Raw genomic sequence first — 57,671 nt, 5'->3', positions numbered from 1 at the left:
ATCACCGCGATCCTGCAGGACGGCGTGGTCGAGGGCCAGCCCGGCAAGCCGATCACCGGCATTGCCTCGCTTTCCAAGGCCCAGCCCGGCGACCTGGCGTTTCTCGGGAATCGCAAGTACACCCCCGACGTCAAAGCCTGCCAGGCCTCGGTCATTCTGCTCTTTCACGACTACGAGGGCGCGCCGGCTCCCGGTCAGGCCTTTGTCCGCCTGGAAAATCCCTCCCTTGGACTAGCCCGCCTGTGCGGTGCGATAGAGGCCATGCTCTGGCCCAAGCCCAACCCCGGTGTCCACCCGACCGCCGTCATAGACGAGACGGCCGAAGTCGATCCGGGCGCGTGGGTCGGCCCGTACTGCGTCATCGGCGCGGGGGCGAAAGTCGGCCCCGGCAGCAATCTGGAGTCGCTGGTTACGATTGGCCGCGAGGCCTCCGTGGGCGCACATTGCCGGATTTCGGCCCATGTCTCGGTTGGTGATTACTGCCAGGTCGGGGACCGCGTGCGCCTGCACCCGGGCGTGGTCATCGGCTCGGACGGGTTCGGCTTCGAGACCAACGACGGGGTTCACGAAAAAGTCCCCCAGATCGGCAATGTGGTGATCGAGAACGACGTCGAGATCGGCGCGAATGCCGCCATCGACCGGGCACGCTTCAGCAGTACGCGGATCGGCGAAGGCAGCAAGCTCGACAACCTCGTGCAGATCGCCCACAACGTCGTCATCGGCAAGGGCTGCCTCATTGTGGCCCAGGCCGGGATCTCCGGCAGCACGACGCTGGAGGACTTCGTCATCGTGGCGGGGCAGGCCGGGATCACCGGCCATCTCAAGCTGGCCAAGGGCAGCGTCATCGGCGCTCAGGCCGGGCTGCACAACGACACCAAGCCCGGCGGCTACTACCGGGGCTCGCCTGCGAACACAGCGGCACTCCAGCACCGGATAGATATTTTGAGCAAACGGCTGCCCGAATTGTTTAAAAGGGTTGCCAGCCTCGAAGAGAAGACGGCAGGATAAAATTTCAAGGGATTCTATGAGAGAGCAGGGACTAAAAGTCTTCACCGGTAACGCGAACCCCGAGCTGGCAGAGCAGATTTGCCAGTTCATGAACATTCCGCTGGGGCGTGCGACGGTTAAGCGCTTTCCAGACGGCGAGACCTTCGTTCGCATCGACGAGAATGTACGCGGCCAGGATGTGTTTATCATCCAGCCGACTTGCCCGCCGGCGAACGACCATATCATGGAGCTGCTCATCATGATCGATGCGGCGCGTCGCGCCTCGGCCAGCCGCATCACGGCCGTCTTGCCCTTTTACGGCTACGCCCGCCAGGACCGTAAGGACCAGCCTCGCGTGCCGATCACGGCCAAGCTCGTGGCCAACCTGCTGGTTGCCTCCGGGGCGAACCGGGTCCTGACCATGGACCTGCACGCTCAGCAGATTCAGGGCTTTTTCGACATCCCGGTCGATCATCTGTACGCCTCGCCGGTCTTCTCGGATTACCTGACCCGGCTCAAGCTCCAGACTGATCTCGTCGTTTACTCGCCGGATGTGGGCGGGATGAAAATGGCCGCCGCCTACGCCGATATCCTCAAGTGTCCCCTCGGCTTTGTGGCCAAGAAGCGCACCAGCGCGACCGAGGTCGAGGCCTTCAACCTCGTGGGCGACGTGGCGGACAAGGATATCCTCCTGGTGGACGATATGACCGAGACCGCCGGTACGCTCACTGCCGCCGCCAACCTGCTCAAGGTCAATGGTGCCCGCTCCGTGCGCGCCGCCGTCAGCCACGGTGTGCTCAACGAGATCGGCTACGACCGCCTGCGCAACGGCCCGATCGACGAGCTGATCACGACCAACACCACCCCGGTGGAGACGCGCGGCCTGCCCATCACCGTGCTCAACGTGAACGAAATCCTCGGCAAGGCCATCATGCACATCCACAGCAATGAGAGCGTGACCGGCCTTTTTGACATCAAGGGCTTCTAGGGCTTTGCTCGACCGACGTCTCCGGAGTGGGGTGTTGGAGAGACGGGCTCTGGTCCGTGTGAATTTTTGTGCGCGCAGATTTTCGGGTGGGGGACGTGAGTCACGTTTTCCCCCTTTTTTCAGCGTTCAGAATCCCTACCGCTTTCGCTCATGCGAACTGTACCCTTGCGCTGTCCGTCCCTCCGGCCATGCCGGAGCATTTTTTTGCCGCTGCGCTGGCGGCGATAGTTGTGTGGATGGGCGCAGGGGGAGCGATGCTGGCGGCGGACATTCGGCGTTGCAGCCGAAGGCGAGCCCGTTCGTGCAAAAGCCGAACATCGTTTTTATTCTGGCCGACGACTGCATGTACCGTTCATTCGGGTGCTACGGGGCGAGAACGTGCCCACGCCGAATATCGATAGCTTGGCCGATGAGGGGTTACTTTTTGCGCGGGCCTACGCCAGCATGGCCATGCGCCTGCCCTTCCGATCACCAGCCAATTAACAATCAGCCATTTGACCATTTAGCCATTTCTCCCCTCACATACTGGCCGCGAGCGAGCGCCAGTAGCGGTGGCTGTCGGGATTGGCGGAGCAGATGCGGGTAATCAGCCCGCCGAAGGCATCGACCGCTTCCAGGTAGCTGAAGTGGTGGCCGTCGGCCTCGTAGCTGCCGATCCAGTAGGTGTTCACCGCGCTGAGATCGAGCCGGAGGGCGTAGCCCGGTTCGCCCGCGTAGAGCCAGCTCTCCGAGATGTTTTCCAGCATATAGGGGGTGAAGGCCAGACTCATGCGGCCAAAACCGCCGGAGACGGTCACGCCGAGTTCCTGCGCCTCCTCCTGGGCGTCGGCCAGGATGGCGTTGGCCAGTGGAAGGCTGCCGTCGAAGCCCGCCTCGTTTTTAATGGGCACGCGCGTCGCGTCAAAAGGAGTGCTCGGTAAGTCGGCGCGGGCGAAGCGATCGGTGACACCCGCGTGGAGGGCCGTGTGAGCCGGGGTCAGGCGACCCATGCGGTGCCAGGCAGCCATTTCTTCCAGTGGGACGCCGCGGCGGTGGAAGTTGTGGACCAGGCCTTGCAGGTCGCGCTGCTCGGAGCCGGGCGAGACGCAGGTCCGAAAGAGGGCGCGGTGGTTGGCGTCGTAGAATTCGAGCCCGATAAAGGTGCCGCAGCTTTTGTGGCGCTCGTGCACCGTGTAGGCGTGACTCCACTGGGTGGTGTCGAGGTGAAAGTCCGAGCGGGGCGTGGTGCCGGTGAAGGTGGGCCCGTCGCCGCGCAGGTCGGGCAGGGCGATCAGGCCGCCGAGGATGCAGTGGCGGTTGCGGGCGAAACAGATCATTTCGCCCAGACTGCACAGCTCGGGCAGGATACCGGCGTAATCGCGCTGGAGCTCAGCCACGTAAACGGCCTCGGGTTGGCACCCGCAGGAGCATTGGTGCTCTTTGCGGGGCGGAGTGGATGGCGGGAGGCGGGAGGCGTTGTGCTCGGGGTCGTGCATGGCGGGCCGGGACGGAATCAGAGGCGCTGGAGGGCGAGTTCGCCCGCGATGAAGCTCTCGGTCCAGGCGTCGAAGTCTTTGTCGAAGTCGATGTCCAGGTCGAGCCGCTGGCTCATGCGCTTGGCCCCTCCGGCCTCCAGGGCCTCGTCGAGACGACGGGCGCAGCCGCAGAAGTCGTCGTAGGAGGTGTCACCCAGGCCGATCACCATGTAGTCGAGGTGGGCGACCTCGGCTTTCTGGTCGTAAAGGCTTTCGCAGAAGTCAATCGCGTCGTCCGGTGGCTCGCCGTCGCCCCAGGTCGAAAAGATGAGGATGACGCGCCTGACTTCGGAGAAGCGCTCCAACGGCCATTCTTCGGCCGAGCAGATGGTGTGCGCGATACCCTCGTTCTTGCAGCGTCCGGCGAGGCGGTTGGCCAGGTCCTCGGAGTTGCCGGTCATGGTGCCGAAGATAATGTGCAGGGTGGAATCTTGTGACTGCATGGTGTTGTGCGTTGAGGCGGATAGAGAATGGATGGGAGGCGTTGAGAGCGGCGGGAGCGTCCTTGGAAACCGGGCTGTGACACCGGCGAAGGCTCTTTGCTGGCACGGTCGATTTCTGATGGGATGGTTGTTATGACGGGAGAGAAAATAAACGTTGGGCGGATAAGGTCAATGCGAAAATGAGACTCAAGCTCAATTGGCGCGTGGGGGTAGCTTATCTCTGAGATCAAGAAGTGGTCACCGGGCACAAAAAAAACCGGGGTCCGTCATCGGACCCCGGCCTGTGTCGAAAGGAATTGGTGAGTTGGGAGCCTTAGATGGCGCCGTCGCCCTTTTCGTCGGTACGGATGCGGATCACTTCGTCCAGCGGGAGGACGAAGATCTTGCCGTCGCCGATCTTGCCGGTCTTGGCGGCCTTGGAGACAGCCTCGACGGTCTTGGCGACCACGTCGTCCGACACAGCGATGTCCACCATGACCTTCGGGAGAAAGTCGACGGTATATTCGCTGCCACGGTAGATTTCCGTATGGCCTTTCTGGCGGCCGAAACCTTTGACTTCGGTCACGGTCATGCCTTCGATGCCGATTTCGGAGAGAGCTTCCTTAACTTCCTCCAGCTTGAAGGGCTTGATAATCGCTTTAATGAGCTTCATGGCAATTTTCCTTTTCTGTTAATATTCAGATAGGTTACGTGGAATCAAGGTAAATTCCACCCGATTAGCCCTTGGTGGCCCCAGCGAAGTCCGGATAGGCTTCCTGGCCGTGCTCGCCCACGTCGAGTCCACCGAACTCTTCTTCTTCGCTCACGCGGACACCCATGATGGCCTTGACGATGCCGAAGATGATGAAGGAGCAGATGAAGGCGAACGCGGAGACCGCGACCGTACCGATGAGCTGGGAGAGGAAGAAACCTCCGCCCCAGATACCGACGGCGATGGTGCCGAAGTTACCGCAGATGCCGTGCACCGAGATGGCGCCGACCGGGTCGTCAATCTTCAGCTTGTCGAAGAAGAGGACCGAGAAGACCACGATGATACCGGCGATCAGACCGACAAGGACGGCGGACCAGGGAGCGATGGTGTCGGCTCCGGCAGTGATCCCGACCAGACCGGCGAGGATGCCGTTGAGGCCCATGGAGAGGTCAGGCTTCTTGAGCAGGGCCCAGGAGGTGAACATGCCACCGAGGCCACCGGCGCAACCGGCCAGCGTGGTCGTCACGAAGACGAGCGAAACCGCCTGCGGGTCGGCGCTCAGGACCGAGCCGCCGTTGAACCCGAACCAGCCGAAGAACAGCATAAAGACCCCGATGGTGGCCAGCGGCATGGAGTGGCCGAGGATCGGCTTGATCTTGCCGCCGACGTATTTGCCCTTGCGGGCGCCCAGCAGGAGAACCGCGGCCAGGGCGGCGTAACCACCGAAGGCGTGCACCAGCGAGGAACCGGCGAAGTCGATGAATTCCTTTTCACCGCCGCCGAAGTTGTTCAGCCAGCCGCCGCCCCATTCCCAGGAGCCGGTGATCGGGTAGATGAAGCAGACCAGGATCGTGGCGTAAATCATGAAGCTGGAGAGCTTGACGCGCTCGGCCACAGCACCGGAGACGATGGTCGCGGCGGTGGCGGCGAACATGGCCTGGAAGATGAAGTCCGCCCAGTAGGTGTAGTCGGCGTACTCGGAGGTCATGTTGGCGAAGACATCAGCGTCGGCAAAGGCGTTGGCGATCGGGCTGCCAGCGGCGAAGAAGCCGTTGAAGTCCCCCGGGTACATCGCGTTAAAGCCCCACAGCGCGTACACGAGCACACCCATACAAACGATAAACACGTTTTTAAACAGGATGTTGACCGTGTTCTTGCTCTGGGTCAGGCCGGTCTCGACCGTGGAGAAGCCCAGGTGCATGATGAAGACCAGCCCCGCTGCGATGAGAATCCACAGGTTGCTGATCGTGAAGAAGTCGGCTGCCGGAGTAGCCATGAAACCTTCATAGGTTTCAGCGACGGCACCCTCGGTCAGTTTATCGACATCCTGCGCCATGACGTGTGTCCCGGCGAAAAAGGCCAGGCCAGACATGAGCAGCAGAAACTTCCAGAATCTGAGTTTTGTTATCATGATATTGTTCAGGGTTAGTTAGAAATCAGAGCGTATGCTGTTTCGGTTTAAGTTTAGGCAGGGGCATTAAAGCAGTGGGCGTGCCAACCCTTTCCGTAGAATCGCGATCCGCTAAAAAAAGCCAGCGAGAGCGTTGCTTATTCTGAGATGACTGCTCGCTTTTATCTCTTAACTTGCTGGCGACTAATGGCTAAGCATGTGGTGAACCGATCCGTGCCGGTTTGGATAAAATTCCGTTAAAACTTGCCTCAGCTGGTTGGAAAAAGCGGATGAGCAGGCGCGGCCCGCCCGCGCGCAATCGCGTGAGGACTGAGAAATGAGCAAAAAAAAGCCCCGTCCGGCGCTGGGCCGGGCGGGGCGATGAAGATGCTAAAAATATGAACGTTGGACTCTGAGTGCCTTTAAGGCGCTCGCCTCAGGGGCGGCGGGGTCATTCCTTGGGCAGCTCGACCGTGGCCACATGGAGGTCACGGAGCTGCTTGGGCTGAACGGGTCCGGGCACGGAAGCCATCAGATCCTGCCCCTTCTGGGTCTTGGGAAAGGCGATAACATCGCGGATGCTCTTGGCCTTGCCGAGGATGGCGCACATGCGGTCCAGGCCCAGCGCGATCCCGCCGTGGGGCGGGGCACCGAAGTTGAAGGCCTTGAGCATGTAGCCGAAGCGGCTTTCGACGATTTCCTCGCTCATGCCGAGCACGTCGCGCAGCACCTTGTTCTGAAGCTCGGGCTGGTGGATACGGATCGAGCCGCCGCCGAGTTCCGAGCCGTTGAGGACCACGTCGTAGGCCTGCGAACGGATGTTCTTCGGGTCGGTGGTGAGCTTTTCCACGTCCTCGGGGACGGGAGCGGTGAAGGGGTGGTGCGAAGCCACGTAGCGGCCGGCCTCTTCATCAAAAAGCATGAGCGGGAAGTCCACCACCCAGAGGAAGTTGTACTGGTCGGAGGAAATCTCCATCTTGCCGCGCTTGACGAGCAACTGGGCGGACTCCAGGCGAATGCGTCCGAGAATGGCGCAGGCCTGTTCCCAGCCGGTGGCGGCGAAGAAAATCAGGTCGCCGTCCTCGATGTTGAGGCGCTCGCGCAGGGCCTTAAGTTCGGCCTCGGAGATGAACTTGAGAATCGGGGAGCGCCAGTTCGCGGGGTCGTCACCGCGCACGACGATGTAGGCCAGGCCCTTGGCCCCGAGGGTCTTGGCGATATCTTCGAGGGACTTGACCTCGCCCTGGGTGATGTCGCCCAGGCCCTTGGCGTTGAACGCCTTGAGGCAGCCGCCGTTGTCGATGGCGCCCTTGAAGACCTTGAACGAGGAGTTGGCGAAGTCTTCCGTAAAGTCCTGAATCTCCAGCCCGAAGCGCGTGTCCGGCTTGTCCGAGCCGTAGCGGTTCATGGCGTCGGGGTAGGGCAGGCGGGGGAAGGGCGTGGGGATGTCCACGTCGAGCACGTCCTTCCAGACCTTCTTGAGCATGCCCTCGATCAGCGCGTACATGTCCTCGCGCTCGATGAAGGACATTTCCAGGTCGATCTGGGTGAACTCCGGCTGGCGGTCGGCGCGCAAGTCCTCGTCGCGGAAGCAGCGGGCGATGCTGTAGTAGCGCTCCACCCCGGCCACCATGAGCATCTGTTTGTACTGCTGGGGGGATTGGCTCAGGGCATAGAATTCGCCGGGGTTGAGGCGGCTGGGGACAAGGAATTCGCGCGCGCCCTCGGGCGTGCTTTTAAAGAGGACGGGCACCTCAATGTCGAGGAAGCCATTGGCGTTCAGGTAGTCGCGGACGCTCTTGGAGGCCTTGCTGCGCAGCTTGAGCAGGTTGAGCATCTTCTTGCGGCGCAGGTCCAGGTAGCGGTAGGTCAGGCGCAGGTCTTCGTTGACCTTGTCGGCCTTTTCCTCTTCCAGCGGGAAGGGCAGCGTCTCGCAGGCATTGTGGACGATCAACGAGTCGGCATAGACCTCGATCTCGCCGGTGGCCATCTTGGCGTTGACGGTCTCGGGCGTACGGGCGCGGACCTTGCCGGTGATCTGGATGACGGACTCGTCCTTGAGATGTCCGGCCTGGCCGTGGATGTCCGGGCGGTCCGGATCGAAGACCACCTGGGTCATCCCTTCACGGTCGCGCAGGTCCACAAAAAGAACCCCGCCGTGGTCGCGGACGGATTCGACCCAGCCGATCAGGGTCACGGCCGAGTCCACATCGGACTTGGAAAGCTGGCTGCAAGTATGCGTGCGTTTCATGGCAGAAAAGCCACACACTCACGCAAAACCCGCCGCCCAACGCAAGGTTTTATCTAAAGACTCCGCCCTGCGCTGACGTGGGGGCGGGATCGGCCCGATGGGCGGGGAAAACCGGGGTCCGGTTCGCTATTTGGTAAAAACCTGTTCATGTTGGCGGCATGAGCGAAGCTGATCCCCGTAAGATTCTCATCACCGGTGTGACGCGCGGCCTCGGTCGCGCCCTGACAGAAAAGTTTACCGCCCTCGGGCACACCGTGATCGGGTGCGGGCGGCGCTTCGAGGCGGTGGAGGTGGTGCGCCACGAGCTCGACCCCGACCCGTACCTCTCGGTGGTGGATGTGCTCGACGCCGGAGCCGTGCAGGCTTGGGCGCTCGACGTGCTGGACCGCTTCGGGCCGCCGGACTTCCTGATTAACAACGCGGCGGTAGCCCACTCGGGAGTCCCCTTCTGGGAACTGCCGGGAGAGGATTTTAACCGCGTGATCGACACGAACATCAAGGGCACGGCCAATGTCCTGCGAGCCTTCCTCCCGGCCATGATCGAGCGCGGGAGCGGGATCGCGGTCAATCTCAGCTCGGGGGTGGGGCGTTTCGCCGTTGAGAATTTCTCGGCCTACGTCGCCTCGAAGTACGCGGTCGAGGGCCTGAGCAAGGCCGTGGCCGAAGACCTCCCGGCGGGGCTGGCCTGCATTCCGCTCTCGCCGGGCGTGGTCGATACGGACATGCTCCGCGATCACTGGGGCGAGGAACGCTCGGGGGAGGAGATTGATCCGGCCGCCTGGGCCGAGATCGCGGCCCCGTTCATCCTCGGGCTGACTCCCGCCGACAACGGCGCATCCCTGAGTGTCCCGGTCGAGGGCGCGGAGTAGGAGCGTTTTTGCGATGGGAAATGGTTTTTGTTTTAACCACAGAGGGCACAGAGAACATTGAGACTCCTTTGCCAGCTTAAACACCGGGTTCGAGAAGCATTAATGGACGCGTAGGGGGAACTTGGTTCCACTCTGCGCGGCTCCAGCCGGAGCTACAGCACGATCATCGTGCTCAGCAGCAGGGCGAGGATAAGGAGGAAAAGCCCGCCGGTGGCGAATTTGACCAGTGCCGCGTTACGTTGGAAAAAGCCGGTCAGGCGCTCATTGCTCAGGCCGAAGAAGGCCAGCACGATAACCACGAGCAGGGGCACGGTAAAGGCCAGGTTGTAGAGCACGAGGTAGCCGAAGGCGGCGGATTTCTCCGCTCCGGTGTGGAGCACATAAAGAATGACCGGGGCGTAAACCTGGCCGGTACAGGCCAGTTCGAGGACGGAGACGATCACCCCCGCGCCAAAGGCGGCCAGCACGACGCGCCGGTGCCTGGCCCCGTGACGGATGGCGGCGTTGATCCGCTTGCGCAGGAACATCGGGAGCTTGAGGGCGGTTTCGTTGAGCCGTCCCCGCAGGCACAGCACACCGTCGCGGATACTCAACACCGCGAGCACGAGGGCGGCCACGGCCAGCACCCAGTTGAAAATCTCGGCCACGAGCCGGATGGCCCCGGCCCGGCTGATGGCCTGCGCGAAGCCTACCCCCAGCGCGAGGTAGGTCAGGAAAATCGCCAGCGCGAAAGCCGCCCCGACCTGGAGCATCTGGGCCGGACTGCGGCGGGTGACGTGCAGGTAGGAGAGGAAAAACAGGATCGTGGCAAAGGCGCAGGGGTTGACGCCGTCGAGCAGTCCGGCCACGAACACGATCCAGACGGTCATGCCTTCGAAGCGTTGGCGGATGCTTTCCGCCGACTGGTCCAGGTCCGCCGTGCCGGGGGAGGGGGCCCAATCTGCCGGTGGCGCGGCCAGGGCATTGTCGAGCAGGTCCGCCAGCGAGCCAAAAGTGATATCTCCGCGCACCAGCGCCCCGGCTCGCGTGAATACCGCCGGGGCCAGCAGGCGCTGGCTTTCCGGCAGGTCGAAGCGGGCGGCAAGGGCTTCGTTGAGCCGCATGGCCTCGGGCGAGTGGATGTCGTGTTTTTCAATCACCAGCTCCGGCATGGCCGCGTGCAGTTCCTCCAACCACGACTGGGCCTGGGCGCATTCGCCGCAGCCGACCTGATAGAAATAGATGACGCGGACTGCGTCTGTCGCGGGTGCGTCAACGACCGAAATGGGCGCTTGCGCCGATGAGGCAGAGTCGCTGGCGACGGGTTCGGCTCCGGTTGTGAGCGGGATCGCCAGCGTGGCCAGCAGTACGAGCGCCCTGCGGAGAAAGTTTGGGACGGTGGTCATCAGAAATTCCGTATCCTGTACATCGGTGTCGTCGGGGCCAGTCAGAATTATCATGCCCGGAAGCTCTTGGCGGGCGAGGCTACCGGGAAGAAGGAGAAATGCTCAGTGCCCAGCCAGGCGGCCCGTTTCGGGTACTCGGAGGAATTGTAGTTGTTTTCGGATACAGAAAAAGCCCTTGGAATGGAGTCAATTGGGGAACGGATGCGCGGCTCTCTGGAAAAGCGGACCTGGGCGTTTGTTGTTTCAGCCGTTGACGACGTTCTGCGGCTTGCCCGAGAGGAAGGCAGCGATGTTCGCGGCGTTGATTTCAATCAGGCGCAGGCGGCTGGGTTCGCTGGCCCAGGCCAGGTGCGGGGTGATGAAGGCGTTGTCGAGTGTGCGTAGCGGGTTGTCGGGGAGCATCGGCTCGTGCGCGACGACATCGAGGGCGGCTCCGGCCAGTGGCCCGTTGCGGAGGGCGGCGGCCAGATCGTGCTCGTTGATGAGCGTTCCCCGGGCGGTGTTGACGATGAAGCTGCCGCGCTTCATCCGGCTGAGTCTGGTGGCGTTGACGAACCCGGCGTTGTCTGCCGTCTGCGGGCAGTGCAAAGAGACGATGTCGGCCCGCTCGAAGACTTCCTCCACCGAGCTGGCCCATGAAAACTCCGGCCAGTCCGGGCCGTTGCGGCGACTCGGCGTGTAGGCGATGAATTCGCAGCCGAAAGGGCGTAGTCGCTCGGCCACGCCGCGCCCGATTTCCCCCAGCCCGATCAGGCCGATGGTCAGGCCCGCCAACTCGCGCGGGGCCTGGAGCCAATAGACGATATCCGGGCTACGCACCCAGTCTCCCCGGCGGACGCTCTCAGCGTGCTCGCCCACGCGGTTGCATAGCTCGAGCATCAGCGCGACGGTATGCTGGGCGACGCAACTGGTGCCGTAGCTGGGTGCGTTGCAGACGGTGATTCCGTGCTCGGTCGCAGCCTCGATGTCGATGACGTTGTAGCCGGTAGCCAGCATTGAGATGAGCTTGAGTCCGGGCAAACCGGCCAGGGTTTCCCGGTCGAAGGGAACTTTATTGGTCAGTACTATCTGGGCGTCGCGGCAGCGCTCGGTGATGACGGCCGGGGCGCTTTCCGTGCGGTCGTGGATCGTGACGTGACCGAGTTTTTCAATGGGAGCCCACGGCGTTTTGTCCGGAAAGTGAAACGTCTGAGCATCGAGAATAACAATATTTGGCGTACTCATGGGTGGCAGGTATGGAGTGTGTTAGCTGGCTTTGGCTTAATTTGGGGAAACGGCACGGGGTGTCAAAACGCATTAGGGCGGTTAAATAAATTCGTAGCCTCCACAAAGAGGCCGAATGGATAAATGGTTAAAATGGCTAATTGTTGTTTTCTCCGTTCCGTATCCAACAATTAAAAATTGGTCATTTAGCCATTTAACTATGGTGGCTACAGTGTTTTTTTAACCGCTCTATGGCAATATTGCGTCGCTGGTATCAGTTAGAGCTTAGTTGTAAGTGATAATTGTTGGTTGATCGAGTTGTAAACAAAAGGGTGCCTCTGTCTTGAGGATAGACATTCTCGCTCTGTCGGAGGCGTTCCGAGCCTGTCGATTATGATTAGCTTATGGGCGATGTGTTGTATCTTTGTTTGGTGGTTTATTGCGGATAATCCTCTTGTTTTAAACAGTTAGTAGTCATTTGAAATTTGATCGTAATGCTGGATGTTGGAGTCGTATGTGTGCGTTATGTCATCAGTATGACTGATGGCGTTCTACGGGTTTACTTGTCATGTTGGAAAAGACCGTGAATTAATGAGTCATCGGATTAATACCCCCTGCTTTCTCCGGTGATTCTAAACTTTATCCTCGCTAATAGACAACCGGGTTTCGTCCCCCAACTCAGCCCCGATGATTAACAAAAATGCCAGTAAAGAAGGTTTCGCTCTCATCATCGCGCTGACACTGATGGCGTTCGTGCTGCTTTTGCTGATGTCTTTGGCTACCTTGACGCGAGTGGACATCGCGACTTCCGAGGTTTCCCGCGCCACGCTTGAGGCGAAGAAAAACGCTGAATTAGGTCTGTTGACTGCGTTGGGCGAGCTTCAGCGTCTGGCCGGGCCAGATCAGCGGGCCACAGCCAATGTCGCGCTGATCGACGAGGACGCTACGAACACGCGCTACTGGACCGGCGTTTGGGATTCATCTTCGTGGGACCCGCAGAATCCGGGGCAGCGAGTGTTTCTAGGGTGGCTGGTTTCCGGTAATCCCGCCGCGATGGCGAATGAAAACGCCTATGATAACCTGCCCGCCAGCAATATGACGATCGTGGGCAAGGACTCGGCCAGAGTTGAGAATCAGGTTGCCGTCCCTCTGGTCGAAGTGGACAGCGGGAGCGGGCTTTCGAATGGAAAATACGCTTACTGGATTTCGGACGAGAGCCTCAAGGCCAAGGTCAATATCGACGACCCCTACCGGCGCGAGAGTCAGAGTGACACCGCGACTGAAAAGGCCCGCGTCTTTCTGCCGCAGACCAACGCGCTGGACATGGACACGCGGCTGGGCGGCGTCACGGTCTGGAAGTCTGAGAACTGGGGGAGCTGGGACCGTGTTTATAACCTGGAGACGCTGCCGCTGCTGGACTCGGACTTCGCCGCGATTGCTGATCTGCACGGTAGTGGCGCCAGCCGGCAAGACTACTACGACGAGACTTTCCACCATTACACTGCCGAGGGCTATGGCCTGCTGGTGGACACCCAGCATGGCGGCCTGCGCAAGAACCTCACCGCTGCCTTTCAGGATGATACGGTCTTTAGCAATACGCTGGAAGACGAACGCATTATCGAGCCCGATGACATCGATGAGGCGTGGAGGAACGGCGTGGACTTTACCGTGCCTCGCTGGGACATCCTGCGCGACTACGCCCTCATGCCAGAACGTGAGACCGAACTACAGGCGCAGGCTCCCGAGTTCACCGAGCGTTTCGGCGGTTTCTTTGCGGACGAGGAACCCCGGGAGAATGACATCGCCCCGCTCATGACACGGTTCGGACTGTACTACCGAGCCACGGCCTCGGAAAATGCCGGCAGCGGGACGATCGCCTCCACCTATAATCTCACTCTGGTGATTTATCCGCGGGTGACCTTGTGGAACCCTTATAACGTTCCGCTTACCTTGTCCGACGGCTACGAGTTCCAGGTTTACCTCAAGCCGTTTTTCAACTTCACAAAAAATGGTGCCAGCTTCTTCAGCGGTACCTTGCGGGACATTTCAGACGCAGGACGTGATTACTTCACCTTCCGGCTCGACGGCAGCGCGCTCGAACCGGAGGACCGCGTCATCCAGCCGGGTGAGTCGCGCACGTTCGGGATGAAAGATCTTGTTCCGGCTGATAATCTGTCCAAGGGCGGCAAAGGGCAGATATTCGTCACGCTTGATCCGTATCTCAATGACAACGCGGGTATTGAATACGTGGCGGCGGATGCGACTGAAAATTTACAGGAAGGAGACTGGATCGGCCTCAACTGGAATACGCATTCGAGTTACTCAAAAGGCAACACAACCAAGAGCGCATCGGTGCAGTTTTCAAAAAGAAACTCCAGCGGTACTTATCTGATTCAGCAGGTGTCGGGCTTTGGTTTGGATAAACCCGATGGAAACGGCTATTCGGAGGATGTGCCTATCGCGCTGGACACCGATGGGGACGGCGATATCGATGAAGGACTTGTGATCGGTGCGCTCGATATGGGCGGGTATGACATTCGCCTTAAGCACGCGGGCGAAGAGGATGACCAGGGGGTGCCAGTGGTTGCTGCGTTCAACCCGCGGGCTTATTATCATGGAATTCTTTCCGCCGATTATGCCGATGAAGAGCCTCCGAACTGGGCCGTCGACGCGACGGATACGGAGCCGCTGTACCAGGACTTTGAGAGCACCCCGAACGGGAATCTCTTGAAAGGCCGTTGGGGGACCAGTATCGAGGCGGCGGGCCAGTCCAATGTTATTCTCTTCGATCTGCCGCGGGCGTTCCCGCAGAGCCTGGCCGAGTTTCGTAACGCCAACCTGAGCTACCGGGCGAACCTCCCGGCGCTGGCGCTGGGAAATTCCTGGGCCAATCCGCACTTGAGCGTGGCGTACGCGGCGGGGATCTCCGGCGGAGAAACCCAGATGGACTTGAGCTGGCTGTTGAACACGGCGTTGTTCGACCGGTATTTCCTGTCCTCGCTGCCGGATGACACAACGGAGGACACAGTGATGTCTCTTCCGAACAGTCGGCTCAACATTAACGGCGGGTCGGCGGCACTTACCGATATCGACTCCTATGACAACGCCGCCCAGTACCTGACAATCGACGGCGCTTTTAATGTAAATACCACTTCCACCAAGGCCTGGGCCGCGCTGCTGGGCAGCCTGACCGACTCCAATGTCCAGGTTTACAATCTCGACAGCGGGACGGTGGCCTCTCCCGACATGAGCCGGGCGGTCTTTCGCTTCACCCGGCCGCTGACCGGCACGAATGAAGCCGAGTGGTATCAGGGGCACTGGGAGTTGACCGAGCAGCAGGTGAGGGAGCTGGCGGACGCGATCGTGGCGCAGGTTCGTGCGCGAGGGCCGTTCATGAACCTCGCTGATTTCGTCAACCGCCGCCTTGTCACCGGAGCATTGGGGAAGGTGGGCGCGTTGCAGGCCGCGATCGACGCGACGACGATCAATGATACTTTCGAGTCCGACTACGGCCTCGAAGACGCCAATCTGCTGCCGGGCACTTCGACGTTCGCAGACGGGGAGATCAAGCAGGGGGCTGGCATCACTGGCGACTTGACGCAGGCCGACATTCTCTCGGCCATCGGGCCGGTGATAACGACGCGGGGCGATACCTTCAAGGTCGTGGTCTACGGTGAAGGTCCGGGCAGCGTCGTTGGGCAGAGCGGCGCGGGCATTTACCTGCAGGCGATTGTCCAGCGGACGGCGGAATATGTGGACGCGAGCAACGCTCCGACTGTAGAACCTGACGACACCGCTCTCACTCAGGAAAACAAAGACTTCGGCCGCCGGTTCAAAATTGTCAGTCTCGAATGGTTCCATGAAAACCCCCTATGAGTAACCGAACAATTATTTTCGCTCTCTCTCTCCTGGTCGGCCTGTGTGGTCTCACGCTGCGGGCGCAGCAGGAGCCGCTTCCGACGCGCAAGGTCAACGTGAAGACCCTGCTGCTCTCGGAGCATGCCGAGCCGGTATTTGTCCGCGAGGCAAAAGGGGGCGGCTGGGTCCGCTGCAATCTTTCCAAGCGGCGGGTTTCTCCACCCGTCGAAATCACGGCGGTCGGGGACCAGATCATTTTCTATCAACCGGGAGTGGGGACGGATGAGACCGGTGCCCCGCTTTACAATCCGGTGGGTTCGGCGGTGTTGCCAGCGGGCGGGAAAAACTTCCTGCTTCTTTTCTCGGAGAGCAAAGACGCGACGGAAGGAGCGAAGTACCGCCTGGCCGCGATCCCGAGGGACGGCCTTGTCGGTAAGCGCGGGCAAACGATCCTCTACAATATGTCCTCCTACCCGATCGTGGGTGAGTCCGGAGGCGAACGCTTCTCGCTCAAGCGCGGGGGCTACGCGGAGATCCACCCCGAGGCCAACAAGAATAACAACTTGAGCCTGCGGCTGGCCCGATATGCGAACGATGACTGGCAGGTTGCTTTCAGCACGGTCTGGGGTAACAATCCGGACTTGAACACGCTGTTTTTCATTTTCGATGCGCGAGGTGGTAAGGATAAGATCGAGGTCAAGCGCTTCTATGATTCACCGATTCCAACCCCTCCTCCGCCGGAAGTGAGCGGACTGTGAGCCCGGACAGAGTTACTTTAAAGTTAATGCAGCGATGAACAGTTCTCCGGACATGCCCGTCACCCAGCGCGATCTGGCCAGGCGGCTGGGGCTTTCCCAGTCGTCCGTCTCTCTCGCCTTGGCGGACCACCCCCGAATCTCCCCCGCCGTGAAGGAGCGTGTGAGAGCGGAGGCCGAGCGTTCGCGCTACCGTGTCGATCCGCGGCTCAGCGCTTTGGCCGCCTATCGCAACAAGAAAAATACCCCCAGCTACAAGGGCACCATCGCCTGGGTGACGAACTTCGAAGAGCGTGAGGGCTGGAAGCGCCACCGGCTTTTTTATGAGTTTTACGAGGGGGTCAAGCGCGCACTCCTGCGCTCCGGCTACCGGCTGGAAACACACTGGCTGGCAAACCCTGAGATGGCCCCGGAGCGCTTCCGCACCATGCTCCGCTCGCGCGGAATCGAGGGCCTGATTCTCGCGCCGCAACAGCTTCCGGATACCCGGATCGACCTGGACTTGAGTGACTTCGCCGCCGTCTCGCTGGGGTTTTCGCTGATTGAGCCGCAGTTCCATGTCGTCCACGGCGAGCTCTTCTCGGGCGTGGAGACCATTTACCGCAAGTACGAGGAATTGGGCCACAAGCGGATCGGCCTGCTCGTCGATGAGGAGTCTGATGACCGGACCGCGCACCACATCCTGGGTGCGTTCCTGGCCCGGGCTTACCTGGCGAAGCGCCCCGGTGCCGAACTGGTCAAGCGCATCGGGGATATGAGCGAGAATATCGAGGCGATCGCCGACTGGATTCGGAAAAACCGCATTGACGGGGTCATTGTTTCGGCGGGCAGCGCTGTGGTGGAAGACCTCACGCGGGCCGGCATCCGCATCCCCGAAGATGTTTCCTTTGGCGTTCACCTGCTGACCGAGGCGGCGGATACCGGGGGTATGGTGCTGGACAGCCAGCGGACGGGAGAGATCGCCGCGCAGCGCCTGATCTCGCTCCTGCATAACTGGGAGAAGGGGGTGCCCGAGAGCGTCGAGCATATCGCGGTCAAGCAGCGCTTCTACCTCGGAAAAACGATCATCGACCGTTCTTCGAATGGGTAGGGAGATGGTCATGCGTTTCAGTTTGTTCTCTCATTATACTGTTTTGTTATGCCTAAAGCGTTTCAAAAAATACTGTAGCCACAGTCTTTGAATGGCTAAATGGCTAAATGGCTAATTGTTAATTGTTGGATGTGAAACGTAGAAAACAACAATTAGCCATTTAACTATTTAGCCATTCGGTCTTTGAGCAGCCGGCTACGACTCTATTTAAGCCGCGCTAGTCATAGGCGTGGATGACTAATCTGTATGACTTTTGTTTTATAATGAATTAATTGGAAACGTAATGATGAGCCTTGAACTATTGCCTATATGAGATTGCCCAAGCCCTTGTTTGCCCTGTTGACCACCTTTGGAAAATGCGCCTGTTTTTGGCTGTCGTGCGCGGTATCGGCCCCAGGGGCGGAGGCGCAGATGCCATCGGCGGACATTCCCGCCCTCAATCAGCGATTTTCTGACGAGCGCTTTTTTACGGAGGAGATCGACCTGGAGTTTCCGGGCATGGCGGCGGTACGGACGGCAGTGGCGGCGGGAGATTATGACGCGGCCAAGGCCCGTCTGGCCGAGTATTACCGCTCGCGGGAGATCCCTGTTTGGGAGGGCTCGAGCGAGGGTACCGCGCTGACCCCGGAGCAGCGCTCAAATGGCATTCAGACGGCCCGCGACCTGCTCATGCACAAGCTGCTGGAAGGGCGTTGGACGGGCAAGTACACCATCGACTACGACAAAAAAATGCCCGGCGCGCGGGAGGGGTTTTTCCCGCGCATGTACTGGTGGGGAGGCATTGCCCAGGCTTATTTGGCGACGGGGGAACCGGAAGTGGCCACGACATGGGTTGGTCTTTTGCGCAGCTTTATCGAGCAGTGCCCACCTCCGTCCGATGACAAAGGGAACTACTACTGGGACGCAATGAAGGCAGCCATCCGCCTGCGTAGCGGATGGTCACAGGCATTTGCGGCTTTTCGGGAGGCGCCGGAATTTACCGATCAGGATATCACGAACTTTCTCAAGTCCGTCATCGAGCAGGCCGAGTACGCAAAGCGCCGTCACTGGCCGACGGGCAACAAGATTGCCTACGCCATGGTGGGGCTTTACGCGGCGGGTTCGGCTTTTCCCGAACTGGTCCGGGCAGATGAATGGCGCAGCTACGCGGTGGATCAGGCGCTCGGAGATCTTGACAAAGGCTACTTGCACGACGGGATGGGGGTCGAACAGTCGCCCGGCTACCACTATGCTTTTACCAACTACCTGACGATCGTTGAGATCGCCCGGATTACGGGCCGGAGCAGCCCCCGGTTGGCCGAACTGGTGGACGGCTGTGAACGGCTTTTTGCCGTCAGCGCGACGCTCGTCTCTCCGGATGGAACCTTGCCGGAGTACCAGGACTCGGGCGCAGTCAGGCTCAGGGAGGAGCTTGAGAAGGCGCTGGATTATTACCCGGACAATACGCTTTTTCAGTGGTTTGTCAGTAAAGGAGAGCAGGGGAGCGAGCCGGACTATCTGTCCGTGGCGCTTCCGTACGCGGGCTATATCGCCATGCGCACGGGTTGGGAATCGGACGCGAACTACGTCGGTTTCGATGTCGGCTCAATCGGGCTGGGGCACGCGCATCAGGACAAACTCAACCTGGTGATGTGGGCCTATGGCCGTGAGATATTGATCGACCCCGGACACGGCGTCTATGGGACGGAGGGATTTTCGACGTGGGCGCTCGACACCTTTTCGCACAACACGGCACTGGTTGACAACCGGCCGCAGCGCCGCAAGTGGGGCAAGTCCGGCGGTTACATTCCCTATGACCAACCGCTGGAGGACTTCACCTTCGAGACCGGTCCGGGCTGGGACCGGGCATCCGGGGAGTACACCGACTCTTACGGGTTGGCCGGTGAATCCGACTCCTACCCCTACACCGAGGGCGGTAACTTTAATAAAGGGTGGGGCAAGCCTGCGGCGCAGTACCGGCGGGTCTTTTTCCTGCACCCGGATATCGTGCTGGTGGCGGACACGCTCGTCTCGCTGGACGGAGAGAGCCATGATTACGAACTGCGCTGGACGCTCGACAGCACCACGGTCGAGGGGCCGGACGGTATCTATGACGCGGTTGCGACAGCCGACCCGGGCAAGCCTAATATACTGGTGGCGGCGCTCGATACCTCGCTCCTTGACACGGAAACGGTTTCCGCCGGCACCGATCCGATCATTGGCTGGAACTTTCAGCGCAAGGATCGCGACCCGGTTCCGGCCACCACCATCCGTCACATGAAATGGGGTAAAGACGACGTGCGTTTTCTCACGCTGCTAGTACCGGTTCGCGCCGAAGCCGAGCTTACGCTGGCGGATTGTGAGCAGGTGGACGCGGATACTTTCGTGTTCCGGCTTTCCGATGGGCGCGCCTTTGCGGCCACCGTTCCAGCCGATACCACGCAGCCGTTGAGGATTGAGCCGCTGGGCGTGGCGAGTGGTGAGAGCGATGCCCGGGGTGGTGAGTGAGGCGAGGTTTCTTGCTGCGCTGAGCTGTATCTGTATCGGATGGTGTGGCGGACCCGGTCGCTGTCTTTGAGGATCGGATCGTTCGGCGCATGCGTGCGCTGATGGAGGAGGTTCACGCCCCGCAGGAGCAGTTCCGTCGGTACAGGCTATAGCAGTAGGGGAGGGTGATCGGGGCGGTAGAGGCCTCACAGAGCAGTCGATGATGCCGGTATGCATCTGGGTCATACTGATGATCTCGGATCAATCACGGTTGACCGTTCGTGTTAAGGCATGGATTCTACTATCATCGTTTTGATGAAGTAGTTCGTCAGGGACGAGTAGTGCTAACCCCAAAATATCTGTTATTATGAGTAAAATTAGTAGGTCATTTTTTGTTGTTTGCTTTGTGACTTTGTTAGCCCCGGTTTGGGGGTTGTCTCAAGTTGAAGTTGATCTGACTACCGTCGATGATGCCATGATCGACGATCTCGCTCCGGATACAAACTTCGGGTCTTCTGCCGAATTGGCGCAGACGAAGAATCAAAGGAAAAGTTACCTCAAGTTCGATGCCAGTTCCCTTGATACGGTTACGGATGTCAGCTTTTCGGCTTACTACACGGCTCCCTATGCGCGTGTCGCGTGGGTCTACCTGATCGTAAACAACGATGGCAGTGAGGTGGCCTGGGATGAAGATACCATCACGTGGAATAACGCTCCGGCCAACCAGACGGACGGGAATGAATTCATCGCGGGTGCCAATCAGACCGTTACACAGATCGGCACTATTGAAGGTATTGTGAACTCGGTCGTCAGCTTGACTTTTCTGACGCTGGAGACGGACGGAGTGGACGGTAAGGCCCTGCTGCTGAGCGCGCTCAATAGCGGTGACCGCACGGTTACGCTGGGGCTCATGCGTAATGGCGACCGCTATACCCGCTTTGCCTCGAGCGAACATACGGGTGGTTTTATCCCTCCTACACTGGAACTGACCCTCGTGCCTGAGCCAGGGACATACGCGGCGATCTTTGGCGGTGTCATGCTTGCCGTCGCTGTGTTGGCGCGTCGTCGCAAGCAAGCTTGAGTGATAACCTGAAGATAAGGCATTATCGTGAATATGAAAGTATATCTGGCGGTGGCAGCATCGTGCGTGCTGATCGCCAACATAACAGGCGCGGCCACCGTGAAGCTGTCGGTAGCGGCTGATGCGACAGTGGACCAGGTGCTGCCCGGCACGAATCTCGGCTCGGATACCAATGTGAAGGCCCAGGACTCTACGGATGGCGGTGAGCGTCCGGTGTCCAAGGGCTATCTGATGTTCGATGCCAGCGGGCTTCCCCCGGTTAAAGATATCGAGTCCTTCACGGTCTTCTATTCGACCAAGCGCGGGCGCTCGGCCAGCTACTTCCTCATCACGGGGAAAGGGGCCAACGACTGGACCGAGGAGGCGATCACCTGGAATAACGCGCCCGCTAATGTCCCCGCTACCGACTTGGACGGTTTTACGGCGGGCGAGGGCCAGAACGTGATTCATTTAGGCTCGAATACGGGGAATCCCGGCGAGCTCGGTGAGATCGTTTTCGGTTCTGAGAAAAGTTCCGCGCAGGACGCGAAGCAGGCGCTGATAAAGGCGCTCAACTCTGGTGACCGTAAGGCGACGGTGGCCTTTTCCCACAACGGAACGCGCTTCTATAATATCGCGGCCCGGGAGAGCGGGAAACCTCCCGCCACGCTGACTTTGGTTGTGGCCGACTGATTTATCGCGAGTCGGGCGCGGCTGTCTGTGCATGGCGATCGCGCTCGGCTTTTTTGTCGAAAGGCAGGAGTCTTGAGTAGTTCCGGTGCTTGGCGTGGTTATCAATGGTGTTTTGCTTTATGAAATTCTTGGTCGAAAAAAAATGCGCCCTGTTTATTCTGGCCGTTGCTTGTATGAACCTGCCAACTGCGAATTTTGCCGCGGAGCCGGATGTCGCCATGCGCATAGAAAAGAACAAAGACCGGCAGCATCCGTATTTGCTTTTTCCCAAGGGCGAGGAGCAGGCGCTGGCCGATAAGATCGAGGCAGAGGCGCTTTACCGCGACGCCTATGCGAACCTCCTGGCCTTGGCGGATGTGTACGCCGCCGAGCCTCCGGTCTCCTATCAAGTGATCGGGCCGCGGCTGCTGGCGGTGTCGCGCGAATTCCTCCGGCGCGTGGAGTATCTGGCCTTTGCCTATCGCATGAGCGGCGAGAAGAAATACCTCAAGGGAGCGGAAAAGGAGATGCTCGCGGTGGCGGCTTTTCCGAGTTGGAACCCGAGCCACTTCCTCGATGTTGGGGAGATGGCGACTGGCATGGCCATCGGTTACGACTGGCTCTATGATGATCTTTCGCCGCAAGTGCGGGAGACCGTGCGCAAGGCGATTATCGAAAAAGCCATCGAGCCCGGATTGGTGGGCGGAGGCTGGGTCAGCACCGGCAGCAACTGGAATCAGGTTTGCAACAGCGGACTGGTCATGGCCTCGCTCGCGGTGATGAAGGATCAGCCCGAAGCCGCTGCCACGCTGGTGGAGCGAGCTGTTAAAAACGTGCCCATCGCGCTGGAAAAATACGAACCTGACGGCGCCTATCCGGAAGGCCCGACCTACTGGGGCTATGGCACCGGATACACCGCGATTATGCTGGAGGCGCTTCAGACCGCCCTGGGTGAAACCTTTGGCCTGAAGGAGACCAATCCCGGTTTTATGGGCACGGCGAACTATTACCTGCATGTCTGCGGGCCGACGGGTGCCGAGTTTAACTACAGCGACGCGGGGATGGGAAAATATCCGCTGGAGGCCATGCCGTGGTTTGCCAAGGACCAGGGCAACCCCAGCCTGATGTGGAGCATGCGCGAACGCATCCGCCACCACATCGACGAGGGCGGCAACTGGAAGCACTATCCGCTGGTGCTGCTCTGGGCTCCCGGGTTGAAGAACCTCCAGCCTCCGGCTCAAAACCATTGGCATGCCGACGGCGAGGTTCCTGTCAGCCTCCACCGTTCGGGCTGGGAGGATGATGCCACTTTTTTCGGCACACGGGCGGGCAAGGTGACGCCCCCGCATTCACATCTGGACATCGGCTCTTTTGTGCTGGAGGCCAGCGGCGTGCGCTGGATTGTGGACGCGGGCATGCAGTCCTATGACATCGCGGAGCAGGCCGGCTTGAACAACTGGGACCGCAGCCAGTCGGGCGACCGCTGGAAGATTTTTCGCAACAACAATTTCAGCCATAACACGCTGACCGTGAACGGCCAATTGCAGAACGTGGACGCCGAGGCCCGCTTCATCGGGTTCTCGGACGACCCGCTGGGCCCCTTCTCCATCGTGGATATGACGGAGGTTTATGCCGGCCAGCTAGACAGCGCGAGCCGTGGGCTGAAGCTCGTCAACGGCGATTCCCTGCTCGTGCAGGACGAGGTGAGCACGCCCGCATGGCGTCCGGTTACGCGGGTCAGGTGGGCCGCGATGACGGAGGCTGACATCGAGCTGATGGGCGATCGCGTGCGCTTGCGCCAGGCGGGCAAGACGCTGGACATTTTTGCTGATGGGTTGGAGGGCGTCGAGTTCCGGCTCTTCGATCGGAATGTTCCCCCGGCGGAGTACGACTTGGTGAATCCGGCTCTGCGCCAATTCGGTTTTGAACTGGAACTCCCTCCCGGCGAGGACTTCGAGTGGCGAGTGCTCTTCGAGCCGCGCGGCGATGGGCAGGCGAAATTACCTCCGTCCAAGCCGCTGGCTGAGTGGTAGTTGTGTTGCGGAAAGATTCATCGCACCCTTGCTTTTTGTCCGCATGTGAAGCCAAAGAGGACTAACAATGTTACCAATATGAATGCGTTATACCATCGAACCCGGCCCGAAAAACACTACCCTCGTCTGGCAATGACCCTGAGATTACCCGCCCTGTTATCCGCTTTTCTTGTCACTGCGACGCTGGCCTGTGCGCAAGCGACTCCGACGCAACCGAATTTCCTTATCATCATGGTGGACGATCTCAATGACTGGATCGGCCCGATGAAGGGGCACCCGCAGGCGATCACCCCCAATATGGACCGTCTGGCCGCGGAGGGGCTGACCTTTCTCAACGCCCACTGTCCGGCTCCACTGTGCGGACCTAGTCGGGCGGCATTGTGGACCGGACGTTCCGCCGCGACGACGGGGATTTATTTTCACATCCGTGACGACCAGATCATGGACAACCTGCCCGGGGGCGTGGAGGCGGTCTTTCTGCCCGATTTGCTCGAAGCTCACGGCTACCATACGCTCGGGGCGGGGAAGCTCTTTCATGCCGGAGACATGGCCCACTCGTTTGACGAGTATGGCCCCGGCTTCAGCTTCGGTCCGAAGCCGTCCGAGAACATGCGTCTGAACTTCGAGCCCAACTGGACTGGCCCGCGTTACACGAGTACGGACTGGGGGGCTTTTCCGCAAAAGGACGAGCAACTGCCCGACTACGATATTCGTCAGTGGGCCGTCGAGCGGATCGACGCCGGCATTCAGGAGCCTTTCTTCATGGGCGTGGGTTTTGTCCGCCCGCATGTGCCCTGGTACGTGCCGCAGAAGTGGTTCGACCTTTTCAAGCGCGATGAGATGCAGACTCCGCCTTACCTGCCCGATGACATGGACGACGTGCCCGCCATTGCACAGATACTTTGCACGATTCCGGGTTTTCCGACGACGGAGTGGGCACAACTGGCAGGAGAGTGGCAGGCGATTGTTCAAGCTTATTTGGCCTGTGTCGCCTTCACCGACTACCAGATCGGGCAGGTGCTCGACGCCCTCGCCGGAAGCCCCTACGCCGACAACACCATCGTCGTGCTGATGGGGGATAACGGCTACCACCTGGGCGAGAAAAACCGCTTCGCCAAGATGGCGCTCTGGGAACGTTCGACAAAGGTGCCGTTTATTTTCGCCGGGCCGGGGATTGTCGCCGATGCGACCAGCGACCAGCCGGTCAACTTGCTCGACTTTTATCCAACGGTGTTGGAACTGGCCGGGGTTCCCGCCCGCACGCCACTGGAGGGCTACTCGCTCGTTCCCCTGCTGCGAGATCCCGAGCGGGCCGACTGGGAACATGTTTCCCTTACCACGCATGGCCGCAATAACCACAGCGTGCGCGACCGGAACTTCCGCTACATCCGCTACGAGGATGGCTCGGAAGAACTCTACGACCACCGGACCGATAGCTGGGAACATACCAACCTCGCGAGCGATCCGGCCTATGCCGGGGTATTGGAGCGTCTGCGCCAGGGCTTGCCGCAGGCTGACGCACCCCTGGCCAAGGACAGCCATCTCGACCTGACGCCGTACCTGCGCGAGCGCAGTGCTGCCTGGCGAAAGCCTTGAGCTTGTCCTCTCTATCGCAGCGGGGTATGTACGTGCTCCGTGAGCAGTTTAGAATCAGGCCATGACGAGGGCCTGCTCGAAAAGCTCGTCCAGCGAGCAGAGCCGGATCTGCATGCCAGCTGCCTCCAACGGGTGGCCCAATGGTGATCTCACCGTACATGCCGGGCGATTCGCGGTCGGAGGGGGCTGGGAAGCCTTGGTTCTGCCGGGAATGGGCGGCCAGTTGCCAGGCCCTCTTGGTCGAGAGAACGATCTGGGCGCTGTAGAAAATCGCTTTCAGATTGGGGAGGGCAGCCAGCAGCTCGGCATTAACCGCAGGCATCGCCCCAGCCGGAGAAAATGACTTCGCCCCAGGGTAGCCTGGGACACAGTTGCTCTAGCGTTGTGAAAGGCAAAGCGGAAAGGCTGTTTGCCGCCAACTGCGGGTAAGGCTGTGACAACCGGCAAGCGGCGAGTTGTGCGTGACCGCTTCGCCGTTGACGCGGACGCGGCTATTCGCCCGACTGGATGTTTTTGACTGGAGGAACCGGGTCAATGACCTGTCCGGCGGCGAGCAGGCGTTGGCGCAGTTCGGGGTAGGGCACGTCCTGAACGTCGATGCTTTTCTCCATCGCGAGAGCGGCCGCCTCGACAGCGGACTCGGACAGGATCATGAAAACCGGCTCCATTCGGATCGATCCAAAGGCGATGTGCGAAGCCGAGAGGCAGAAGGGGATGAAGAGGTTGCGGCACTCGCCGCGCCGGGGGATGATACTGCGGTAGGAGACTGGATAGGGTGGGCCGGAGTGGACCTGTACGTCGCCATCGTTGCGGACCTTGCCGTCGATGACAAGGCGGCGGCAGTTGTGCGAGTCCATCGTGTAGGCGGCGAGCGAGACCGGGTCGTCGATTTTTTCCCGACCCATGCAGTGGTGCTCGGTCATCACCATGTCGCTGACGAGTCGTCGGGCCTCACGCACATAGAGTGCGGGAGAGAAGCCGCCTGTCGCGGTGAACTCGTCCCGGCACCAGCCCCAGTTATTGAAATTATCCCGGAATTCGGCAGGGACTGCCGGATCGCTGGCCCAGAACCACAGCAACCCTTTGGTCCAGCGCACATGCGCCTGGAAGATTTTCTCGCGCTCGGCGTACCCGGCCTCGGGGAAGCCGTGGTTCATGCCGATGTAGTCGGTCGAGACGGCGCCGTGGTTGTTGAGGTCGATCTTGCTGTTGATGAGTCGGTCGAACTTGCTGAAGGCGGGCACGTGCCCGGCTCGGCAATAGCGCGCGAGCAGTTCGTAATCCGCCCGGTCGTAGCCCTCGGGTTCGGTGATGGGGAGGCGGTTGTCGGGGTTGTCGGTCAGGCAGAGACGAAAGTTGTAGGCCTGCACACGGCGGTCGCCCCGCCCGCGCACGTAGTCGCCGGAATCGATCCCCGGCAGCAGTCCGCTGGAGGGGTCGCCCTCGATACGGTAGGGATCGACGTCGAGGGTGAACTGATGATACTCAAGCACCTGTTCCCCGCTGTAGGTCTCGTCGTAGAGGCTGTTGTCCTCGCGGCCCACCGTGTAGCTGACTCTGGCTTTGGCCATGAGATCGCCCTCGTAGCTGGCATCTATAAACTGTTGGGCCTGCACGCGGATACCGTTCTCTGTAGTGATAGCCTGGATACATCCGCCGGACATTTCCACGGTGTCGAGAAAGCTTCCTGTATGGCAGGTGATGCCGTGCTCGTCCATCCATTCGCGGAACACGCGCGAAGCCACACACGGCTCGAAGCGCCAGTTCTCGCCCTGCCCGTAGCACTGGCCGACACGGCGGTAGAACTCCCGCGCAAGCCCTCCGATGGCGAACTTGTTGCCGATGTCGGTCAGTCCGAGCCCGCCGGCGGTCAGCCCGCCGAGGTGGAGTCCCGGCTCCAGCAGGGCGACGCTCAAGCCCTTGCGGCGTGCGGCGATAGCGGCGATAATGCCCCCGGAGTTGCCGCCGTAAACGCAGAGATCGACGTTTAGGTTGAGCCCAAGTTGGGTTTTCGGTTGGAAATAGTAGCGCAGGGTTTCGCCGGTGGAGGGGCTGGACATAGATGATAGTTTGCCGGAGTGCTTGGAGAGTTCCAAGAATACACGCTTTGCATATTTAACATAAATGTTATGGTTTTTAACCCTATGTCCGCATGGAGAGTCGCCGGTACTTTTCTCCTCCGTCTGGAACAATCTGGGGGCTGGCACTTGTCAGCTTTAACAGCCCGCCCGCAGCCCGAGAGAGAACCCTAAAGCGACATGCTCTAGGTTGCGCGGACTCGTTCCGCATTTTGTCCACGTAGCCTACTCGCTGATGATGGCGCAGCCTATGAAATGAATAACTTGGCGTTTCTTCGCGTCCCTTCGCGGGCAATTTTTTATCCGCCCAGAACGGAGGAGCTGAGTTGCATGATCGAGGAGACGACGCCGAAAACGAGCAGGAAGATGAGCGAAAACACGAACAGCAGCGCTCCGGTGGCGATGACTGTGGTCAGGCGCTTCATCTGTGCTTCCAGCCCGGCGTGGCGGTTGCGGTAGATGTGGCTGAAGCCCTTGACCAGACTGCCGGTGTTTTCACTGATGCTGAGAATGTCCGCGTCCATGTCGGCGAGGATATCCTGGCTGTGCAGGGCCGAGGAGATCGAGGCTCCGTCGGAAATGAGCGAGCGGCAGGTGCGGAAGTGTTGACGGATCTCCTCGTTGCGGAAGCCCTTTTCGATCAGTTTGAGCGCGTCGGTCGTGTCCACGCCGCTGCCCAGCAGAATCGAGGAAAGATTGGCCATGCGGCTGAGTTCAGCGTTCATGACGATGTTTTTCAACACTGGTACGCGCAGCAGGAAACGGTCGGTGGCGAGCTTGCCCTCGCCAGTCTTGCGCCACTGGAAAATCCCCACGCCTGCGACGAAGCCCAGCACGACGAGAATGGGGCCGCCGGTGAGGGAGAAGTTGGCGAAGCCGACCACAATCTTGGCTGCCAGCGAGAGCTCGCCGCCCATGTTGTGCAGCATCATTTCCACCTTCGGCATGAGGTAGAAGAGCACGAAGATAAGGACGAAGAACACAACCACGAGCAGGAAGGCCGGGTAGGAGAGGCCGGTGATGATCTCCTTGCGCAGGGCCAGTCGAGCTTCCAGCAGCTCGATGATGTTGCCGAGGATGGGCTTGATGTTCCCGGTGGCCTCGCCCGCCTCGATCATGGAGGCCAGGGTCGGGTCGAAAAGCTTGGGCCGGCGGCGCAGGGCGGCGGCCAGGGTGGAGCCTTCGCTCAGGTCGCGCCAGAGTTCTTCGCTGATGGCGTGGAGCACCGGGTCGGTCAGGCGCTGGTTGAGGGATTTGACGGCGTCGCCCATCGGCATGCCGCTTTCCACCAACTGGTAAATCTTCTCCAGCAGCGAGAGGCTGATCTTGTCGGCCTTGGCGCGGCCAAGTTGCATCTTGTCCAGATCGATCTTCTTGATGTCGGCGGCGGCGATGCGTGGTGAGGAACTTTTGGCCTGCGAGGAGCCACCAGTCGAGTTTAGCTCGACGGGGTTGAGGCCGCGCTCGCGCAGGCGACGGCGCGCCTCGTCGCTGCTGTTGGCGTCGATACGCCCGTTCTCATAGCGTCCCCGTTTACCGAGGGCCCGGTACGTGTAGGTCGGCATCGGGCGGTCAGTTCTTGCTGTCCACGGTTTCGTCCTCGGACTGGAGGTCGGCGTAGCGCATGATCTCGGACAGGCTGGTCAGCCCGTGTTTCACATGGTGCCAGCCGCAGCCCTGGAGCGTGCGCATGCCGTGTTCGAGCGCCCGCTTACGCAGTTCCCGCGCCGAAGCCTGCTTGTAAATCAGGTCATGCACGGTGTCGTCCACCCGGAGGATTTCGTACAGCCCGATCCGGCCCCGATAGCCGAGGTTGCGGCAGTCTTCGCAGCCGCAGGGTTTCTTGATGCCGTGGGCGTACTGGATTTCCGAGGGGGGCAGGCCGAGAGACATGAGGCAGGAGCCGACGTAAGTGATGTCCGCGTCGTCCACCTTTGCACACGACTGGCACAGCCGCCGGACCAGGCGCTGGGCGATAACCATCTCGACCGAGGAGGCGATCAGAAACGGCTCGATCTCCATGTCGATCAGGCGCGTGATCGCGCCAGGGGCGTCGTTGGTGTGCAGGGTGGAGAGCACAAGGTGGCCGGTGAGCGAGGCGCGCACGGCGATGTCGGCGGTTTCGCGGTCGCGGATTTCCCCGACCATGATGACGTCCGGGTCCTGGCGAAGGACACTGCGCAGGGCGCTGGCGAAGGTCAGCCCGATCTCGTGGTTGACCTGGGTCTGGTTGACCTCGGGAATTTCGTATTCGATCGGGTCTTCAACGGTGATGACGCGCCGCTCGGGCGTGCCGAGCCGGTGCATAAAGGCGCTCAGGGTGGTGCTCTTGCCGGAGCCGGTCGGCCCGGTGATGAGCATGATGCCGTGCGGCAGGTCGAGGATCTTGTTGATGGCGTGCTCGTCGGACTCGATAAAACCGAGATCCTGAATGGACGCTGGTTGGCTCTGCTCGCTGAGCAGGCGCATACTGATGCTCTCGCCGTACATGGTGGGCAGGGTGGAGACGCGCACATCCACCTCGTCGCGGCCACCGCCGTAGGTGATACGTCCGTCCTGCGGGCGGCGTTTCTCGGAGATGTTCAGCCGCGACATGATCTTGATACGCGAAATGATGGCCCCCTGGTAGGCGACGAGATTCTTGGGGACGGGCACCTGCACGAGTCGCCCGTCGATGCGGTAGCGGATTTGCAGAGATTCGCGGCGCGGCTCAAAGTGGATGTCCGTCGCCCGGTCGCGCATGGCCTGAGCGATGACTTCGTTGACGAAGCGGATGATGGCGGCGTTTTCGTCTTCCTTTTCCTCCTCCTTTTCGGCGGTCTGGTCGAGGAAGGCCTGCATCTCGGGGTCGTCAAGACTGTCGGAGCCGACGCCGAAGCGCTCGACGAGGAACTGGTTGAGCTTCTCGGGCAGGACGAGGAAAAAGGTGATCTCGCGGCGGACGGCGGAGTAGAGCCATTGGCGCATCTCGTCGTCGGGGGGCCAGGAAGTGGCCATGCAGAAAACATCGCCCCACTCGGGCGGGGGCTTGATCGGGACGCTCTGGTAGCGGAGCATCATGCGAATCGGGATGGCGGCGGCGGTCTCGGCGTCGGCCTCGAAGCGGTCGAGCACATCGAGCCCGGTGCCGTTGGAAATCATGACGAGCAGCTCGCGTTCGCTCAGGCCGGTCATATCGGAGAGCAGGCTGAGGCGTTTGGCGCGTGGGGCGTCAGCGAGGGCCTGCATGTGGGAGGGATCGACACCCTCCAGCATCCGCTGGATGGGCGGAAGGTTCAGGACATCCCTGTCGGCGGCATGGACCGTATGTGCACTCATTTCGGTTGCTCCAGCTTGAGGGTGTCGGTGAGGCTTCCTTTCTGCAAAACGAGTGTACCGCTCTCCGGGTCGAACTCCGTGATTTTGTAATCCTTGATTACATCACCGACACTGACCCAAATGGCAGGTTCCACGTCTTTTTGTATCAGGCAGATGTTCCACTTACCATCCAACCACATGTAGCCGTGCAGGCTCAAGCCTGTAATTCCACCCTTCTTGGCCAGCTTTTCCTTGAAAGCGAGGGTCATGAAGGGGGAGTTTTCCAGCAACGGCGTGTAGTCCTCCATCGTCTCGGCGGTCAGTACCGCCGAGGGTGAAAGCGCTCCCGCGAGCAGGCAGATCAACAGTCGCTTCATCGCCGGGGGCCGGTCGTGGTGTTGGTGTTGGTGTTCTGGGTGCGGGAGTTGGCAACGTCTTCCTCGGCTTCCTCGGGGTCCGGGGGCGGAGGGATGAGCTTCTCCTGCTCCTTGAAGCGGCCCTTCTCAAGATAGGTCGCGATATCCTGGCCGATGGCGGTGCGGTCAAGCTCTTCGGAGGTGAGCAACTGCGACTCGTCGAAGCTGTCCACGATGTAGGGTTTGATGAAGATAATCAGTTCGCGAACGGCCTGGTCGTTGTTTTCAGGCTGGAAGAGTGGGCCGAAGACGGGCAGGTCGCCCAGGATGAAGACGCTGCCGTCGGTTTTGGAGGAGTCCACCTGTTGGAGTCCGGCCATGACGATGACCTCCTTGTCGCGTACGCTGAGGAAGGACATGGCCCGCCGTGTGCTGATGATCGGCTGCTCGTTGCCGTCAATGGTCTGGGTGTCGATGACGGTTTCGACCACCTGCTCGATGTCCATCTGGATGTAGCCCTTGGTGCTGATGAGCGGGCGAACCTTCAGGTTGATGCCGATGTCGCGGTACTCGACGGTGGAGCGGGTTACGAGGTCCGAGCTGTCGAGACTGGAGGCCGAGCTGGTGATGATCGGGCGGGCCTCGCCGACGTTAACCACGGCCTGCCGGTTGTGGGTGGTGGTCAGCGACGGGGCGGAGAGGACCTTGACGAACTTGTTTTCCTTCGCCACCCGGAAGACCGTGTCGAGGCTGAAGTCGTTGATCGAGAACGAGCCCTCGAAGGCCGGGTTGCCACTGGAAATGGCCGGGGCACTCGTGTTCATGCTGGTCTGGTTCGGGGCGGTGACATTGTAGCTGATCCCGAAGGAGTCCAGGCCGGAAACCTGCTTGTCGGACAGAATCACCTCGGCGATGACGACCTCGATGCGCACCTGCGGCAGCACGTCGTCGATCTGCTTGATGAGTTCGCCGATCTGCTCCAGGTCGAATTGCGTCCCGTAGGCGAGCACGGCGTTACTGCGGTCGTCGGCCACGAGGCTCACGTAGGGGCTGAACTGGAGGTCTTCGTCAAAGGAGAAGATGTCGCTGTAAGTGGCGGATGAGGTTTCGGTCAACAGATCGCCCTGGCCTCCACCTGCTCCACCGCCGGCAAAGGTTTCCTGCCCCATGCCAATGGCGCCGTCGGCTTCGCCGCCTTCGTCCTGGCCGTTGGCACCGCGGCGGAAAATGCGGGTGAGGGTGCTTTCGCGTTCACGCACACGCTGCTGCTGGCTGATGAGTTTGGAGATGGTCGAGGCGACCTCGTTGGCGTCAGCGTGCCGGATGAAGAAGGTGCGGCTTTGCGTCTTGGGCGAGATCTGCACATCGCTGATCTCGATCAGGTTTTCGAGCTGGGTGATGTCGCTGTCGGTCCCGTAAACGATGATGCTGTTGTTGCGGTCATTCGGGGTGATGGTGATATAAGGGCTGAACTGGAGGGCTTCCAGCGTGACCTCGGCGGCGGAAGCGTTCGGGTCGTCCGGGTGGATGTTGCGGATCTGCTGAATGCTGGAGCGGACCTGGCGCAGGGCGCGTTCCTGGCCGCGTACGACATTGTTGAGCACGGCGTAGAGGCTGCGGGCCTGGGCGTTTTCCAGCAGAAAGACCTTGCTGCTGGTCAGCGGGGCGACCTCGATGTCGATCTGCTTAATCAGGTCATCGAGCTGGCGGATGTCCGAGGCGGTGCCGTAAACGATGAGCGAATTACTGCGGCGGTCCGGCGTGATACTGATGAAGGGGCTGAACTGGAGCGCCTCATTGCCCTCGATCACACCCTGGCTGGGCGCGGCGGTCGGGTCGGCCGGGGCGTTGGCTTCGCGTGCGGCCGGGTTTTGCACCTCGCGGCTTTCGGAGCGCACCTGGTTGAGGGCGCGGCGCTGGCCGTTTATGATGTTGTTGATGAGGGACGCAGTCTGGCTGGCGTCGGTGTGCGTCAGCGGGAAAACCCGGGTCGTGGTGATGGGTTCGACCGGGATGTCGGTCTCGGTGACAATAGAGCGTATGCGCTCAAGGTCCTGCTTGGTCCCGTAGGCGAAGAGTGCGTTGGTGCGGCGGTCCGCGCCGACCATGGCGTAGTTACTGAACTCGAACCCGATCTCGGGGTTGGCGAGGGCAGAGGCGTCGCCGTTGTTGGACTGGGAGACGGTGCGCTGGCGGGAGAACATCCAGCGTTGGTAGTTGATGATGTTCTGGACGACGCGGGCGAGCGTGCTGGCCTCGGCATGCTTGAGATAAATGACCTCGTTCTGCGTGAGCGGGGCGCTGGGCACGTCGAGCTTCTCAACCAGTTGGCCGATTTGGGCGATGTCCTGTTGGGTGCCTTGCACGAGAATGGTGTTGTTACGGTTGTCGGCGATGGTCGAGATGAAGTTGCTGTACTCGAAGCCCTGTTCGGCTGACTGCTGCCCGGCTGCTTCGGGCCCGGCCGAGGAGGTTCGGTTGTCGGTGCTGAGTCCGGCACGGGCGAAGTTACGTCGTTGGACGTTCACGGTGTATTCGATGACATTGCGGATATCTCCGGCCAGGGCGTGCTCGATGGTGAAGACCTTGCTGGTGACGTAGGGCGGGGACTTGATGTCAAGCTGGGCGATGAGCTGCTTGATCCGCGCGATGTCGTTATTGGTTCCGTACACGACGAACGCGAGGTTCGAGGGGTCGGCGTAGAGGCCGACATAGGGGCTGAATTGAAGCTCGGGCGTGGTGTCTTCGACCATGACGGCATTGGGGTCGGAGGCCGTGGTGGGCATTTCCAGGGCGGGCAGTTCGGTGCTTTCCTCGCCTCCAGCAGGGGCTTCGACGGAGGCGGTTTCGCTGCCGCCGGAGAGGCGTCCGACCTCGTCGCTCTCCTCGCGCTCCTGCACACTGAAGCCCCGGCGGGAGAACTCGCGTTGCTGGTGCCGGACGATGCCGTTGATCGTGCTCCAGATGCTCCAAAAGTTGCCCTGGGTGATCTTGATGACTTCGGTGGTGGTGAAGGGGGCGATCTCCTGGTCGAGATCCTTCACGATGGTTTCAAAGAATTCGAGGTTTGTCGGGTGGGTGACGACGAGCAGCTTGTTCGTGCGGCTGTCCACGAAGACCATGCTGTCGTTGAGCCGGTTCTTCATCTCGGTGCGCAGGATCTGCTGGAGGGAGGTGCGGATGTTCCAGGCCGAGCCGTACTTGACGGGGAAGGTGTACAGCTCCATGCGCGCATCCGGCGGCTGGTCCAGGTATTCGAGGACTTTCTCGATGCGCTGGAGGTTGATCAGGCTGTCGGTGATGAGCAGCGAATTGGTCTCGGACTGGTTCTGCATCGAGGAGCGGCGACGGTCCGAGAGGAGGCCGCGGACGTTGTTGTAGGCGGAGCGGCTGTCCGCGTACTTGAGCTTGAAAATCTTCGTGTAAATCTGCTCCGACATGGAGTTCTCGGGCAGGGTGTCGATCATGGGTGGGGCGCTCTTGTCGGGGTTGGCCGAGGAGATGGCCCGTACGAAGCCGTTGTCGAGCAGCCGCAGGGAGACGCCGTTGAGGGCGAGCAGACTCTCGATGGCGAAGATGGCGTCGGTGCGCTTGAGCTTGCTGCCGCTGTTGAAGTTGAGCCTGCCGCTGGGAAGTCCCTCGCCGGGGAGGATGACCCGTCCGCTGAATTTGCTCAGCAAATCCAGGGCTTGAAGGACCGGCATGTTGCCCATCACGATGGGGCCGACCATTTCATCGGGAGAAATGCCTTCGGCGGGTTTGCAGATAATGTCGTGCGCCTGCGTGTCGGCGGCCGGCGCGGGCTGGGCCGAGGCCGGGGCGAGTGCCCAGGCGAACAGTAACGGCAGGAGGAACCAGTGGGGTTTCAGTTTGAGCATGTTGACCAGTTGGACGGTGAAAGGTTACGGGGCGTTTTGAGCCGGAGGGTTGACGTAAAGGGCGGTCAGGCTGAGGCGGGCGTTGAGCAGCCGCGGGTCGGCCCGGTTGGAGGACAGGGCGAGCTTCTCGACCGCGATATAGGGGCGCTTCTCGTCAAGGGCCAGTTGCAGCCCGATCAGGTCGGCGAGGGAAATGTTGCGGAAAGTGACCTGCACGGTCGAGCGGGTATAGACTTTACCGGAGACGACCTGCGGCGAAGTCAACTGGTGCTTGAGCTGGTGCTCACGCGAGTAGGCATCGACAAACGCGGTCAGCCCGCTGCCGTCGAGCATTTGCTCGCGGTCGAGCCGCGTGGTGGCCTGCTCCAGCTGAGCCTGAAAAAGCGGGGAGCTTTTGAGCCAGATTTCCTGTTGCTTGACCTCCTTGCGGGCTTCGTAGAGGACTTTGCCGCTCTCATCCCAGCGGCGCGAGAGCGAGCTGGCCCAGATCAGGATACAGACTGCGATAAAGGCGGCCAGCATGAGCCGTTCGCGGGCGGAAATGCTTTGCAGAATGCGGATCATGCGTCGGGGGGGTTGGGGGCGTCGGAGTCAGGGGCGGGCTCGGCATTTGTTTCTTCAGGGGCGTCGGCCGGTTCGGCCTCGCTTTCGCTGGTCGTGTCGGTCGGGCTGGCGGCGGCATTTTTTTCGCCGGTGCGCGGCTTGCCGCCATTTTGGGCCTTCTTTTTGCCGGGGGTGCCGTTGGGGTTCTTTTTCCCGTTCTGGCCGGGGCGGTGGACCGGCGGGGCCGCCTGGGCGACCTCGGTGTCCGGCGCGGGCTCGTCGGGGGTTTCCGCTGCGGGGGGAGGGGTGAGAAGCTCGGCCGGAAGCTCCGCCTGGAGGTTGCCGGTTTCGGATTTGATGGTGAAGGTGACGCCGTCCTTGTCTGTCTTCAGGTTTGAAAGCTGGGGCTGTTTGAAGCGTGGGTTTTTGTCGAGGACGGACTTGTACTCGTTGAGTGTTTTGACCTCGGGAGACTGACCGTTGAAGACGAGGCTGCCCTGGTCATCCACCGCAAAGCTGGTGAACGAAATGGAATCGGGGCGGCCCGTATTCAGCTCCATCAGCCAGCGGTAGGGCTGGAAGTCCTGATCGAAAAGGGTTTTGAGGGTTTTGACCATCGCTTCGATGTCCTGCAGGCGTTGGACTTCGGGGGCCTGCCGCGTGACCTGCTGCGCGAGGGCGGCGGCTTCGGATTGGCGGCGGAATTGCAGAAACTCGAAAATGAGCAGGGCCGCGACGGTGATGGCGACGACGGTGGCTATCTGCCCGAGGCGGCGCCCGAGACCGGCCCGCTGCTGCTGGTCGAGCAGGGTGGTGTGGTCGCGGACATCGGCGGCGAGCAAGCGGTTCGTCTTCCTGAATTCGGTGCGCTTCCAGTCTCTCCAGTCGTCGTTCTCGCTCTCGCAGCGCTGGAGTTGGAAAGAAACGGTCTTGTTCTTGCGCGGAGTGGTTTCGGAAATACGGATCAGGCCGGGGGCGATGTTTTCATCGGAATCGGCCTTGGTCAGGCTGCGAAGCATTTCTTCGCGCTTGAGAAACACCGAATCGGTTCCCGGGAGGATGTCGGAGAGAAAACGCGAGACGAGCCGGGTGGGGACGTTGGAAGCCTTCTCGAAGAAGAGCGCGCTCAGGCACTCTTTTTCCAGGAAAAATATCCAGGTGGGTGTGTCGAAGCTCAGCCCCTGCGTAGCGACGAAGGCGGGGAGCACAGCGGTTTCGCTCAGGGAAACCGCATCGCTGGCGGATTTGAAAACCAGGTCTTTGGCCCCGGCGTAGTAAAGGAAGTGGCTGCTGTTGATGCCGCGGTTATCCAGCAGAAAGCCCCAGCTCGTCTGCTCAAGGGGAAGAGGGGAATGCTCGTCCACCAGCCCCTGTACCATCGCGGCCATGTCGCGGCTGCGAATGCCCTTGGGGATCGGGTAGCTGGCCACGTAAAACAGCGCCGACGGGACGAGCCGAACCCGGTCAGAGGTCGGCTTGTCGGTGGCAGATGGGGGCACCGGGGCTTTAGGCATTAAAATAGAGGCTGGTTTTCAGTTATACGAACAATGCGAAAGGGATAAGTTCCGCCGGGATGTTTCTGGGTCAGATCCAGGAGTGCATTAAGCACGTAGATACTCTGACCATCACTGACGGCGATTTCGGCAATGATAAAATTAACCGACCGGTTCGCGGGCAGAACGTTCCCATCATTGTCTTTGGGTAATTCGCTGTCGTCAAGGCCGGGTCTGAGGATGCGGTCATCTTCTGTCCCGAACTGCGTGTCCGTCCCGGCGAGGAAAGTAAGTACCTGGTCCGGATCAAAATCGCGCTCCTCGGCCAAGGTGAGCAGCACCAGTTCGCTCGCGGTGTTGAAGTTGACCTCCCCCTTGCCGAAGAGGGAGACGTTGGCCTTGAAGGTATTGTAATATTCGTTCGGGACGCCGCGCTCGTCGAAGAACAGCGTCTTGAAGCCCTGCACGTAGCGCAATTCGCGGAAGTCACGCAACGGGCGGTTGGCGGAGCGGTAGGGCGGGTCGAGCTGGGCGTAGGTCTCGGTCTCGGCACCGTTTTCGCGTTCCTCCTCGTCGGGGTCGATCCAGTCCAGCAGGCTGTCGGTCAGCGTCTTCGACTCGGAATCCTCGAAGCCCATCTGCTCGAAAAAGAGAAGCCAGCGGGCTTCGCTTGTATCGGTGAGCGAGAGCTTGCCCGACTCGTCAAAGAGTCGCACCCGGGCCTGGATGCCGGGCGGAAGCTCGATCAAGGCGGTTTCGGCGGACATCTGGCCGGTCGTCTCGGCTGAGGGTTCAACCTGCGTGACCGCGCGTTCGAATCCGTCCTGGGCCGCTTCCGCGTTTTCCACGTCGAAGACCAGGTCGTTGAGAAAGGACTCAGCCTCGTCGGTTTCCGCCTGGGCGGTGTCAGTCGTGTCGGTCTGTTCGGTTTCGTCAAATCCCAGCTCGTCGTCGCTGTTAGCGGGTGGGGCCGGAGGTGGGGTTTCCTGGGGCAGGGCGCTCTTGAGTTTGGCGGAGTGGGCCATTCCGGCATAGGTCAGGGGGAGGCCCCAGCCCTGTGACGGGGAATAGATGCCGCCCTCAAAGCGCTTGACCTCGGCCAGCACGCCGATGCTTACCTCGAGCAACTGATAGGCGGTTTCCCGAAGTTGCGTCCGGCTGACGGGTGAGGTCGTGACGGCCAGGTCCTGGCGCACGCCGCGCAGGATTTCCAGGGCCAGCCAGGTCATGAGCAGGATCATGCCCAGGGCCAGGACGATGACGACTCCCCGCCGCTTCCGCTGCTGCCTAGTAGTCGAGAACATGGTGCGTGGGGGTGTCCAGGTAGATGGTTCGCCGGACGACGACATCGTCGCGGTCAAAAATCAGGGTCACGTTCCGGGGCTTCTCGTTGCCATGCTGGCGGCTGTCGTCGCTGGCGAATTCGAACTCCCACTGATTTTGCCCTTCGTCGTAGTAGCCGTACTGGATATCGGAGGCCCAGGGGGAGAGCAGGGTGTAGTTGATCGTCCGGTTGTTGTTGGTGAATTTCGGGTCAACGTACCAGGCCAGCCAGAACTGGTGGTTTTCTTCGTCGAACTCCAGAAACGCGTCGATGGCCGGGAGCGGATGCTCGTCGGAGACGAAGAAGGCCAGATCGCGGTCGATCTTGAAGGAGAGGGTGGATTTTTGACTAACCGGAGAGGTACTCCATCCGAATTGCGGACCCGGTCGCGCGTTGCTGTTGGGGTCGGGGGGAGGGCCGGATTCACTGGCCAGGGAGCGCAGCAGGCCGATCACGCCGTCTGCGTGCCGGTCAAAGAGCGGACTGGTTTCGAGGGTGAAGTAACTGCGTGTGAGCGCGAAAAGCATGGTGGCCCCGGCAACGATGAGCAGGCCCAGCATGGCCACGGCCAGCAGGACCTCCAGAAAACTCATGCCAGCCCGGAAGCGGTGCACCTTCATGAGTCGTCCTCGCTTTCGGTGATACCGCGGGCGGCCAGCCGCAGCTCGAATTCCTTTTCCTTGGCCTGAAGCAGGGTCGAGTTTTCCTCGGCGTCAGCCCAGTTCGGACGGTACGCGGTGATGCGTCTCTGGAAAGATTCCGCCTCCCCCTCGGCCTCGAAGGATATGTCCAGCTCGACGACATAGACGTTGAGCAGGCGGGTGGGGTAGATCTCGGCTTCCCAGCGGGCGCTGACCGCGATGGTGGTTTCGCTCTTGTCGCTGCCGCCGGGGTTGGGGACGTAAACCTCGATTGTGCCGCCTTCCTCAAGCTGTTCGCGTGAGGGGATTTCCATGATTTCCTGACGCACGTGGCGCAGGGCGTAGCTGTATGGGTTGGACAGGCGCGTCATGGAATAGGCGCGCATGGCGTCGGAAACCGTTCTCCCGAGGACAGTCGCAGCCAGCCCCAGCAGCACGGTGGCGACAACCACTTCTGCGAGGGTAAATCCCGCTCGACGCGGGAAAGAGGGGGTGGCTTTAGAGAACATCTTCTTCTTCCCAGCTAAGGGCGGAGAATGCGTCAAATCTCAGGGTAAAGGCTTCGGTTCCATGAGTGTAGTGGACCAGGAACGGGAGTGAGGCTCCGTAGGGCTGGAAATCCAGCACCTCGACCGGGTCTTCCTCGGCTTCGAAGTTCGGCTCCTCGGTAAGCTGGGACTCGGGCTTGATCCGGTAGAAGGTCATTTCCCCGTCTTCGGGGACGCCGGGCAGCGTGATTCTGGCCAGCTCCTTGCCCTGCTGATCGCTGAGCGAGAGCGCGCCGTTCTCCGCCTCGTAGCGGAGGCTGACGATGCCGCCTTCCAGCCGTGCCAGCCGGTAGCCTTCGGCCACGGCCCGCTGGATCTGGTCCCGGGCCGGGCGCTTGTCGTAAGAGCCGGAGATATTAAAATAGTTTACGATGACAAGCCCCAGCACCGCGGCCAGCAGCGACACCACCATGAACACTTCGATCACGGTGAAGGCTGGCTGTCGCCGGCGGCGTGCAGGGCTTCTCATGTAAACTGAGGCTCACGATTTAGAAATTATCCGTGGTGGAGGCCTGGTTGCCGGAGTCTCCCATGAGCTGCGGATTCCAGTTGCCAATATCGTCGGCGCTTTCCTGGCCGTCGGGCCCCCAGGACCACAGGTCGTAGGACTCGGTGTTCTTTTCACCGGGGAAGCGGTACTGGTACTCGTTACCCCACGGGTCTTTGGAGAGTTGCTTGATGTACGGTCCCTGCCAGTTGACGGCCTCGTCGGAGGGACGGATCATCAGGGCCTTAAGCCCCATCTCGGTCGTCGGGTAGCTTCCCATGTGTACCCGGTAGGTCATAAGGGGCGTTTCGAGCGTTTCGTTGACGAAGATGCGGGCGACTTCCTTGTTACCACCGCCGAGGATGCGGTCGAGGTTGGTGATAAGGAGCGCGACGATGGCGGCCAAAAGCGCAATCGCGATCAATACCTCAAGCAGCGTGAAGCCTTTGCGGCGTTGTGCCGGGGCAGCTTTGGTCATCATAATTATGAAGTTGAAGTGCTAGTCGTAGAATTAGGTTGGGTAATGCGAAACCGATTCAGTAACGTTTTTTTCAAAATGGTTCAATAATATGTGAAGAATTCATTCATATAGTTGCAAAAAATGCTTCAGTTAAGGGTAAACCGATCAAAAACGTCCCTCCGGCTGATCTGTGGAGTGGGGGATTATGATTTTTGCTTGCGTTTAAGGTATTAAATATCAAAAACGAAAGCATGCAGTCGGTTGCCCGTCCCAATGTGCTTTTAATCACCAGCGACCAGCAGCACTGGATGACGCTGGGCTACAACAATCCGGAAATCCGGACCCCAAACCTCGACCGGCTGGCGGCGCAGGGGATGGTCTTCGATCGGGCCTACTGTCCGAACCCGACCTGCACCCCGACCCGCTCCAGTATCCTGACTGGGCAGTACCCCAGCCAGCACGGCGCCTACACGCTCGGGACCAAACTTGACGAGTCGCGTCCCACCATGAACGACCGTTGGCGTGAGCTGGGCTACGCGACGGGCCTCATTGGCAAGGCGCACTTCCAGCCACTGGCTTCGCCCCCGGAGTTCCCGTCGCTGGAGGCGTACCCGGTGCTGCAGGATCTGGAGTTCTGGCGGACCTTTGAGGGGCCGTTTTACGGTTTCGACCACTTCGAGCTGGCTCGCAACCACGGAGACGAGGCCCATGTCGGCCAGCACTACGCCCTGTGGATGGAGGAAAAGGGCTTCAAAAACTGGCGCGAGTGCTTCTGCGAGCCGACCGGCACCCACGCGCCGCAGCATGGCCGTTGGAACATCCCGCAGGAGTTTCACCTCAACACCTGGATCGCCGAGCGCACGAACGTCCTCATCCGCGAGTGGGCCGGACGCGGGCAGCCCTTCTTTCTGTGGTCGAGCTACTTCGATCCGCACCCGCCCTACCTCGTGCCCGCGCCCTGGGACACGATGTACGACCCGGATACGCTGACCCTGCCCGCGCCGCAAGCCGACGGCCACCGCCACAGCCCGCGCTTCCACCGCTTCGCCATGAGCGAGGGGGCCAGCAGGGAGGACTATGGTATTAAGGGCAAATGGATGCACGGGGTGCATTCCCATGTGCAGGACCCCGCGCAGACGCGGCGCGATCTCGCGCTTTACTACGGGATGGTCTCGTTCATGGACCACATGATTGGCCAGACCCTCGACTGCCTGGACGAGCTCGGGCTGACCGACAAGACGCTGGTGGTCTTCACCACCGACCACGGGCACTACCTCGGGCACCACAGCCTGATCGCCAAAGGCCCCTTCCACTACGAGGACGGGGTAAAGGTGCCGATGGCTGCGCGCTGGCCGGGGCATATCCCGGCCGGAGTCCGTAGCAATGCCTTGCAGAGTCTCGTCGATCTTCCCGTGACGTTGCTGGCCGCCGCCGGGCTGGAGAAGCCCGGCCACATGTCCGGGGTGGACCAGTTGCCTGTTTGGGTGGGAGAGGTCGGGGCGGCCCGCGACCATTGCCTGGTCGAGAACAACCACGTCCCCGGATCGGTCGAGTTGCGGACCTACATCGACGAGCGCTACAAGCTGACCATTTACCGCGACAGCGACGAGGGCGAGCTCTACGACCTGCGGGACGACCCCGGCGAGTGTGAGAACCGCTTCGACGACCCGGCCTGGGCGGAGGTGAAAATGCGCTTGTATCACCGTTTTGTCCAAGCTGAGATGGCCAAGGATGTCCTGCCTATGCCACGGATAGCCCCTGCGTGATGCCTTCCTCCGACTCTTCCTCCAAGCCTTCGCTCCTGTCGCTCCAGCGCGGGCTGGCCGTGCTCGACCTGCTGATCCGCTCCGGCGCGGGCCGGATGCGCTACAGCGAGATGAAGACCGCGCTGCCCGGCGTGCAGGACTCGACGCTGGCCCGGCTGTTGAAATCCCTCGAAGCCCTCGGTTACGTCGAGCGACTCGCTGACGCCGGTTACCGGCTTTCGTCGCGGGTGTTCGGGTGGGGGCCGTACCTGAACCGCGCCCGTCCCGCGTTCGCGGACCTGGCCCGCATCGAGGTTGAGCGGTTGGCCGCCGAGGGTGGGGAGTCGGCCTGTCTGATTGTTTTGGAAGAAGACCGGCTCGCCGTGCGTGAGTCTCTCTCGGTCGAGGGGGGGATCAGCGTGATTCGCGCAGGCGACACGCTCTACTTCGAGCCCGATCATGCCGGGGCGGTTGCCGTGCTTTCGCTCTTGAGTGCAGGCGAGCAAAAACGTCTGCTGGCGGGACCGTTCAGCCGGTTCTCGGACGGGGAGAGCCTCGCGGACAGCCTCCGCACCATGTCTGCGGACGGGGACATTTCCGCACCGGGCGGGATGCTGCTGGACGAGTCAAGCGTCCGGCCGGGCGTCTGCCGTCTGGCCAAACCTTTCCACTGCGGGGAGACGCTCGGGTGCGTCTTTTATTGCCTGACCCTTGATGCCGCGCGGACCCGGCGTCCGCTGCTGAGTATCCTGCTGGAGGGGGCCTGCCGTCGGCTGGAGGAGGGCGTCAGCCCGCTTGCTGGGCAATGAGAATCCCGGCGGCACTGAGGCAAAGAAAGCCCAGCACGAAGACCGAGAGGCAACCCTTGCTTTGCGCGGCGGCAAGTTCCGGGTGGTCCTTGGCCAACTGCGCCGTGATGGCGTCAATCTCCTGCTTGGCCTCGCTCAGGCTCAGTCCGGTGGCCTCGCGGTAGATCTTGATCGCCTGGATTTTGTTTCCGGCGAGGATCGCTTCGGATACCTGGTTAAGTTCCTGGTCGGAGAGGGGCATGCGTTGGGGGAGGGGAGGTGTTATAAGGGATTCTCTGGCCAAATGCTTGGCGGTTTTCAGCCTTGGGCCAAGCTCTGGGCCTTTTCGTAAAGCAGGCGGCTGACCCAGGCGTCCGTTGCCGCATAGACCAATTGGCTGTGGCTGAGATTGGACCGTGCCCAGTTCGAGACTTGCGCGCCCTTGGAGATGCGAAAGCCGAGCAGGATCGCCGCCAGCGAGCGCAGGCCGGTGTTGTTGATCCCGAGTTGCTTCGTCATGGTGGCGATTTCGACAAAGCCCCGGTCCTTGAAGGGGGCGATTTCCTGGAGGCGGCGCACGTCGTCGTGGAGGGCTACGCCGACTTTGGCGATCGACTTGCTGCCGAAGATGGGGCTGAGGACCCCGATGCCGTCGAACTGCCCGATCTGAAACAGATAAACCTCGGTGGCCGAGGCGAACTGCACCAGCGAGGGCAGGTAGTGGTCCCCCTTGCGGAAGGACGGGCGCGATTCGGTGTCAAAGCCCAGCACCTGCTCTTTCTTGAGGATTTTGACCGCCTTGCGGGCCTCCGCCTCGTTATCAATCAAGTGTATTGTGCCCTCGTAGCGAAAAAGCGGCAAGTCGTTGATCTCAGACTTGCTGATGCTTGTAGCGTACGGCAGCGCCTCCGTTCCAGTCTCTTGTTCCAAATCCACAGTATTGTTCCCTGCCATCTATATTTCCATCTCAAGCCCGTCATAGGCGAGCAGTATTTGCTCCGGGTAGCGCTCGTGTCCGAGTTTGCCGCCGGTTTCCTGATGGTATATATTGCAGTACATGCGCGTGTTGAAAAGAAATTCTTCCAGCGCGGCGTCGCTGCTGGTCGGCTCGTGGTGGAAGATCGCCAGCTTGCGCACCCCGGCGCGGGCGGCCAGTTCCACGCCCATGACGTTGCTGGAGTGCCCCCAGTTGGCCTTGGTAAAGGTGGCGTCGGCCATCGTGTACTGGGCGTCAAAAATGAGCAGGTCCGCCCCCCGGAAAAAACCGACAAAGGGGTAATCCTTCTCGTAGGCGTCGTGCTTGTGCTCCGAATCGGTCGAATAGACCACGCACTTGCCGTCTTTCTCAAAGCGGTAGCCGTAGGAAATGCCGGGGTGGTTCTGCGCCATGCTCGTGACAGAGAAGCCCCCGACCTCGAATGGCGTGCCCGGTTCGCGGATCTCGAAGCTGATGTCCGCCGCCAACTGGTCGAAATGCACCGGAAAGAACTGCCCCGACATCTGCTGGCGAAAACAGGCCTCGGCCTCCGGGTGATAGGCGTGGATGACGATCCGGTTCCCCGGGATGAAGGCCGGCACAAAGAACGGAAACCCCTGCAGGTGGTCCCAGTGCAGGTGGCTCATCACGAAGTGGTAGGTCGAGGGCTTTTTCGCCTGCCCGCTTTTGACGAGCGTGAGCCCCAGGTCCCGCAAGCCCGACCCGGCATCGAGGATGACGAAATCTCCGCCGGGGTTATCCAACTGCACGCACGAGGTGTTGGTTCCGTAGGTTCCCCGCACTGCGAAAGGCAACTCCTGGTCGATGAAACGGTCAATCGCCTCAGCCGATTCCAGCTTGTAGCCCTGAGCGGCCTGCACGGCCATGAAGATCTTTTCGCGAACGGTTTTCTCGTTCACGCTCGCCGGTAATGAACCTTGGGTACCCCAGAAAATGACCTTCATTTGATGTCGGAATGGCGCTCAAAAAATAATAGAACGGATTATCAACGCTAAGCCGGGAGGTGCGCTATTTCCAGCCTAAACCCGTCGTAGCCAAGGGTTTTTAGGCGATGGATTTAGCATTTATTTTACAAATTGGTGGTCGAGCGTAGTGGATGCTCCGGAGTTGGATATCGTGCGGCTTCCCCTGGATGAAAAACTGCCGCTCCTTGTGAGTCAGGTGGGCGGTTATGCCGGATTTTATTGACCACGGGGCGATTTAAGAGCAGGCCTTGAGTGTTTTCTGGAAATGGCAACTGGGACCCGATCCTTGATGGCTGCTGTCGTATGAATTCATGCTTTGCGTGGTATCCTGTACAGAGCGAAAAGGATTTCCGGTCAGCCTCTGGGCTTTGCTTCATACCCTTTAACGTAAATTCAACCACCCCGTTACGCCCGTCGTTTATGCCCGATATAGCCTCGTTTCGTTCCGGTACGTCCCGCGTCAGACCTGCTTTCTTGCCGCGTTGCGTGCGCCTCGTTTGTCATCCGGCACGGTTGGCTGTGGCCGCGCTGCTGCCGCTGGCTGCGGTGGCCCAGGAGCCTCCGGCTCAGGAGGCGTGGATCGTGTGTGCCAACGACCAGCGCTATACGCAGGTCGGGGGCGGGGAGCGCATTTACCCCGACGCCCGACCGGGTTCACTGGTTATGGTCAACGCCACGGCCTTGCCAGAGCTTGAAGTGCGCACACTGGAAAACGTTCCCGCCAGCCTGATCGGGCCACCGACCTCGGTCGCGGTCACGCCGGACAACCGCTACGCGCTTGTTACCGCCGCCATGCGCCTGGATCCCGAAGATGCCTCTCGGCAGGTGGTTGACACGCGCTTGAGCGTTGTCCGGCTCGATGGTGAAGCGCCGGAAATTGTGCAGACGCTTGAACTGGGCCGTCAGCCCTCGGGTGTGGAAATCAACGCCGAGGGCACCCGTGCGCTCGTTGCCAACCGCGCGGATGGCACGGTCTCCCTGCTGGAGTTGACAGGGGAGGGGCGGCCCGTCCGCCTGCTGGGGACTTTTTCCGTGGCCGAGCCGGAGGAGAGTGTGTCGCACGCGACATTTTCCCCCGACGGTACCCGTGCCCTGGTCACGTTGAACAAGTCCGACGGTATTCTTTACGTTTCTCTCGAAGACGACACCGTGACCGTCCTGCAGCGCGTTGACGGTCGTTCCGGGCCGTACGCAGCCGAGTTCATGCCGGACGGCGGGCAGGCCGTGGTCGGCAATGTCTACGATGGCACGCTCTCCGTCCTCGATGTGAAAGCTGACCGTATCGAGATTGTGGATACAATCCCGGTGGGCACGCTGGCCGAGGGGGTGGACATCAGCCCGGACGGGCGTTGGCTGGCCGTCAATTGCCTGGACAACAGCAATCAGCGGCCCGAAGACCCCTTCTACCGCTCCAGCGGGATGGTGATGCTCCTGCGCCGAGAGGGGAGGACTTTTTCAGCAGTGGATGTGGTGCGGGTCGGCGGGATTCCGCAGGCGGCGATTTTTACGCCGGACGGGCGCTATCTGGCTGTGGCCAGTAATACCGAACGGGACATCTGCTTCTACGAACTCAGTAAAGAGGGAAAGCTCGTTCCAACGGGATTGCGCATCCCCTGCTCCGGTGGTCCCGCCGCCATGCGTATTGCCAATTGAGGGCAGACTTCTTTCCGGTTTCACGGGGCTGCGTGCTCCGGACCCGCGTCAGGTCCGGCTGGACCGACAATCAATTGGGACAGCGTCGCTTAGTTGTCCTGTGCGACTGCGCACTGCGGGGTTTGGGTGATCTGCTTACGCAAACAGGCCCTAAGACGGTTTCGAAGCGACATCGTCTCTGGCACTTATATTCATTTGTTTTTTTTCTGGCTACGATTTTTGGGACGCAGGCTTGAGGGAGTCATGCCCAGCGTATGCGTAAAAGAACGACTGAAGGCATAAATATCCCTGAAGCCCAATCTTTCCGCGGTATCTTTTACGGATAATTCTGAAGACGATAGCAGAAGCGCAGCCTCGCGCAGTCTCCACTCGCGCATGTAACGACCGAGACTGATACCTGCGCGAGCCCGGAATTCCGCGCGAAGGTGACTGGCGCTTATTCCAAGAAGTCCCGCCACATCTTCAACAGACAAGGATCGGTGGGGATTCTCGGTAAGCAGTTGCCTCACAGCCGCAACCATCTCGGGTTCACCACTTGGGATTTCTTCCTCATGCTTCCTGTCGGCAAGGATAGGAAACAACTCCAGTAATACTCCCAGCACATTCACACTGAGCAAGCTGCCGCACATCGGGTCATCCTGCGCAGCCCACGTAGCCAGCACAGACTCCAGCCGGTGCATATCGGCTTGGCTCATTGAAACCGGCTTCAGATCAGAAGCCGATGGAGCCGCGTGCCCTGGCCAATCAAATGTGATAAACAGCCAGCACAGTTTCTCCGATACCACATCGTTGTAGTGGTGAAAGTGAAGCGGAGGAATAAGGATCACCGAGCCGGGGGCCATGTGACATGGATTACGGTCCAACCGAATCGTGACCTCTCCCTCCAAGACAAATATCACCACCCACCGGTGGTGAAAATAGGACGAGACGTCATCAGAAGGAAGGCTTCGACGGTGACTTCTCGAAAACAACAGGATGTTGTCCGGAAAGGTCCCGCTCCACCGCCTGATCCCCGAATAATAGTTGGAAGGAACGGGAGGCACTCGTCGGACCTTCCCCCTGACCCTCTTGATTAAGAGATTATCTGTGGCCATCGTTTTTGCAAAATCTTCCATCGCCAGTGCCATTGCAAGAAAATAGGATTCCGGCTAAAATGCCACCATCATGTATTCCCCTGAATTCACAGCCGTCCCCCTTTCCTGCGTCAAGATTGGCGTCATCGGGGCTGGTAGTCGTATGAGGAACGTTCTCCGGCTTCTGCTCGGCAATCCGGCGGCTGCTAAAATTTCTATAACCGCAGTTTACGATCCTGACAAAGATTCAGTCCGCCAACTGCGCCAGGATTTGGCTCCCGAGGCGCACATCTGCGCATCCGCCGAAGATCTCTGTGCGCGGGAGGACGTTGACTGGGTCTTCATCGGCTCCTGGAACAGCTACCACGCCCAGCAGAGCATCGCCGCCTTCAAGGCGGGCAAGCATGTTTTCTGCGAAAAGCCCCTCGCCCTCACGCTTGAGGAGGCCCGTTGCATGCGTGACGCCCAGGTAGAAAGTAACCGCACCTTTGCCCTTGGCCTCGTGCTGCGATACTCACCCTTTTATCGCAAGATTCGCCAGGTTCTCGACGAGCAAACCATCGGGCGTATCGTCTCTTTTGAGTTCAACGAAACACTGACCTTCAACCACGGCGGATACATCCACGGCAACTGGCGCCGCAAACGCGCCAACGCCGGAACCCATCTTCTCGAAAAGTGCTGCCACGATCTTGACCTCATGCTGTGGCTGGCCGAAGACAAGCCCATGCGTGTCGCCAGCTTTGGAGGGTGTGCGGTATTTACTCCCGACAACAATTACCTGGCCAAGCGCATCGGCCCCAACCCGGACACCGGCCGCCCGGCCTACCAGAACTGGATTGACCCCACAGGCATCAACCCTTTTAATGATGACAAGGACATCGTTGATCATCAGGTCGCGATTGTTGAGTTTGCGACCGGCATCCGGGCCACTTTTCACACCAATTGCAATGCCGGCATCGACGAGCGCCGCTTCTATGTCCTTGGCACCGAGGGAACGATTCGTGCTGATGCAATGACAGGAGTCATCGAAGTTCGCCGCATCGGCTGGGACGAATCTCCGGTCGTCTATAAACCGATCGAAGGAAACTCCCACGCAGGTGGTGATGAAGTCATGACCAGCGAACTCATCGATGTCCTTCTCAATCACGTCCCCCCTGCCGCCGGCTTTGGCGAAGGCGTGCGCTCGCTCGCTCTGGCCAACGCCATTGACCGTTCCATGGACTTGGGACACATCGTCAACCTCGACCCGACGTGGGTGGAGTTGGAATCTATCTACGGTCCTCTCTTTGGGAGAGGCGCCCTGCCACAAAAACACAGCCCAAACAACCTATGCCAATGAATACCAAGCTTCGCGTCTTCTTGCTCACGTTCACCCTGGCTGCCCCGCTCTCGGCCGACGTTCTCTTCTCAGAGAACTTCCAAAGCTACCCCAGCGGCTCTGTCCTTGGCTCCCCCTGGAGCCTGAGTGTTCCGGATAATGGCAGCACGCTGACCTATCGCATCGCCACGGACACCTCTGATCTCTTTGGCCAGGGGACCAGTAACAAGTACCTCTCCCTGCATGATGGCGTAAGCGGCGCTCCGAATATTCAGTTCTACCGGACCGTATCGACTCCGTCCACCATTGGTCAGATATCCTTCTCCTTCTACGACCCGCTGACCAGCACGACCGGCGGGGCCAACAACACCGGCTTATTGGTCCGCCTTGGCACATCCACAACGGGTGCCGCCGGTAACAGTACTTCCCCGTTTGGCATTTTCGTTTCCAACGGCGGGATATATACCAACAGCCCCGGTTCCTCGTCCATCGATACCAACAATCTGCTCGCCACCTACGATACCAGCCCAACCCGTACTGCGCAGGAGTTGAGCATCGTTTTTAACAACGGCACCACAGACATCACCTATGGCGATGGAGACATCTATTCATTGGCTGCGGGAAGAATGGACATCTGGCTGAATGGCATCGTGGTCGCATCCGGCCTCACCAAATTCAATAACAACACCTCCACCGATGGTATAGGCAATGTGACTTTCAATGGCCAATCCTCCGGCGAATTCAACATGTACCTGGACGACATTTCCTACCTGTCGAATATCACGATCCCGGAGCCTTCCAACTTCGCATTCATCATTGGCGGAGTATTATGCCTTGTGTTCACGGCCCAACGTCTCCGCCGTCGCGCCTGAACGCCGTTTGTATGATTTTGGCAGGCGGTCTGAAATAGAAATGCAACGACCGCCTGCTCCATCCAGCCACACCATTTATTTCCCATGCATACTACAGCTCTCATCCTTGGTCTCTCATGCCTCACGTTGACGTCCCTCTCGGGCGCTACTACGGAGCTCTTCGAGAACTTCGATTCGGCAACGCCCGACACAAGCCTTGGCGAGCCGTGGGTTCTCCATCAGGCCGATGATCCAAAACTGGAATATCTGGTCAAAGCTGATACCCAGAATCTTTTCGGCAAGGGAGAGGGAAACAACTTCCTGTACCTGCGCGACGGCGGCTCGCAGGCGAATATTCAACTCCACGCGGTCATCAAGCCCTACGGTTTCGGATACAGCGGACAGGTTGAATTCACCTTTTACGACCCTGGCATCTCCAGCGTTACCAAGAACGCCAACGGCCTTCAGTTGCGACTGTCCACCTCCGATAATAATCCGGGCAATTCCTCCACTGCCTTCATGATTTTCCTGACCAATGGCGCAATATACACGAATCGCCCCGACTCCGCGGACATCAATAAAACCTCCAGGCTGGGTGAGTATGCCATGCACCAGCCGCACAGCCTCATTCTCGTTTTCAACAACGGTACATCTGCGGTGAGCTATGACAAAGATCGTCGCACGCTTGAATCCGGCACGATGGACGTGTGGCTGGATGGTGTCCTGATTGCTTCCGGAATTGAAAAACATCATACCGCCGCCATGAGACCGCTTAAAAACATTGCCATCAACGGACAGGCTTCAGGGATGTTCAGCTTCTTCCTCGATGACATAGCCGCCGGCTCGGAAATCACGTGGGTTTCGAGTCGCTGATGCGATCTGCCCATCAAAAGCACAGGTCCTTTCATGAACGCTTCATTCAGACCGCGCAGTCGAAAGTTTGTTGGTTTCACGCTGGTTGAAATGCTTACGGTTATCGCGATCATTGGCGTCATCGCCTCCATCCTGATCCCGACCATAAGCAAGATTCGAGCGACCTCTCAACGCACCCACTGTGCCAGCAACCTGCGCCAGATCGGGATCGGCATCAACCTGTATGCCAACGAGCATGAGGGCGTACTTCCCGGCGGCCTCAACGAGGGCCAAAACGGCCTCTACAAGGGAGAATCCAGCGGCTCTCTGGCTGCGTTCATCGCCCCCTATGTCGATGGCACCCTGTACAAGTCCGGCGTCTCCCTGAAGAACGAACTCTTCGTTTGCCCGTCCTGGGAAGCTCTTCGAGTCAGCGGCGTCTGCTACGCCATGAACATGCGGGTACCAATCGACGGAGGTGACACATGGATTGAACCTTTTGGCCGTGCCACCGGCAGCAAGAAACCCATCCGTCTCTATCAGATATCCGACCCCCTGCCGAATGTCCCAGCCATATACGAGGTTGACCGGAAAAACATCAAGGCGAACGGTGGCCCCATCGGTCAGTCCGCCACTTGGGACCCAGTACATGGCAATGTCCGTAATGTCCTCTACTTTGACGGCAGTGTACGCACGGAAAACGTTGACTGACGCTCCTTCCCCTGGCCACAAGCCAACGTGATTGTACACACCGCCCCGCACGCTTACCCCGATCGGGAATTTGTGAGATAATACCACCTATGCACACTTGTTTTCATCCTCCCTCCGGCACTTGGCCGGTTATGCTAACCCCCTTCACGCCGGACGACACGATCGACTGGCCAGCCTTCGATGAGCTCGTGGACTGGTATGTGAGTGCTGGCGCCTCCGGACTTTTTTCCGTGTGTCTCTCCAGCGAGCTTTATCACCTCTCGGCAGAGGAGAAAGAAGCTCTCGCCAAACGTGCGCTCGCGCGAGTTTCTGGTCGCGTGCCTGTCATCGCTGCTGGCCCAATGGGACCAGACCTGAATGACATGGCGGAGCAAACTCGCCGAATGGCTGACACCGGTGTCGCGGCGGTCATCCTGCTGACAAACCAATTCTATTGCGAAGCGCCCGACGAACCGGACGGCAGCGATTCTGATTGGCGCGACGCCGTTTCCCGTTTTCTGGAGCTTGTCCCTGACAATATCCCCTTGGGTATCTACGAGTGCCCCCGCCCCTTCCCGTGTAATCTTTCAGCCGGGACACTTGGCTGGCTGGCCGGCACCGGACGCTTTGTCATGACAAAGGACACCTGTTGCGACTCCGGGGTCATCGCTGAAAAGCTGCGCAGCACAGCGAATACTCCGCTAAGCTTCTACAATGCCGATGGGGTCACCCTGCTGGATAGCCTCCGCCGGGGCGGAGCTGGCTACAGCGGCATAGCAGGCAACTATTTCCTGTCCCTTTTCTCCTGGCTCTGTCGCCACCATGCCGAGCAGCCAGCGCTAGCCGAGGAACTCAGTGCCTTCATTCAAGCCGAAAACCGGCTTGTCCACGTGCAGTATCCCCAATCAGCCAAGCACTACCTCGGGCTTGCCGGGCTCCGCCTCACGCCGCACACCCGGGTGTCCAGTTTTGACTTCAGTGCATCCCAGCTTGAGGACTTGCGTTCGCTCAGGGGCCGCATCATCGACTGGGAGTGCCGTCTTGGCCTCTGCCCTTCGACCACCGCCGCGCGATGACTTCTGACTCCGCCCCGGCAAATGCCATCGACCTTGCGGTCATTGGACTATATTTCGTCCTTACGATCACTTTCGCCCTTTATGTCAGCCGGAAGGACAGGTCCGTTGAAGGGATAACTGCGGCCAGCCACAGCATCCCCGGTTGGTTGTGCGGCCTGTCTATCGTCGGCTCCTTTATCAGCTCGGTCACCTTTCTGGCGCTCCCCGGCAAGGCGTTTATTGAGAACTGGAATGCCTATGCCTTCAGTTTGGCCATTCCTGTCGCTGTCTGGGTCGCCGTAAAGTACTTCGTCCCCTTCTACCGCAACGGTGGTCAGATATCCGCATACTCCCACCTGGAGGCCAAATTCGGAGGCGGAGCACGGCTTTATGCGACCCTCTGCTTTGTGCTTTCCCAGCTCGGGCGTATCGCGATTGTCACCTACCTCATGGCCGTGCCCGTCAGTGTATTTCTCGGCTGGGATATCCGAACCATCATTCTGGTCACGGGCGTTTCCACCACCCTCTATACATTCATAGGCGGGATCACCGCCGTCATCTGGACCGATGCCATCCAAGCATTGGTGCTCATCCTCGGCGCGCTTATAAGCATCGCCCTCATCTGGATCAATGTGCCCGGCGGGGCCGTGGAAATTATCCGGCTCGGTGCCAGCGAAAACAAGTTCAGCCTCGGCAGCCTGTCACTCACACTTACCGAATCCACATTCTGGGTCGTTTTTGTGTTCGGCCTGGTCGGCAACCTTCAGGCCTTCTCGGTGGACCAGAACTATGTGCAGCGCTACCATGTAGCCACCTCAGCCCGGGAAGCCAACAAGGCCGTCTGGCTCGGAGGGCTCATCTACATTCCGGTTTCCGCCGTCTTTTTCTTCATTGGGACCAGCCTGTTCGCCTTTTACCGGCACCATCCGGAGCGCATTAGCGCCGAGCTGCTTGACCCCCTGAAAGGGGACTGGGTCTTTCCGTACTTCATCTCCACCGAGATGCCCACCGGACTAACCGGCCTCGTCATCGCAGCTATATTCGCCGCCGCGATGAGTACGCTCTCCAGCAGTCTCAACGCCTCCGCCACCGTCATCTACTCCGATATCTACCGACGCTACATCAAACCTGACGCGACCGAACGTCAGTCCATCCGCACCATCCGCCTCACAACGATCGCGATCGGCGTGGTTGGCACCCTGCTCGCCATCCTCATGATCCATGCCGGCAGCACGCTGGATGTGGGGTGGAAGATAAGCGGTATCGTTTCCGGCGGGCTCTTTGGCCTGTTCCTCCTCAGCCTGGCTGTTCGGGTGCGCTCACGGCTCGCCGGTGCCGTCAGCGTAAGTGTCGGCATTGTCACCGTTGTCTGGCTCACGCTATCTCAGACTCAATGGCTGCCGCTCGCGCTGCGTTCTCCCACCCATCCCTTTCTCATCAGCACTTTCGGCACCCTTGCCGTTCTGGCGACCGGTTTTTTTATCCTCCTGCTCGTCCGCACAAAACCCTCCTCCTCGACTAACTAATCCTGCCTTACCATGTCTCCCTTTCAAATCCACACAATGCGCCCAACTTCCCTTTCGAACGTATTCCCGATCCACTGGATTATCCTGACAATACTCCTGCTCGTACCTTCACTGACGGGCCGCGCACAGGAGGCTTCCGCCCGCACGATTACCGCGATCGAGATCATTCACCCCAGGGAATTCGATCCGGTGGACCTTCGCCATGTCGAATTGGCTGCGACTCAATTCCGCCTGCGCATCGGCGACCTGCCGGTTCGCGTCAGTGTCAAAACAAGCGACTCCATTTCCTCCCCCGGCACGCCTGGACTCGTGTATATCTATGTCGGCCGCCCCGACTCCGATCCCGAGCTTGCTCGCTGGCTCACGGATCATCAGGTCGCCATCCCCGATGCCACCGATCCTGGCCCCGAGGGCTTTTACGCCCGCATCGACGCTGACAGCCCCACCGCAGGGCAATTGGCAATCGTCGCAGGTGTCAGCAGCCGTTCGATTCTCTATGGGCTTGGCTGGGTTCTGCAACAGACCCGGTTCAATGACGATGGACTCTATCTGAAATCCGGAGAAATTTGCACCGCCCCCTCTGTTCAAATACGCTCCACAATGGGAGCGGAAAAGCAACCGATGGATCCGCGCGCTGCCCGCGAAACCAAGGCCCGCGCGTGGAGTTTCTCCGAGGGACTCAACTACCTTGATTTCCAATACATGCTCGGTGCGAACCAGATTCTTAACGGCTGGGGCTCCAGTATTCCGTCCTCGACCGAGCGCTCGGAGCGTGCCCAAGACCTCGACGTCGGCTTTATCGTGTGCAATTCCATTAACGGCATTGGCCGGGAAAACATGCAGCCCGGGTGGCGTGCACATGACGCCGGTGGCCTTCATAACGCCAACGTCTGCGTCTCCGTTCCGGAAGCCCGCGAATTCCTCCTTGATGGCAAGGAAGATTACTTCGCGCAGGTGCCGCGGCTCGACCGCATCATCTGGTCTCCTTCCGATGTCGCCGGGTGTGATTGTGATGCTTGCGCGCCGTGGTCGCACACCTTTTACGACCTCGTCAAAGACCTCTCTGAACGTCTCCATATCTACCACCCCGAGACCAAATCCATCTTCGCCAACCAGGACTTTCAGATTGCGGATAATGAATGGTTCTTCTCCAAAATCAAAAACGATAACCCCAGTTGGATCGGTGGTTACTGTATGGCACCCGGAGGCAGCGAGCAAAACACATACGGCGACGTCATCCTCAATCCCAAGTGGGAAAATGCCCCTGGTCCTTTCCCCGAGCGTGCCTTCCTCAAGTCGCTGCGCTCGTACCTCCACCCGGGCCAGGAAATACTATCCCTCATCGACATCTCCCACTGGAAACGCGCGGAGAATGGCATCCCATACATAGATCCGATTCTCTCCGAGATCTACCCCCGACGCACTTTTAACGCCCGCCCCGTGGCCTACCACCGGGTAGTCACCGCTGACATCTCCTGCGTCGATGGACTGCTCGGCTACAGCGAAGGCAACTACGACGATTTCAATAAATACCTCCTCCTCCGCCTGGCCTGGGACCCCAAGCTCGACGCGCGCAGCATCGCCCTGGAATACTACTCTTACTACACCGGAGAAGCCGCCGCTGAAACCCTGGCCGACGCCGTTTTCCAGGGCGAAATCAACTACGAAAAACCGTTGCTTGAGAATGCCGCCGGTATCGAGCGCTCCTATGAACTCGTCACTCAGGCCCGCGATCTGATCCCGGAGGACGTTCTCGCACACGACTGGCGCTACGCCATGCTCGCTCAGCGCGCAGTGATCGACCTCTATATTTTGCGCCGTCAAATGGCCCTGCAAAACGCCTACGATTCTGCCATCGCAGAACTTGACCGCCAGCTTGCAACCAACCGCCCGATTAAAGACCTTATCCCGCTCATCCAATCGCTGGAGAATGCGCTGGAGGAAACCCCTGAATTGCTCGCTCTGCGCAACGAAGCCATCGCACTCGATGATCTCACCGACCGCAACGGCGGTATTCGCTGCGCGGCCTTACTCAAGATCAAAGACTACGACGGCATTGGAGTGAAATGGCTGGCTTCCCAGCTTCGTCACGCCGCCTACGAGGGCGAGAGTTCGAGCGACATTCGCAACAGGATATCCGAAGTGGTCAACTACGACCGTACAGGACCTGGAGAATTCTACGAAGACGTCGGTACGCTCGATTACGCGCCGCACTTCAATTTTGCGTCCGGCAACCTGTATTATGGCACAGGCAGTTGGGCCGACGACTCACGTCCCTCTCAACGCACGTATGCCTATTCCCACTCTCATCAGGAAGGCCTGGAGTTTCAGTTCGATGGGCTTCTTAAAAATACGGATTATGAGTTAATTCTCATGCACCCGAATCCCAGCGGAGTCAGCTTCGCGATCAATAGCCCCAACGAATTCGATGTTGTCGTCAACGGAGAGATCCTCCATCGCGTCATTCCCAGTGGCAAGGGCATTGACCGCATCTCTGTGCGCATCCCCGCCCGGCTCATCACCAATGGAGACGCTGATATCCAGTTCCGGCGTGTCAAAGATCGCGCGCGTAGCACCTGCCTGTCCGAACTCTGGCTTCGCCCCGTCGAAGGGTAAGGAATTCCTTGAGCATCCTGCTCGGGCATTTTCTTTAAAGGATATTTATCGAAGTACCCGGGCCTAACCCCAGCGATCTCAAACGCTGGGGCCGTGGCCTTAAAATCGTGAATCCCGAACCGACCACTCCAAGGTAAAAAGGAGCCGCCTGGGTCAGGCGGCTCCTTTTTAGAGCAGTCTAGAGCGTTTCAAATAAAACTGTATCCGCAATGGGTAAACCAGCCCCGGACATCGTTGGTGGATACGTCCGCCAATGCGTTAGCGATGGCGTCGAGTAAATGGGGATAGTTTCGTGCCTGGATCTTTCGCAGGATTGCCTTGAGCTTACTCCACATCATTTCGATGGGATTGAGGTCCGGGGAGTAAGCCGGCAGGAAGCGGACTTGGGCCTTGGCCTGCCGGATCAGATTGAGGGTGTCCTCGTTTTTATGGGCGCGCAAGTTGTCCATGATGACGATGTCTCCGGGACGCAGGGAGGGGACGAGGATCTGGAGCACATAGGCTTGAAAGACCTCGGTGTTAGCCGCGCCCTCAACACTCATGCAGGCGGTGGTGCCGTCCAGGCGCCCGAGGAGATCATCGTGGTGGTGTGCCAGTGTCCATGCGGAGCATGGCAGAGCAGACGTTGGCGCCCGAGGGGCGCGACCCCGTAACCGGGTCAGGTTGGTCTTGGCCGCCGACTCGTCGATGAACACGAGCCGCGCCGGGTCGAGGCCGCCTTGGCTGCGCTTCCAGCGGCGGCGGGCTTGCGCGATATCGGGGCGGTTTTGCTCGGAGGCATGGAGCGTCTTTTTTTATATGTCAGCCCCAGCTTGTCCAGAGCCCAATGGATCGCTCCGACCGTATAGCCTAAGTCCAGACGCTCCTTGATTTCGGCCAAGGTCAAGTCCGGATGCTGCCCCACCAATGCCTTCAGTTCCGGCCCATGATCAGGCAATAAGCGTGCCTTGCGGCCCGAAAACCGATGCCGGGCTTCGATCAGGCCAGTCCGGCGCCGTTGCTGGATCAGCTTCTTCACCATCCCCAACGACACCCGGAAACGCTGAGCCACCTCGGCCTGCGTGCACTTGCCTTCATCGTAGCTCTCCACGAGCCGCCGTCTCAAATCCAACGATAGCGTTTTCATCACTACCCACTACCAGATCCCAGAGAAAATAGCTACAGTTTTATTTGAAACGCTCTAAAT

The 57,671-nt window shown here is 60.0% G+C and carries 46 protein-coding genes (1 of these 46 running past the window's edge); 21 read left to right on the top strand and 25 right to left on the bottom strand.

Annotated features, from left to right (window positions below; genetic code table 11):
• Together lpxD and H5P28_RS18075 are read left to right on the top strand one after the other, a co-directional pair.
• Nucleotides 1-1,008, top strand: partial view of a UDP-3-O-(3-hydroxymyristoyl)glucosamine N-acyltransferase gene (gene lpxD, locus H5P28_RS18080; RefSeq protein WP_185677098.1) — the 3' portion only. Its footprint begins 27 nt before the window's first position; 1,008 of the gene's 1,035 nt are visible here — the last part of the coding sequence; its start codon lies beyond the left edge, outside the window; the stop codon is at nucleotides 1,006-1,008.
• Between the two features lie 16 nt (nucleotides 1,009-1,024).
• Entirely contained in the window at nucleotides 1,025-1,975 is a 951-nt protein-coding gene (locus H5P28_RS18075) for a ribose-phosphate diphosphokinase (protein WP_185677097.1), read from the top strand.
• A 518-nt stretch (nucleotides 1,976-2,493) separates the two neighbouring features.
• Here H5P28_RS18075 and H5P28_RS18070 read toward each other — a convergent pair.
• From H5P28_RS18070 to aspS, 5 genes are all read right to left on the bottom strand, one after another.
• Nucleotides 2,494-3,450, bottom strand: a complete 957-nt coding sequence (locus H5P28_RS18070) for a ChuX/HutX family heme-like substrate-binding protein (RefSeq protein ID WP_185677096.1) — start codon at nucleotides 3,448-3,450, stop codon at nucleotides 2,494-2,496.
• 17 nt (nucleotides 3,451-3,467) lie between these two features.
• Nucleotides 3,468-3,932: a flavodoxin domain-containing protein gene (locus H5P28_RS18065; protein ID WP_185677095.1), complete on the bottom strand. Its 465-nt coding sequence runs from the start codon at nucleotides 3,930-3,932 to the stop codon at nucleotides 3,468-3,470.
• Nucleotides 3,933-4,245: 313 nt separating this feature from the next.
• Nucleotides 4,246-4,584, bottom strand: a complete 339-nt coding sequence (locus H5P28_RS18060) for a P-II family nitrogen regulator (protein WP_185677094.1) — start codon at nucleotides 4,582-4,584, stop codon at nucleotides 4,246-4,248.
• 64 nt (nucleotides 4,585-4,648) lie between these two features.
• Nucleotides 4,649-5,899: an ammonium transporter gene (locus H5P28_RS18055; RefSeq protein WP_343075487.1), complete on the bottom strand. Its 1,251-nt coding sequence runs from the start codon at nucleotides 5,897-5,899 to the stop codon at nucleotides 4,649-4,651.
• A gap of 565 nt (nucleotides 5,900-6,464) precedes the next feature.
• On the bottom strand, nucleotides 6,465-8,264 hold the full coding sequence (aspS, locus tag H5P28_RS18050) for an aspartate--tRNA ligase (RefSeq protein WP_185677093.1): 1,800 nt from the start codon (nucleotides 8,262-8,264) through the stop codon (nucleotides 6,465-6,467).
• Nucleotides 8,265-8,422: 158 nt separating this feature from the next.
• Between aspS and H5P28_RS18045 the strand changes: the two genes are divergently transcribed.
• Nucleotides 8,423-9,133 carry an SDR family oxidoreductase gene (locus H5P28_RS18045; RefSeq protein ID WP_185677092.1) on the top strand — a complete coding sequence of 237 codons (711 nt, stop codon included), beginning with the start codon at nucleotides 8,423-8,425 and terminating at the stop codon, nucleotides 9,131-9,133.
• A gap of 152 nt (nucleotides 9,134-9,285) precedes the next feature.
• Here H5P28_RS18045 and H5P28_RS18040 read toward each other — a convergent pair whose 3' ends face one another.
• On the bottom strand, nucleotides 9,286-10,572 hold the full coding sequence (locus H5P28_RS18040) for a cytochrome c biogenesis CcdA family protein (RefSeq protein WP_185677091.1): 1,287 nt from the start codon (nucleotides 10,570-10,572) through the stop codon (nucleotides 9,286-9,288).
• 189 nt (nucleotides 10,573-10,761) lie between these two features.
• Nucleotides 10,762-11,742, bottom strand: coding sequence for a D-2-hydroxyacid dehydrogenase (locus H5P28_RS18035; protein WP_185677090.1), 981 nt, complete (start codon nucleotides 11,740-11,742; stop codon nucleotides 10,762-10,764).
• 666 nt (nucleotides 11,743-12,408) lie between these two features.
• Here H5P28_RS18035 and H5P28_RS18030 point away from each other — a divergent pair.
• The 8 genes from H5P28_RS18030 to H5P28_RS17995 all read left to right on the top strand — a co-directional run bounded on the left by H5P28_RS18030 (nucleotide 12,409) and on the right by H5P28_RS17995 (nucleotide 25,251).
• Complete coding sequence (locus H5P28_RS18030; RefSeq protein ID WP_185677089.1) at nucleotides 12,409-15,597, top strand: hypothetical protein; 3,189 nt, start codon at nucleotides 12,409-12,411, stop codon at nucleotides 15,595-15,597.
• Nucleotides 15,594-16,337, top strand: coding sequence for a hypothetical protein (locus H5P28_RS18025; protein ID WP_185677088.1), 744 nt, complete (start codon nucleotides 15,594-15,596; stop codon nucleotides 16,335-16,337). Before H5P28_RS18030 ends, H5P28_RS18025 begins: the two co-directional genes overlap by 4 nt.
• A 34-nt stretch (nucleotides 16,338-16,371) precedes the next feature.
• Entirely contained in the window at nucleotides 16,372-17,424 is a 1,053-nt protein-coding gene (locus H5P28_RS18020; RefSeq protein ID WP_185677087.1) for a LacI family DNA-binding transcriptional regulator, read from the top strand.
• A 309-nt stretch (nucleotides 17,425-17,733) separates the two neighbouring features.
• The gene (locus H5P28_RS18015; RefSeq protein WP_185677086.1) at nucleotides 17,734-19,911 is read left to right on the top strand and encodes an alginate lyase family protein; all 2,178 of its coding nucleotides are present in this window, start codon (nucleotides 17,734-17,736) and stop codon (nucleotides 19,909-19,911) included.
• Nucleotides 19,912-20,257: 346 nt separating this feature from the next.
• Nucleotides 20,258-20,971 (top strand): DNRLRE domain-containing protein, encoded by a 714-nt coding sequence (locus tag H5P28_RS18010; RefSeq protein WP_185677085.1) that lies wholly within the window; start codon nucleotides 20,258-20,260, stop codon nucleotides 20,969-20,971.
• Between the two features lie 33 nt (nucleotides 20,972-21,004).
• Nucleotides 21,005-21,643, top strand: coding sequence for a CBM96 family carbohydrate-binding protein (locus tag H5P28_RS18005; protein ID WP_246456599.1), 639 nt, complete (start codon nucleotides 21,005-21,007; stop codon nucleotides 21,641-21,643).
• A 173-nt stretch (nucleotides 21,644-21,816) separates the two neighbouring features.
• On the top strand, nucleotides 21,817-23,655 hold the full coding sequence (locus H5P28_RS18000; RefSeq protein WP_185677083.1) for a heparinase II/III domain-containing protein: 1,839 nt from the start codon (nucleotides 21,817-21,819) through the stop codon (nucleotides 23,653-23,655).
• A gap of 132 nt (nucleotides 23,656-23,787) precedes the next feature.
• On the top strand, nucleotides 23,788-25,251 hold the full coding sequence (locus H5P28_RS17995) for a sulfatase (protein ID WP_185677082.1): 1,464 nt from the start codon (nucleotides 23,788-23,790) through the stop codon (nucleotides 25,249-25,251).
• Between the two features lie 491 nt (nucleotides 25,252-25,742).
• Here the strand turns inward: H5P28_RS17995 and H5P28_RS17990 are convergent, their stop codons facing one another.
• The 12 genes from H5P28_RS17990 to gspG form a co-directional block, all read right to left on the bottom strand.
• Entirely contained in the window at nucleotides 25,743-27,311 is a 1,569-nt protein-coding gene (locus H5P28_RS17990; protein WP_185677081.1) for an FAD-dependent oxidoreductase, read from the bottom strand.
• 317 nt (nucleotides 27,312-27,628) lie between these two features.
• Nucleotides 27,629-28,894, bottom strand: a complete 1,266-nt coding sequence (locus H5P28_RS17985) for a type II secretion system F family protein (protein WP_185677080.1) — start codon at nucleotides 28,892-28,894, stop codon at nucleotides 27,629-27,631.
• A gap of 7 nt (nucleotides 28,895-28,901) precedes the next feature.
• Nucleotides 28,902-30,647, bottom strand: coding sequence for a GspE/PulE family protein (locus tag H5P28_RS17980; RefSeq protein ID WP_185677079.1), 1,746 nt, complete (start codon nucleotides 30,645-30,647; stop codon nucleotides 28,902-28,904).
• Nucleotides 30,644-31,003 (bottom strand): hypothetical protein, encoded by a 360-nt coding sequence (locus tag H5P28_RS17975; RefSeq protein WP_185677078.1) that lies wholly within the window; start codon nucleotides 31,001-31,003, stop codon nucleotides 30,644-30,646. Before H5P28_RS17975 ends, H5P28_RS17980 begins: the two co-directional genes overlap by 4 nt.
• Nucleotides 31,000-34,860, bottom strand: a complete 3,861-nt coding sequence (locus tag H5P28_RS17970; protein ID WP_185677077.1) for a secretin N-terminal domain-containing protein — start codon at nucleotides 34,858-34,860, stop codon at nucleotides 31,000-31,002. The genes H5P28_RS17975 and H5P28_RS17970 overlap by 4 nt, the downstream gene beginning before the upstream one ends.
• Before the next feature lie 24 nt (nucleotides 34,861-34,884).
• On the bottom strand, nucleotides 34,885-35,424 hold the full coding sequence (locus H5P28_RS17965) for a hypothetical protein (RefSeq protein ID WP_185677076.1): 540 nt from the start codon (nucleotides 35,422-35,424) through the stop codon (nucleotides 34,885-34,887).
• Nucleotides 35,421-36,917 (bottom strand): PilN domain-containing protein, encoded by a 1,497-nt coding sequence (locus H5P28_RS17960; RefSeq protein WP_185677075.1) that lies wholly within the window; start codon nucleotides 36,915-36,917, stop codon nucleotides 35,421-35,423. Before H5P28_RS17960 ends, H5P28_RS17965 begins: the two co-directional genes overlap by 4 nt.
• Complete coding sequence (locus H5P28_RS17955) at nucleotides 36,917-38,200, bottom strand: type II secretion system minor pseudopilin (protein ID WP_185677074.1); 1,284 nt, start codon at nucleotides 38,198-38,200, stop codon at nucleotides 36,917-36,919. Before H5P28_RS17955 ends, H5P28_RS17960 begins: the two co-directional genes overlap by 1 nt.
• Nucleotides 38,184-38,840 (bottom strand): PulJ/GspJ family protein, encoded by a 657-nt coding sequence (locus H5P28_RS17950; RefSeq protein WP_185677073.1) that lies wholly within the window; start codon nucleotides 38,838-38,840, stop codon nucleotides 38,184-38,186. The genes H5P28_RS17955 and H5P28_RS17950 overlap by 17 nt, the downstream gene beginning before the upstream one ends.
• Nucleotides 38,837-39,370 (bottom strand): type IV pilus modification PilV family protein, encoded by a 534-nt coding sequence (locus tag H5P28_RS17945; protein WP_185677072.1) that lies wholly within the window; start codon nucleotides 39,368-39,370, stop codon nucleotides 38,837-38,839. The genes H5P28_RS17950 and H5P28_RS17945 overlap by 4 nt, the downstream gene beginning before the upstream one ends.
• Nucleotides 39,360-39,878 carry a type II secretion system protein gene (locus H5P28_RS17940; RefSeq protein WP_185677071.1) on the bottom strand — a complete coding sequence of 173 codons (519 nt, stop codon included), beginning with the start codon at nucleotides 39,876-39,878 and terminating at the stop codon, nucleotides 39,360-39,362. The genes H5P28_RS17945 and H5P28_RS17940 overlap by 11 nt, the downstream gene beginning before the upstream one ends.
• A gap of 19 nt (nucleotides 39,879-39,897) precedes the next feature.
• Nucleotides 39,898-40,377: a type II secretion system major pseudopilin GspG gene (gene gspG / locus H5P28_RS17935; RefSeq protein WP_185677070.1), complete on the bottom strand. Its 480-nt coding sequence runs from the start codon at nucleotides 40,375-40,377 to the stop codon at nucleotides 39,898-39,900.
• Nucleotides 40,378-40,607: 230 nt separating this feature from the next.
• Here gspG and H5P28_RS17930 point away from each other — a divergent pair, with 230 nt between their 5' ends.
• Complete coding sequence (locus tag H5P28_RS17930; RefSeq protein ID WP_185677069.1) at nucleotides 40,608-42,122, top strand: sulfatase family protein; 1,515 nt, start codon at nucleotides 40,608-40,610, stop codon at nucleotides 42,120-42,122.
• The gene (locus H5P28_RS17925) at nucleotides 42,122-42,910 is read left to right on the top strand and encodes a helix-turn-helix domain-containing protein (protein WP_185677068.1); all 789 of its coding nucleotides are present in this window, start codon (nucleotides 42,122-42,124) and stop codon (nucleotides 42,908-42,910) included. The genes H5P28_RS17930 and H5P28_RS17925 overlap by 1 nt, the downstream gene beginning before the upstream one ends.
• Here H5P28_RS17925 and H5P28_RS17920 read toward each other — a convergent pair.
• The 3 genes from H5P28_RS17920 to H5P28_RS17910 are packed head-to-tail and all read right to left on the bottom strand — an operon-like array spanning nucleotide 42,888 to nucleotide 44,785.
• Entirely contained in the window at nucleotides 42,888-43,151 is a 264-nt protein-coding gene (locus H5P28_RS17920; protein WP_185677067.1) for a ribosomal protein L7/L12, read from the bottom strand. The two genes, H5P28_RS17925 and H5P28_RS17920, sit on opposite strands and share 23 nt — an antisense overlap.
• Nucleotides 43,152-43,207: 56 nt before the next feature.
• Nucleotides 43,208-43,825: a 3'-5' exonuclease gene (locus tag H5P28_RS17915; RefSeq protein ID WP_221773478.1), complete on the bottom strand. Its 618-nt coding sequence runs from the start codon at nucleotides 43,823-43,825 to the stop codon at nucleotides 43,208-43,210.
• Between the two features lie 18 nt (nucleotides 43,826-43,843).
• Nucleotides 43,844-44,785 (bottom strand): MBL fold metallo-hydrolase, encoded by a 942-nt coding sequence (locus H5P28_RS17910; protein WP_221773477.1) that lies wholly within the window; start codon nucleotides 44,783-44,785, stop codon nucleotides 43,844-43,846.
• Between the two features lie 552 nt (nucleotides 44,786-45,337).
• Between H5P28_RS17910 and H5P28_RS17905 the strand changes: the two genes are divergently transcribed.
• A complete protein-coding gene (locus H5P28_RS17905; protein ID WP_185677064.1) occupies nucleotides 45,338-46,504 on the top strand; it encodes a beta-propeller fold lactonase family protein in 1,167 nt (388 codons plus the stop codon).
• Between the two features lie 191 nt (nucleotides 46,505-46,695).
• On the opposite strand, the gene H5P28_RS17900 is transcribed toward H5P28_RS17905, so the two are convergent.
• Complete coding sequence (locus H5P28_RS17900; RefSeq protein WP_246456595.1) at nucleotides 46,696-47,598, bottom strand: helix-turn-helix transcriptional regulator; 903 nt, start codon at nucleotides 47,596-47,598, stop codon at nucleotides 46,696-46,698.
• 70 nt (nucleotides 47,599-47,668) lie between these two features.
• On the opposite strand from H5P28_RS17900, the gene H5P28_RS17895 reads away from it, so the two are divergent.
• The 7 genes from H5P28_RS17895 (at nucleotide 47,669) to H5P28_RS17865 (ending at nucleotide 56,485) form a co-directional block, all read left to right on the top strand.
• Nucleotides 47,669-48,916, top strand: coding sequence for a Gfo/Idh/MocA family protein (locus H5P28_RS17895; protein WP_185677062.1), 1,248 nt, complete (start codon nucleotides 47,669-47,671; stop codon nucleotides 48,914-48,916).
• The gene (locus tag H5P28_RS17890) at nucleotides 48,913-49,767 is read left to right on the top strand and encodes a hypothetical protein (RefSeq protein ID WP_185677061.1); all 855 of its coding nucleotides are present in this window, start codon (nucleotides 48,913-48,915) and stop codon (nucleotides 49,765-49,767) included. The genes H5P28_RS17895 and H5P28_RS17890 overlap by 4 nt, the downstream gene beginning before the upstream one ends.
• Nucleotides 49,768-49,851: 84 nt before the next feature.
• Nucleotides 49,852-50,619 (top strand): hypothetical protein, encoded by a 768-nt coding sequence (locus H5P28_RS17885; protein WP_185677060.1) that lies wholly within the window; start codon nucleotides 49,852-49,854, stop codon nucleotides 50,617-50,619.
• Between the two features lie 33 nt (nucleotides 50,620-50,652).
• Nucleotides 50,653-51,309 (top strand): prepilin-type N-terminal cleavage/methylation domain-containing protein, encoded by a 657-nt coding sequence (locus H5P28_RS17880; protein ID WP_425504487.1) that lies wholly within the window; start codon nucleotides 50,653-50,655, stop codon nucleotides 51,307-51,309.
• A gap of 89 nt (nucleotides 51,310-51,398) precedes the next feature.
• The gene (locus tag H5P28_RS17875; RefSeq protein ID WP_281398264.1) at nucleotides 51,399-52,364 is read left to right on the top strand and encodes a dihydrodipicolinate synthase family protein; all 966 of its coding nucleotides are present in this window, start codon (nucleotides 51,399-51,401) and stop codon (nucleotides 52,362-52,364) included.
• Nucleotides 52,361-53,869, top strand: a complete 1,509-nt coding sequence (locus H5P28_RS17870) for a sodium:solute symporter family protein (protein WP_185677057.1) — start codon at nucleotides 52,361-52,363, stop codon at nucleotides 53,867-53,869. Before H5P28_RS17875 ends, H5P28_RS17870 begins: the two co-directional genes overlap by 4 nt.
• Nucleotides 53,870-53,905: 36 nt before the next feature.
• Nucleotides 53,906-56,485, top strand: coding sequence for a hypothetical protein (locus tag H5P28_RS17865; RefSeq protein WP_185677056.1), 2,580 nt, complete (start codon nucleotides 53,906-53,908; stop codon nucleotides 56,483-56,485).
• Nucleotides 56,486-56,673: 188 nt separating this feature from the next.
• On the opposite strand, the gene H5P28_RS17860 is transcribed toward H5P28_RS17865, so the two are convergent.
• Together H5P28_RS17860 and H5P28_RS17855 are read right to left on the bottom strand one after the other, a co-directional pair.
• Nucleotides 56,674-57,240 (bottom strand): IS630 family transposase, encoded by a 567-nt coding sequence (locus H5P28_RS17860; protein ID WP_343075482.1) that lies wholly within the window; start codon nucleotides 57,238-57,240, stop codon nucleotides 56,674-56,676.
• Nucleotides 57,144-57,611 carry a transposase gene (locus H5P28_RS17855; protein WP_185673748.1) on the bottom strand — a complete coding sequence of 156 codons (468 nt, stop codon included), beginning with the start codon at nucleotides 57,609-57,611 and terminating at the stop codon, nucleotides 57,144-57,146. Before H5P28_RS17855 ends, H5P28_RS17860 begins: the two co-directional genes overlap by 97 nt.
• Nucleotides 57,612-57,671: the final 60 nt, after the last annotated feature.

The organism is Ruficoccus amylovorans (genome assembly GCF_014230085.1).
In the GTDB taxonomy this organism is placed as follows: domain Bacteria; phylum Verrucomicrobiota; class Verrucomicrobiia; order Opitutales; family Cerasicoccaceae; genus Ruficoccus; species Ruficoccus amylovorans.
The sequence above is the reverse complement of the archived record's forward strand: the minus strand, read 5'-3'. Positions and strand labels throughout refer to the sequence as shown.

Coding starts and splice junctions, on each gene's coding strand:
- H5P28_RS18075 (WP_185677097.1), top strand. CDS start 1,025: ATGAGAGAGCAGGGACTAAAAGTCTTCACCGGTAACGCGAACCCCGAG.
- H5P28_RS17880 (WP_425504487.1), top strand. CDS start 50,653: ATGAACGCTTCATTCAGACCGCGCAGTCGAAAGTTTGTTGGTTTCACG.
- H5P28_RS17990 (WP_185677081.1), bottom strand. CDS start 27,311: ATGTCCAGCCCCTCCACCGGCGAAACCCTGCGCTACTATTTCCAACCG.
- H5P28_RS17865 (WP_185677056.1), top strand. CDS start 53,906: ATGCGCCCAACTTCCCTTTCGAACGTATTCCCGATCCACTGGATTATC.
- H5P28_RS18010 (WP_185677085.1), top strand. CDS start 20,258: ATGAGTAAAATTAGTAGGTCATTTTTTGTTGTTTGCTTTGTGACTTTG.
- H5P28_RS18000 (WP_185677083.1), top strand. CDS start 21,817: ATGAACCTGCCAACTGCGAATTTTGCCGCGGAGCCGGATGTCGCCATG.
- H5P28_RS17885 (WP_185677060.1), top strand. CDS start 49,852: ATGCATACTACAGCTCTCATCCTTGGTCTCTCATGCCTCACGTTGACG.
- H5P28_RS17930 (WP_185677069.1), top strand. CDS start 40,608: ATGCAGTCGGTTGCCCGTCCCAATGTGCTTTTAATCACCAGCGACCAG.
- H5P28_RS18025 (WP_185677088.1), top strand. CDS start 15,594: ATGAGTAACCGAACAATTATTTTCGCTCTCTCTCTCCTGGTCGGCCTG.
- H5P28_RS18030 (WP_185677089.1), top strand. CDS start 12,409: ATGATTAACAAAAATGCCAGTAAAGAAGGTTTCGCTCTCATCATCGCG.
- H5P28_RS17925 (WP_185677068.1), top strand. CDS start 42,122: ATGCCTTCCTCCGACTCTTCCTCCAAGCCTTCGCTCCTGTCGCTCCAG.
- H5P28_RS18040 (WP_185677091.1), bottom strand. CDS start 10,572: ATGATAATTCTGACTGGCCCCGACGACACCGATGTACAGGATACGGAA.
- H5P28_RS17900 (WP_246456595.1), bottom strand. CDS start 47,598: ATGGCCACAGATAATCTCTTAATCAAGAGGGTCAGGGGGAAGGTCCGA.
- H5P28_RS17875 (WP_281398264.1), top strand. CDS start 51,399: ATGCACACTTGTTTTCATCCTCCCTCCGGCACTTGGCCGGTTATGCTA.
- H5P28_RS18035 (WP_185677090.1), bottom strand. CDS start 11,742: ATGAGTACGCCAAATATTGTTATTCTCGATGCTCAGACGTTTCACTTT.
- H5P28_RS18055 (WP_343075487.1), bottom strand. CDS start 5,899: ATGGCTACTCCGGCAGCCGACTTCTTCACGATCAGCAACCTGTGGATT.
- H5P28_RS17920 (WP_185677067.1), bottom strand. CDS start 43,151: ATGCCCCTCTCCGACCAGGAACTTAACCAGGTATCCGAAGCGATCCTC.
- H5P28_RS17995 (WP_185677082.1), top strand. CDS start 23,788: ATGACCCTGAGATTACCCGCCCTGTTATCCGCTTTTCTTGTCACTGCG.
- H5P28_RS17950 (WP_185677073.1), bottom strand. CDS start 38,840: ATGAAGGTGCACCGCTTCCGGGCTGGCATGAGTTTTCTGGAGGTCCTG.
- H5P28_RS18020 (WP_185677087.1), top strand. CDS start 16,372: ATGAACAGTTCTCCGGACATGCCCGTCACCCAGCGCGATCTGGCCAGG.
- H5P28_RS17890 (WP_185677061.1), top strand. CDS start 48,913: ATGAATACCAAGCTTCGCGTCTTCTTGCTCACGTTCACCCTGGCTGCC.
- H5P28_RS17970 (WP_185677077.1), bottom strand. CDS start 34,860: ATGCTCAAACTGAAACCCCACTGGTTCCTCCTGCCGTTACTGTTCGCC.
- H5P28_RS17985 (WP_185677080.1), bottom strand. CDS start 28,894: ATGCCGACCTACACGTACCGGGCCCTCGGTAAACGGGGACGCTATGAG.
- gspG (WP_185677070.1), bottom strand. CDS start 40,377: ATGATGACCAAAGCTGCCCCGGCACAACGCCGCAAAGGCTTCACGCTG.
- H5P28_RS18005 (WP_246456599.1), top strand. CDS start 21,005: ATGAAAGTATATCTGGCGGTGGCAGCATCGTGCGTGCTGATCGCCAAC.
- H5P28_RS18060 (WP_185677094.1), bottom strand. CDS start 4,584: ATGAAGCTCATTAAAGCGATTATCAAGCCCTTCAAGCTGGAGGAAGTT.
- H5P28_RS17855 (WP_185673748.1), bottom strand. CDS start 57,611: ATGAAAACGCTATCGTTGGATTTGAGACGGCGGCTCGTGGAGAGCTAC.
- H5P28_RS17870 (WP_185677057.1), top strand. CDS start 52,361: ATGACTTCTGACTCCGCCCCGGCAAATGCCATCGACCTTGCGGTCATT.
- H5P28_RS17895 (WP_185677062.1), top strand. CDS start 47,669: ATGTATTCCCCTGAATTCACAGCCGTCCCCCTTTCCTGCGTCAAGATT.
- H5P28_RS17960 (WP_185677075.1), bottom strand. CDS start 36,917: ATGCCTAAAGCCCCGGTGCCCCCATCTGCCACCGACAAGCCGACCTCT.
- H5P28_RS18065 (WP_185677095.1), bottom strand. CDS start 3,932: ATGCAGTCACAAGATTCCACCCTGCACATTATCTTCGGCACCATGACC.
- H5P28_RS17940 (WP_185677071.1), bottom strand. CDS start 39,878: ATGAGAAGCCCTGCACGCCGCCGGCGACAGCCAGCCTTCACCGTGATC.
- H5P28_RS18015 (WP_185677086.1), top strand. CDS start 17,734: ATGAGATTGCCCAAGCCCTTGTTTGCCCTGTTGACCACCTTTGGAAAA.
- H5P28_RS17945 (WP_185677072.1), bottom strand. CDS start 39,370: ATGTTCTCTAAAGCCACCCCCTCTTTCCCGCGTCGAGCGGGATTTACC.
- H5P28_RS17975 (WP_185677078.1), bottom strand. CDS start 31,003: ATGAAGCGACTGTTGATCTGCCTGCTCGCGGGAGCGCTTTCACCCTCG.
- H5P28_RS17980 (WP_185677079.1), bottom strand. CDS start 30,647: ATGAGTGCACATACGGTCCATGCCGCCGACAGGGATGTCCTGAACCTT.
- H5P28_RS17955 (WP_185677074.1), bottom strand. CDS start 38,200: ATGTTCTCGACTACTAGGCAGCAGCGGAAGCGGCGGGGAGTCGTCATC.
- H5P28_RS18045 (WP_185677092.1), top strand. CDS start 8,423: ATGAGCGAAGCTGATCCCCGTAAGATTCTCATCACCGGTGTGACGCGC.
- aspS (WP_185677093.1), bottom strand. CDS start 8,264: ATGAAACGCACGCATACTTGCAGCCAGCTTTCCAAGTCCGATGTGGAC.
- H5P28_RS17965 (WP_185677076.1), bottom strand. CDS start 35,424: ATGATCCGCATTCTGCAAAGCATTTCCGCCCGCGAACGGCTCATGCTG.
- H5P28_RS18070 (WP_185677096.1), bottom strand. CDS start 3,450: ATGCACGACCCCGAGCACAACGCCTCCCGCCTCCCGCCATCCACTCCG.